Source organism: Halorarius halobius (assembly GCF_024298865.1).
In the GTDB taxonomy this organism is placed as follows: domain Archaea; phylum Halobacteriota; class Halobacteria; order Halobacteriales; family Haloarculaceae; genus Halorarius; species Halorarius halobius.
This window is the reverse complement of record NZ_CP101161.1, coordinates 108,938-163,590: the sequence shown is the minus strand read 5'-3', so window position 1 is coordinate 163,590 and position 54,653 is coordinate 108,938. Positions and strand designations below refer to the sequence as shown.

59 protein-coding genes (2 of these 59 running past the window's edge) are annotated in these 54,653 nt (G+C 69.7%); 34 read left to right on the top strand and 25 right to left on the bottom strand.

All coding sequences use genetic code 11. The annotated features are described in order from the left end of the window. Window positions 1-178: the 5' portion of an RPA12/RPB9/RPC11 RNA polymerase family protein gene (locus NL112_RS00870; protein WP_255150734.1), read on the bottom strand. The gene continues 140 nt to the left of window position 1, outside the view; only the first 178 of its 318 coding nucleotides appear in the window; its start codon is at window positions 176-178; its stop codon lies off the left edge, out of view. A 51-nt stretch (window positions 179-229) separates the two neighbouring features. Continuing rightward, window positions 230-487 (bottom strand): DUF5789 family protein, encoded by a 258-nt coding sequence (locus NL112_RS00865; RefSeq protein ID WP_255150733.1) that lies wholly within the window; start codon window positions 485-487, stop codon window positions 230-232. 97 nt (window positions 488-584) lie between these two features. On the opposite strand from NL112_RS00865, the gene NL112_RS00860 reads away from it, so the two are divergent. Beyond that, window positions 585-1,931: an MFS transporter gene (locus NL112_RS00860; protein WP_255150732.1), complete on the top strand. Its 1,347-nt coding sequence runs from the start codon at window positions 585-587 to the stop codon at window positions 1,929-1,931. Window position 1,932: 1 nt separating this feature from the next. Here NL112_RS00860 and NL112_RS00855 read toward each other — a convergent pair whose 3' ends face one another. Continuing rightward, on the bottom strand, window positions 1,933-2,325 hold the full coding sequence (locus NL112_RS00855; RefSeq protein ID WP_255150731.1) for a hypothetical protein: 393 nt from the start codon (window positions 2,323-2,325) through the stop codon (window positions 1,933-1,935). A gap of 5 nt (window positions 2,326-2,330) precedes the next feature. Further along, window positions 2,331-3,098 carry an enoyl-CoA hydratase/isomerase family protein gene (locus NL112_RS00850; RefSeq protein WP_255150730.1) on the bottom strand — a complete coding sequence of 256 codons (768 nt, stop codon included), beginning with the start codon at window positions 3,096-3,098 and terminating at the stop codon, window positions 2,331-2,333. 107 nt (window positions 3,099-3,205) lie between these two features. Here NL112_RS00850 and NL112_RS00845 point away from each other — a divergent pair, with 107 nt between their 5' ends. From NL112_RS00845 to NL112_RS00805, 9 genes are all read left to right on the top strand, one after another. Beyond that, window positions 3,206-3,964: a DUF7537 family lipoprotein gene (locus NL112_RS00845; protein WP_255150729.1), complete on the top strand. Its 759-nt coding sequence runs from the start codon at window positions 3,206-3,208 to the stop codon at window positions 3,962-3,964. A 57-nt stretch (window positions 3,965-4,021) separates the two neighbouring features. Beyond that, the gene (gene mfnA, locus NL112_RS00840) at window positions 4,022-5,074 is read left to right on the top strand and encodes a tyrosine decarboxylase MfnA (protein WP_255150728.1); all 1,053 of its coding nucleotides are present in this window, start codon (window positions 4,022-4,024) and stop codon (window positions 5,072-5,074) included. Between the two features lie 88 nt (window positions 5,075-5,162). Continuing rightward, window positions 5,163-5,714: a YqaA family protein gene (locus NL112_RS00835; protein ID WP_255150727.1), complete on the top strand. Its 552-nt coding sequence runs from the start codon at window positions 5,163-5,165 to the stop codon at window positions 5,712-5,714. Window positions 5,715-5,772: 58 nt separating this feature from the next. Beyond that, window positions 5,773-6,462, top strand: a complete 690-nt coding sequence (locus NL112_RS00830) for a LiaF transmembrane domain-containing protein (RefSeq protein WP_255150726.1) — start codon at window positions 5,773-5,775, stop codon at window positions 6,460-6,462. A gap of 253 nt (window positions 6,463-6,715) precedes the next feature. After that, the gene (gene metG / locus NL112_RS00825) at window positions 6,716-8,815 is read left to right on the top strand and encodes a methionine--tRNA ligase (RefSeq protein WP_255150725.1); all 2,100 of its coding nucleotides are present in this window, start codon (window positions 6,716-6,718) and stop codon (window positions 8,813-8,815) included. A gap of 44 nt (window positions 8,816-8,859) precedes the next feature. Continuing rightward, entirely contained in the window at window positions 8,860-9,129 is a 270-nt protein-coding gene (locus tag NL112_RS00820) for a DUF7312 domain-containing protein (protein ID WP_255150724.1), read from the top strand. 62 nt (window positions 9,130-9,191) lie between these two features. After that, entirely contained in the window at window positions 9,192-9,743 is a 552-nt protein-coding gene (locus NL112_RS00815; protein WP_255150723.1) for an NfeD family protein, read from the top strand. A gap of 57 nt (window positions 9,744-9,800) precedes the next feature. Continuing rightward, a complete protein-coding gene (locus tag NL112_RS00810) occupies window positions 9,801-11,003 on the top strand; it encodes an SPFH domain-containing protein (RefSeq protein ID WP_255150722.1) in 1,203 nt (400 codons plus the stop codon). A 45-nt stretch (window positions 11,004-11,048) separates the two neighbouring features. Then, window positions 11,049-11,651 carry a winged helix-turn-helix transcriptional regulator gene (locus NL112_RS00805; protein WP_255150721.1) on the top strand — a complete coding sequence of 201 codons (603 nt, stop codon included), beginning with the start codon at window positions 11,049-11,051 and terminating at the stop codon, window positions 11,649-11,651. Here the strand turns inward: NL112_RS00805 and NL112_RS00800 are convergent. From NL112_RS00800 to NL112_RS00785, 4 genes are all read right to left on the bottom strand, one after another. Further along, window positions 11,648-11,890 (bottom strand): DUF7123 family protein, encoded by a 243-nt coding sequence (locus NL112_RS00800; protein ID WP_255150720.1) that lies wholly within the window; start codon window positions 11,888-11,890, stop codon window positions 11,648-11,650. The genes NL112_RS00805 and NL112_RS00800 overlap by 4 nt on opposite strands. 278 nt (window positions 11,891-12,168) lie before the next feature. Next, a complete protein-coding gene (locus tag NL112_RS00795; protein WP_255150719.1) occupies window positions 12,169-12,558 on the bottom strand; it encodes a TRAM domain-containing protein in 390 nt (129 codons plus the stop codon). 36 nt (window positions 12,559-12,594) lie between these two features. Beyond that, window positions 12,595-13,260: a YkgJ family cysteine cluster protein gene (locus NL112_RS00790; RefSeq protein WP_255150718.1), complete on the bottom strand. Its 666-nt coding sequence runs from the start codon at window positions 13,258-13,260 to the stop codon at window positions 12,595-12,597. Between the two features lie 36 nt (window positions 13,261-13,296). Next, window positions 13,297-13,698 (bottom strand): PPOX class F420-dependent oxidoreductase, encoded by a 402-nt coding sequence (locus tag NL112_RS00785; protein ID WP_255150717.1) that lies wholly within the window; start codon window positions 13,696-13,698, stop codon window positions 13,297-13,299. A gap of 171 nt (window positions 13,699-13,869) precedes the next feature. Between NL112_RS00785 and NL112_RS00780 the strand changes: the two genes are divergently transcribed. The 4 genes from NL112_RS00780 to NL112_RS00765 all read left to right on the top strand — a co-directional run bounded on the left by NL112_RS00780 (window position 13,870) and on the right by NL112_RS00765 (window position 16,690). After that, a complete protein-coding gene (locus NL112_RS00780) occupies window positions 13,870-14,142 on the top strand; it encodes a MarR family transcriptional regulator (RefSeq protein ID WP_255150716.1) in 273 nt (90 codons plus the stop codon). 26 nt (window positions 14,143-14,168) lie between these two features. Continuing rightward, complete coding sequence (locus tag NL112_RS00775) at window positions 14,169-14,942, top strand: MBL fold metallo-hydrolase (protein WP_255150715.1); 774 nt, start codon at window positions 14,169-14,171, stop codon at window positions 14,940-14,942. A gap of 63 nt (window positions 14,943-15,005) precedes the next feature. Continuing rightward, window positions 15,006-15,713 carry a class I SAM-dependent methyltransferase gene (locus tag NL112_RS00770; protein WP_255150714.1) on the top strand — a complete coding sequence of 236 codons (708 nt, stop codon included), beginning with the start codon at window positions 15,006-15,008 and terminating at the stop codon, window positions 15,711-15,713. A gap of 53 nt (window positions 15,714-15,766) precedes the next feature. Then, a complete protein-coding gene (locus NL112_RS00765; protein WP_255150713.1) occupies window positions 15,767-16,690 on the top strand; it encodes a glycosyltransferase family 2 protein in 924 nt (307 codons plus the stop codon). On the opposite strand, the gene NL112_RS00760 is transcribed toward NL112_RS00765, so the two are convergent. Beyond that, entirely contained in the window at window positions 16,687-17,475 is a 789-nt protein-coding gene (locus tag NL112_RS00760; RefSeq protein WP_255150712.1) for an amidohydrolase family protein, read from the bottom strand. The two genes, NL112_RS00765 and NL112_RS00760, sit on opposite strands and share 4 nt — an antisense overlap. Before the next feature lie 185 nt (window positions 17,476-17,660). Between NL112_RS00760 and thsA the strand changes: the two genes are divergently transcribed. The 5 genes from thsA (at window position 17,661) to NL112_RS00735 (ending at window position 22,225) form a co-directional block, all read left to right on the top strand. Further along, window positions 17,661-19,220: a thermosome subunit alpha gene (gene thsA / locus NL112_RS00755; protein ID WP_255150711.1), complete on the top strand. Its 1,560-nt coding sequence runs from the start codon at window positions 17,661-17,663 to the stop codon at window positions 19,218-19,220. Window positions 19,221-19,326: 106 nt separating this feature from the next. Then, window positions 19,327-19,569: a hypothetical protein gene (locus tag NL112_RS00750; protein ID WP_255150710.1), complete on the top strand. Its 243-nt coding sequence runs from the start codon at window positions 19,327-19,329 to the stop codon at window positions 19,567-19,569. Between the two features lie 37 nt (window positions 19,570-19,606). Next, a complete protein-coding gene (surE, locus tag NL112_RS00745) occupies window positions 19,607-20,386 on the top strand; it encodes a 5'/3'-nucleotidase SurE (protein ID WP_255150709.1) in 780 nt (259 codons plus the stop codon). Between the two features lie 61 nt (window positions 20,387-20,447). Next, on the top strand, window positions 20,448-21,815 hold the full coding sequence (locus NL112_RS00740) for an APC family permease (protein WP_255150708.1): 1,368 nt from the start codon (window positions 20,448-20,450) through the stop codon (window positions 21,813-21,815). Further along, window positions 21,815-22,225 (top strand): hypothetical protein, encoded by a 411-nt coding sequence (locus NL112_RS00735; RefSeq protein ID WP_255150707.1) that lies wholly within the window; start codon window positions 21,815-21,817, stop codon window positions 22,223-22,225. Before NL112_RS00740 ends, NL112_RS00735 begins: the two co-directional genes overlap by 1 nt. 1 nt (window position 22,226) lies before the next feature. Here the strand turns inward: NL112_RS00735 and NL112_RS00730 are convergent, their stop codons facing one another. Further along, complete coding sequence (locus NL112_RS00730) at window positions 22,227-22,979, bottom strand: SAM hydrolase/SAM-dependent halogenase family protein (protein WP_255150706.1); 753 nt, start codon at window positions 22,977-22,979, stop codon at window positions 22,227-22,229. Continuing rightward, window positions 22,979-23,512 carry a nicotinamide-nucleotide adenylyltransferase gene (locus NL112_RS00725; protein WP_255150705.1) on the bottom strand — a complete coding sequence of 178 codons (534 nt, stop codon included), beginning with the start codon at window positions 23,510-23,512 and terminating at the stop codon, window positions 22,979-22,981. Before NL112_RS00725 ends, NL112_RS00730 begins: the two co-directional genes overlap by 1 nt. 168 nt (window positions 23,513-23,680) lie before the next feature. Between NL112_RS00725 and lonB the strand changes: the two genes are divergently transcribed. Together lonB and NL112_RS00715 are read left to right on the top strand one after the other, a co-directional pair. Further along, on the top strand, window positions 23,681-25,744 hold the full coding sequence (lonB, locus tag NL112_RS00720) for an ATP-dependent protease LonB (protein ID WP_255150704.1): 2,064 nt from the start codon (window positions 23,681-23,683) through the stop codon (window positions 25,742-25,744). Further along, window positions 25,744-26,523, top strand: a complete 780-nt coding sequence (locus NL112_RS00715) for a CPBP family intramembrane glutamic endopeptidase (RefSeq protein WP_255150703.1) — start codon at window positions 25,744-25,746, stop codon at window positions 26,521-26,523. Before lonB ends, NL112_RS00715 begins: the two co-directional genes overlap by 1 nt. A 108-nt stretch (window positions 26,524-26,631) precedes the next feature. Here the strand turns inward: NL112_RS00715 and NL112_RS00710 are convergent, their stop codons facing one another. After that, a complete protein-coding gene (locus NL112_RS00710) occupies window positions 26,632-27,102 on the bottom strand; it encodes an MGMT family protein (RefSeq protein ID WP_255150702.1) in 471 nt (156 codons plus the stop codon). An 80-nt stretch (window positions 27,103-27,182) separates the two neighbouring features. Between NL112_RS00710 and NL112_RS00705 the strand changes: the two genes are divergently transcribed. Further along, entirely contained in the window at window positions 27,183-27,632 is a 450-nt protein-coding gene (locus tag NL112_RS00705; protein WP_255150701.1) for a bis(5'-nucleosyl)-tetraphosphatase, read from the top strand. Here NL112_RS00705 and NL112_RS00700 read toward each other — a convergent pair whose 3' ends face one another. After that, window positions 27,633-27,896, bottom strand: a complete 264-nt coding sequence (locus NL112_RS00700) for a glutathione S-transferase N-terminal domain-containing protein (RefSeq protein WP_255150700.1) — start codon at window positions 27,894-27,896, stop codon at window positions 27,633-27,635. A 79-nt stretch (window positions 27,897-27,975) separates the two neighbouring features. On the opposite strand from NL112_RS00700, the gene NL112_RS00695 reads away from it, so the two are divergent. Further along, complete coding sequence (locus NL112_RS00695; RefSeq protein WP_255150699.1) at window positions 27,976-28,992, top strand: DUF5787 family protein; 1,017 nt, start codon at window positions 27,976-27,978, stop codon at window positions 28,990-28,992. On the opposite strand, the gene NL112_RS00690 is transcribed toward NL112_RS00695, so the two are convergent. The 4 genes from NL112_RS00690 to NL112_RS00675 all read right to left on the bottom strand — a co-directional run bounded on the left by NL112_RS00690 (window position 28,993) and on the right by NL112_RS00675 (window position 33,348). Continuing rightward, the gene (locus NL112_RS00690; protein ID WP_255150698.1) at window positions 28,993-29,505 is read right to left on the bottom strand and encodes a DUF5797 family protein; all 513 of its coding nucleotides are present in this window, start codon (window positions 29,503-29,505) and stop codon (window positions 28,993-28,995) included. 82 nt (window positions 29,506-29,587) lie between these two features. Continuing rightward, window positions 29,588-31,843, bottom strand: a complete 2,256-nt coding sequence (gene ppsA / locus NL112_RS00685; RefSeq protein WP_255150697.1) for a phosphoenolpyruvate synthase — start codon at window positions 31,841-31,843, stop codon at window positions 29,588-29,590. 89 nt (window positions 31,844-31,932) lie between these two features. Continuing rightward, window positions 31,933-32,841: a PhzF family phenazine biosynthesis protein gene (locus tag NL112_RS00680; protein ID WP_255150696.1), complete on the bottom strand. Its 909-nt coding sequence runs from the start codon at window positions 32,839-32,841 to the stop codon at window positions 31,933-31,935. A gap of 45 nt (window positions 32,842-32,886) precedes the next feature. After that, window positions 32,887-33,348 carry a nucleoside deaminase gene (locus tag NL112_RS00675; protein ID WP_255150695.1) on the bottom strand — a complete coding sequence of 154 codons (462 nt, stop codon included), beginning with the start codon at window positions 33,346-33,348 and terminating at the stop codon, window positions 32,887-32,889. Between the two features lie 90 nt (window positions 33,349-33,438). Between NL112_RS00675 and NL112_RS00670 the strand changes: the two genes are divergently transcribed. Further along, window positions 33,439-34,134 (top strand): phosphoribosyltransferase, encoded by a 696-nt coding sequence (locus NL112_RS00670; protein WP_255150694.1) that lies wholly within the window; start codon window positions 33,439-33,441, stop codon window positions 34,132-34,134. Window positions 34,135-34,144: 10 nt separating this feature from the next. Beyond that, window positions 34,145-35,023 carry a prenyltransferase gene (locus NL112_RS00665; protein WP_255150693.1) on the top strand — a complete coding sequence of 293 codons (879 nt, stop codon included), beginning with the start codon at window positions 34,145-34,147 and terminating at the stop codon, window positions 35,021-35,023. Between the two features lie 21 nt (window positions 35,024-35,044). Here the strand turns inward: NL112_RS00665 and NL112_RS00660 are convergent, their stop codons facing one another. The 3 genes from NL112_RS00660 to NL112_RS00650 are packed head-to-tail and all read right to left on the bottom strand — an operon-like array spanning window position 35,045 to window position 36,931. After that, window positions 35,045-35,629: a hypothetical protein gene (locus NL112_RS00660; protein ID WP_255150692.1), complete on the bottom strand. Its 585-nt coding sequence runs from the start codon at window positions 35,627-35,629 to the stop codon at window positions 35,045-35,047. Between the two features lie 51 nt (window positions 35,630-35,680). Continuing rightward, window positions 35,681-36,175: a DUF8162 family protein gene (locus NL112_RS00655; protein WP_255150691.1), complete on the bottom strand. Its 495-nt coding sequence runs from the start codon at window positions 36,173-36,175 to the stop codon at window positions 35,681-35,683. A 51-nt stretch (window positions 36,176-36,226) separates the two neighbouring features. Continuing rightward, window positions 36,227-36,931: a DUF547 domain-containing protein gene (locus tag NL112_RS00650; protein WP_255150690.1), complete on the bottom strand. Its 705-nt coding sequence runs from the start codon at window positions 36,929-36,931 to the stop codon at window positions 36,227-36,229. A 105-nt stretch (window positions 36,932-37,036) separates the two neighbouring features. On the opposite strand from NL112_RS00650, the gene mtnP reads away from it, so the two are divergent. Then, entirely contained in the window at window positions 37,037-37,894 is an 858-nt protein-coding gene (gene mtnP, locus NL112_RS00645; RefSeq protein WP_255150689.1) for an S-methyl-5'-thioadenosine phosphorylase, read from the top strand. Between the two features lie 202 nt (window positions 37,895-38,096). On the opposite strand, the gene NL112_RS00640 is transcribed toward mtnP, so the two are convergent. From NL112_RS00640 to NL112_RS00630, 3 genes are all read right to left on the bottom strand, one after another. Continuing rightward, window positions 38,097-39,008, bottom strand: a complete 912-nt coding sequence (locus NL112_RS00640) for a segregation and condensation protein A (RefSeq protein ID WP_255150688.1) — start codon at window positions 39,006-39,008, stop codon at window positions 38,097-38,099. A gap of 96 nt (window positions 39,009-39,104) precedes the next feature. Then, the gene (gene smc / locus NL112_RS00635) at window positions 39,105-42,680 is read right to left on the bottom strand and encodes a chromosome segregation protein SMC (RefSeq protein ID WP_255150687.1); all 3,576 of its coding nucleotides are present in this window, start codon (window positions 42,678-42,680) and stop codon (window positions 39,105-39,107) included. Between the two features lie 23 nt (window positions 42,681-42,703). Next, the gene (locus NL112_RS00630) at window positions 42,704-43,093 is read right to left on the bottom strand and encodes a DUF7518 family protein (protein WP_255150686.1); all 390 of its coding nucleotides are present in this window, start codon (window positions 43,091-43,093) and stop codon (window positions 42,704-42,706) included. Between the two features lie 207 nt (window positions 43,094-43,300). Between NL112_RS00630 and gatB the strand changes: the two genes are divergently transcribed. The 3 genes from gatB (at window position 43,301) to NL112_RS00615 (ending at window position 47,169) form a co-directional block, all read left to right on the top strand. Further along, the gene (gene gatB, locus NL112_RS00625; protein WP_255150685.1) at window positions 43,301-44,788 is read left to right on the top strand and encodes an Asp-tRNA(Asn)/Glu-tRNA(Gln) amidotransferase subunit GatB; all 1,488 of its coding nucleotides are present in this window, start codon (window positions 43,301-43,303) and stop codon (window positions 44,786-44,788) included. 93 nt (window positions 44,789-44,881) lie between these two features. Continuing rightward, entirely contained in the window at window positions 44,882-45,487 is a 606-nt protein-coding gene (locus tag NL112_RS00620) for an ArsR/SmtB family transcription factor (protein ID WP_255150684.1), read from the top strand. A 125-nt stretch (window positions 45,488-45,612) separates the two neighbouring features. Beyond that, complete coding sequence (locus tag NL112_RS00615) at window positions 45,613-47,169, top strand: S8 family serine peptidase (RefSeq protein ID WP_255150683.1); 1,557 nt, start codon at window positions 45,613-45,615, stop codon at window positions 47,167-47,169. A 1-nt stretch (window position 47,170) separates the two neighbouring features. On the opposite strand, the gene NL112_RS00610 is transcribed toward NL112_RS00615, so the two are convergent. Then, a complete protein-coding gene (locus NL112_RS00610) occupies window positions 47,171-47,776 on the bottom strand; it encodes a hypothetical protein (RefSeq protein WP_255150682.1) in 606 nt (201 codons plus the stop codon). 372 nt (window positions 47,777-48,148) lie between these two features. On the opposite strand from NL112_RS00610, the gene NL112_RS00605 reads away from it, so the two are divergent. Further along, window positions 48,149-49,492: an alkaline phosphatase family protein gene (locus tag NL112_RS00605; protein WP_255150681.1), complete on the top strand. Its 1,344-nt coding sequence runs from the start codon at window positions 48,149-48,151 to the stop codon at window positions 49,490-49,492. Here the strand turns inward: NL112_RS00605 and NL112_RS00600 are convergent. Further along, window positions 49,489-50,556 (bottom strand): tubulin/FtsZ family protein, encoded by a 1,068-nt coding sequence (locus NL112_RS00600; RefSeq protein WP_255150680.1) that lies wholly within the window; start codon window positions 50,554-50,556, stop codon window positions 49,489-49,491. The two genes, NL112_RS00605 and NL112_RS00600, sit on opposite strands and share 4 nt — an antisense overlap. 72 nt (window positions 50,557-50,628) lie before the next feature. Here NL112_RS00600 and NL112_RS00595 point away from each other — a divergent pair, with 72 nt between their 5' ends. The 4 genes in view from NL112_RS00595 to NL112_RS00580 are tightly spaced (each overlapping or abutting the next) and all read left to right on the top strand, a layout consistent with a single transcriptional unit that may run on beyond the window. Then, window positions 50,629-51,021 carry a DUF7310 family coiled-coil domain-containing protein gene (locus tag NL112_RS00595; protein WP_255150679.1) on the top strand — a complete coding sequence of 131 codons (393 nt, stop codon included), beginning with the start codon at window positions 50,629-50,631 and terminating at the stop codon, window positions 51,019-51,021. Beyond that, the gene (locus NL112_RS00590) at window positions 51,000-51,470 is read left to right on the top strand and encodes a DUF7311 family protein (RefSeq protein ID WP_255150678.1); all 471 of its coding nucleotides are present in this window, start codon (window positions 51,000-51,002) and stop codon (window positions 51,468-51,470) included. The genes NL112_RS00595 and NL112_RS00590 overlap by 22 nt, the downstream gene beginning before the upstream one ends. Continuing rightward, window positions 51,430-53,214, top strand: coding sequence for an ATPase, T2SS/T4P/T4SS family (locus NL112_RS00585; RefSeq protein WP_255150677.1), 1,785 nt, complete (start codon window positions 51,430-51,432; stop codon window positions 53,212-53,214). The genes NL112_RS00590 and NL112_RS00585 overlap by 41 nt, the downstream gene beginning before the upstream one ends. Then, a protein-coding gene (locus NL112_RS00580) for a type II secretion system protein (RefSeq protein ID WP_255150676.1) crosses the window boundary here: on the top strand, window positions 53,211-54,653 show its 5' portion. It continues 243 nt past the right edge of the window; the window shows 1,443 of its 1,686 coding nt (coding positions 1-1,443); the start codon lies at window positions 53,211-53,213; its stop codon lies beyond the right edge, outside the window. Before NL112_RS00585 ends, NL112_RS00580 begins: the two co-directional genes overlap by 4 nt.

Here is a 54,653-nt window from a genome sequence, read left to right as displayed (position 1 = left end):
CGGTGTCGTCCGTGGTCGCGTCGGCCACCGGTGGCGGGCCGTCGTCCTGCTGGCCCGCCGTGGTCGCCAGCTCGGCTTCCGCCTGCGAGTCGCGCGGCTGTTCGTTGCCGCACGACTGGCACAGCCAGACGTCGCCCTCCGTGTGCATCATCGACCCGCACTCGTCGCAGAACTCCATCCGTACGCGGTGTAGGCGGCGGCTCGGTATTTAACCAACCGGGTCGGCCGCTCAGGCGTCGCCCTCCGACTGGCCGGGTTCGCCCACCGCCTCGACCGGGAGTGCGCCGTACAGGTCCGCCGAGAGGTCGTCGGGCGAGTCGAACCGCTCGCTCGGGAGGTCCGCGACGGTCTCCCCGAGGTTCACCTCCCCGTCCGCGAGCAGGAGGGTCACGTCGTCCAGGTTCGCGGCTGCAGTCGCCCGGTCGACCGGGTACGATAGCTCCCCGAGGGTCGCCTCCAGCCGGCTGAGTTTCACGGTCCGTGCCATACGGTACCGTACGACGTTGCGGGCCGAAAGCGTTCCGCCCCGGTGACGCGTGTGTCTCCGGCCCCTTCATGTCGCCCCGTCTCCTCGTTGCGGGTAGATGGTTCTCGGCACCGACAACCGCGTGCTCGCGCTGGCGATGGCGCGGCTGGCCGACTCGCTGGGGAACTCGTTTCTCATCATCGTCCTCCCGCTGTACATCGCCAGCGGTCGCATCTCGCTTGCGGGTCTCGACGGGTTCACGACGGAACTGCTCATCGGCGTCGTCCTCTCGCTGTTCGGCTTGCTCAACAGTTCGCTCCAGCCGTTCACCGGGCGGCTCTCCGACCGGGTCGGCCGACGGAAGGCGTTCATCCTGGTGGGGCTGGCGGTGTTCGGCGTCGCCAGCGCCGCCTACCCGTTCGTCTCCTCGTACTGGTCGGTGCTGGCCGTGCGGGCCCTGCAGGGGGTCGGCGCGGCGCTCACCATCCCCGTGACGCTCGCGCTGGTCAACGAGTACGCCGCCGACGCCACCCAGCGCGGCGGCAACTTCGGCGTGTTCAACACGTTCCGGCTCATCGGCTTCGGGTTCGGCCCCATCGTCGCCGGCCTGCTCATCACCGGGGGCTTCGGCGGCGAGCAGGTCGTCACCTACGTGCTGACCGACGCGTTCGGTCCGCTCGCCGGCGCCCGAATCTCCGGATTCGACGCCGCCTTCTCCATCGCCGTCCTCGGTGCCGTCGTCTCGTTCGCGCTGGTCACGATTCTCGTCGACGACCCCGAAGGCACCGACGCGGCGGCGGCCGACGACCTCTCGATTCGGGTCCGGGGCCGCGACCAACTGTTCGACCCCGTGTTCGTCGTCGGCGTCGGCACCTTCTTCATGGCGACGGGTATCGCCATCTTCGCCACCATCCAGGAGGTCGTGAACACGACGCTCGGGCAGGGGCCGTTCCTCTTTTCGGTGCAGTTCGCGGCCGTCGTCATCGCCAACGTCCTGTTTCAGGTGCCCATCGGTCGCGCCTCCGACCGGTTCGGCCGCCGGCCGTTCCTCGTCGCCGGGTTCGCCCTGCTCGTCCCGTCGCTGGCGCTCCAGGCGTACGTGCCCGAACTGGCGACGCTCCTCGACGGGACGCTGTTCGGCGTCTCCTCGGGACCGCTGTTGATGCTGTTGTTCCGCCTGTTGCAGGGCGTCTCGGTGGCGCTGGTGTTCGCACCCGGACTGGCGCTTGCGGGCGACCTGGCGGGCCGTGGACAGTCGGGCACCACGCTGTCGGTGCTGACGACGGCGTTCGGCTTCGGCGTCGCCGTCGGCCCCCTGATTTCGGGGTACGCCATCCGGTTCGGCTTCGCCGCCCCGTTCCTCGTGACGGCGGTGCTGGCGGCGCTGGCGCTCGTGTTGACCTACTCGCAGGTGTGGGAGACGCTGGACGCCGACCGCGCGCCCGCGCCCGCCCCGCAGGACTGACTCACTCGGCGGCCTCGCGGCGCCGCCGCGTCTCGGGGACGGACCACGCCACGCCGAACAGGAGGCGGTTCACACCGGCCCCGCTCCCCACGCCGAGAAGCAAGAGCGGCACGACACCGACCGTCGTCGCGCCGGCCCACCAGCCCCAGGCGAGGCCGACCGCGACGGCGACGCCGGCGGCGTACAGTGCCCAGAGGCCGGCGCGACTCCGGTCGGCCGCCGCCGCCAGCCCCGCGGTAGCGACCGACGCGACTGCGCCTATCCACCACAGGTCGACGGCGAGCGCGACGGTCCCGGCCAGCATCGCGCCGACCGCGACGTTCGACAGCGCGATACCCACGTCCTGACGCACGATGTCGCCATCGTCGTCGCTCACGCCGCCCGGACTACGCATCCGTGCTACTCGAACTCGGGGTCGCGGTCGTTCAGGAACGCGTCCATCCCCTCGCGCTGGTCGGGCGTGCCGAACAGACTGCTCCAGAGGCGCCGCTCGAAGTCGAGTCCCTCGCGCTGGCCCATCTCGTGGGCCTCGTTGATGGCCTCCTTCGCCGCGGCCATGGCGAACTGCGGCTTCTCCGCGAGGTCGGCGGCCATCCCGGCGACGTACTCGTCGAGTTCGTCGTGGGCGACCACCTCGCTCACCAGGTCGAGTTCCAGCGCGTCCTGCGCGTCGACGCGTTCGCCGAAGAAGACGAGTCGGCGGGCCGTCTCGTCGCCGACCAGCCGGACGAGCCGCTGGGTGCCGCCCCACCCGGGGACGATGCCGAGGTCGATTTCGGTCTGCCCGATGACCGCCCGCTCGCTTGCGATACGGAGGTCGCAAGCGAGCGCGAGTTCACAGCCACCGCCGAACGCGTAGCCGTTGAGCGCCGCGATGACGGGCGCGGGGAACGACTCGACGGCGTTCATCACCGCGTGGCCCTGCTCGCAGTAGGCGTGGGCCTCCTCGACGGACATCTCGGCCATCCGGGAGATGTCAGCGCCCGCGGCGAACGCCTTCTCGCCCGCGCCGGTGACGACGAGCACCCGCGCCTCGCCGCGCGCCTCGTCGAGGGCGTCGGCCATCCCCTCCAGCGTCGCCTCGTTCAGGGCGTTCAGCCGGTCGGGGCGGTCGATGGTCAGGGTGGCGACGTCGCCGTCGAACGTCAGTTGGACGGTGTCGTTCATGGCTCGTGTGTCACGGCGGGGGTACATAAGCGTCCGCCGCGCCGGCAGTGGGAACCGGCTCTGTTCGAGAGCGCGGGGCTTTTTGCGCGGGCACCCACAGTCGAGGTATGCGACGCACGTTCGCCGCGGTGGCGCTCGCCATCCTCCTCGCGCTGTCCGGCTGTTCCGCCCTCCCGTTCGGCGGTGGTGGCGGGGGTCTGACAGCCGACCAGGCGCCGCCCGGCGTCGACGCGGAGAACGGGACGTTCGCGGACTCCGCGGCGCTGTTGGATGCCCACACCGAGACGCTCCTGAAGACGGGGTTCACCTACCGGTTCAGCACGAACGCGACCGTCGTCCAGGAGGGTCAGCGCCGGCGGGTCAGCCGCTCGCAACTCACGCAGGGCGCGCCCAACGCCACCGAGTACGGCTTCCGGACCCGCAACCCCGGCTCCCAAATCGACGCCTGGGGGAACGAATCGGTGCAGGCGGTGCGGTTCAGATTCGGCGACCGCGTGGTGTACCGGCAGGCACAGCCCATCCCGGCCGAACAGCTCACCGGCGAGAGCGTGTTCGGTCGGTATCTGTCGGCCGGCGGCTGGAACGTGACGAACGTCACCGAGCGCGAGGACACGACGGACCTCGTGACGCTCACCTCGACGACGGAGCCGGCGAACCCGCGTGCGCTCCCCGACAACGCGACCGACCTGCGCGACTACGAGGCGCACGTCGTCGTGGACAGCGAGGGGCGAATCTACGAGTTCTCGGCGTCGGGCACCTACACCATCGACGGCTCGCAGGGGTCGTTCGCCATTGCGTACACGCTCCGGTCGCTGGAGGACCCCGGGGTCACCAGACCGCAGTGGGTGCCCGAGGCGCTGTCGTAAACCCGCCGTCGGCGAACTGCGCAATTTTTAAGCGCGAGAGCGCATAGCTCCCAACAGATGCAGCGGGCCCAGCCTCAGGATTTCTCCCGCGTGCTCTCCTCGATGTGTACGGAACCGCATCCGGTGGCACGCGACGCGGCCGAGCGGTTCCTCGCCACCAACCCCGGCGACCCCGGCACCTACGAGACGGTGGCGACACTCGAGCGCGAGGCGGTCGCCACGCTCGGAGAGGTGGCCGGTCTCGACGACGCCGCCGGCTACGTCGCCTCCGGCGGCACGGAGGCGAACATCCAGGCGGTCAGGGTCGCGCGCAACCGCGCGTCGACCCGCGACCCGAACTTCGTCGCGCCCGCCTCAGCGCACTTCTCGTTTCACAAGGCCGCCGACGTGCTCGGCGTGGAGATGCGAGTCGCCCCGCTCGACGACTTCACCGCCAACCTCGAGGCCGTCGACGAACTGATAGACGACGACACCGTGCTCGTGGTGGGCGTCGCCGGCACCACCGAGTACGGCCGCGTCGACCCCATCCCGCGGCTCGCGCGGATGGCCGACGAGGTGGACGCGCTGACCCACGTCGACGCCGCGTGGGGCGGGTTCGTCCTCCCGTTTACCCACCACGAGTGGGACTTCTCGGACGCCGACATCGACACGATGACAATCGACCCCCACAAGATGGGGCAGGCGGCGGTGCCGGCGGGGGGCCTGCTCGCGCGCGGCCCGGAACTGCTGGACGAACTCTCCATCGACACCCCCTACCTCGAATCCACGTCGCAGGTGACGCTGACAGGGACGCGGTCGGGCGCGGGCGTGGCCAGCGCCGCCGCGGTGCTGGAGGAACTCTGGCCGGAGGGCTACCGCGAGCAGTACGAGACGAGCCAGTCGAACGCCGACTGGCTCGCGGCCGAACTCCACGCCCGCGGCGTCGACCACGTGGAGCCGACCCTCCCCATCGTCGCCGCGGACTTCGCGGCCGACACCGTCGACGCGCTCCGCGAGGAGGGGTGGCGCATCTCCCGGACGGAGGCGGGCGAGGCCCGCATCGTGATGATGCCCCACGTCACCCGGGAGACGCTCCGGGCGTTCCTCGCGGACGTCGACCGCCTGCGGTGACTCCGTTCGTCGCCGTTCGTCGGGGGAGCGGTCCATCGACGCCGCCAAGCCAATAGGCTTACACCGCACCTCTCCCTCGTTCCGGATAGTGACGCCGCTCGAGGTCCTGCCCCTGTTCTCGTGGCCGGACTACCACGTCCTCGAGGAAGCGGTCCGGACGGCCAGCGGCCCGCTCGGTCTGCTCATCATCGCCATCTACTCGTTTCTCATCGCGTGGATACTGCCCGGCCCCAGCGAGGTGGTGCTCCTCCCGAGTCTCCGTCTCGGCGTGCCGTACGCCGTCGAGGTGACGCTCATCATCCTCGTGTCCGGCACCGCGAAGGCCGCCGGCTCCGTGTTCGCGTTCGCCATCGGCCACGAGGTGAAGGAGTCGGGGCCCGTCATCCGCGCGCTCCGCCGCTCCCCGGTCGATATCGTCGAATACTCCGAGCGGAAAACTATCGAAATCGCCCGCAAGTACGGCTACGCGGGACTGGCGATGGCGCTGTGTGTCCCCTTTTTCCCCGACACGCTCTCAATCTACGCGTTCTCCATCCTCGAGGAGAACTACACGAAGTTCGCCGCCGCCACGTTCGTCGGGAGCGTCGGCCGCCTGCTCGTCACCCTCGGCCTGTTCGCCATCGGTGCGAGCATCGTCTGAGTCCCACCGTCCGAGACCCGCAGTATCGCTTTATCTCCACGTCGGTCGTACGTGTAGCATGAACTACAAGCGTGTCTCAAGCGGCCTGCTCGTCGGTATCGCCGTCGTCCTCGTGGGTCTGGCCCTGCTGGCTACCACCACGGGGCTGTACGACACCGGCCGCCTGCTCCGGTACGCGCCGGCGCTGTTCGTCCTCGTCGGCCTGTGGGCGTTCGTCACCAGCGGGTTCCGCAACGTGTTCGGCCCGCTCCTGCTGGTGGTGGCCGCCTCGGCGGCCCAGGCCGTCACGCTCGGCTACGCCACCTGGGAGCAGGTCTGGTCGCTGTGGCCCCTCGTCGTCGTCGTCTTCGGCCTCTCGCTGGTCGCCGGCGCGTACAAGACCCGGACCGGCACGGCCGCCAGCGACGACAGGTTCCTGAACGCCGTCGCCGTGTTCGGCGGTAGCGAGAAGCGCGCCACCTCCCGGTCGTTCCGGGGTGCCGACGCCATCGCCGCGTTCGGCGGGGTGACGCTCGACCTCCGTGACGTGGCCCCCGCCGACCCCGAGACGCCCATCCGGGTCGACGCGGTGGCGATGTTCGGTGCCGTGGAGATAATCGCGCCCCGCGACTGGAACGTCCGCGTCGACGTTCTCCCCGTGTTCGGGAGCGTCGAGGACACCCGCCTCCGCGAGGAGCGGACCCACGACTCCGTGGACCTCGTGGTCGAGGGGTTCGTCGCCTTCGGCGGCGTCGAGATCAAGGACTGACGCCCGCTCGGGGACGAATCGCTTTTCACCCTCCGCCGTTTTCCTGTCGGTGTGACTCGCGTAGCGCGGCCCACGCGTTCGATGCGCCCGTAGCCGTCGCCGCGCCGGTGGACCGTCCGGGGTCGCCCTCATACGGCCCTGCCCGGGCGCGAAACCACGCTTTCTGTCGCACCGCACGCCGAGTAGCCACACCGACACCGATGCACACCGACGAACCAGCGGGGTTTAGTCCCCGCCACGAGGAGGCACAGCCATGAGTCATCCGGATTTCCCGACCGACGACCCCGCGGTGGTCACCTGCGGGTTACCGTACGCCAACGGCGACCTGCACGTCGGCCACCTCCGCACGTACGTCAGCGGGGACGCGTTCTCGCGGGCGCTGGAGACGGTCGGCCAGCAGACGGCGTTCGTCTGCGGGTCGGACATGCACGGCACCCCTATCGCGGTCAACGCCGACAAGGAGGGGGTCTCTCCCGAGGAGTTCGCGCTCTCGTATCACGAACAGTACGAGGCGACGTTCCCGGAGTTCAACGTCGAGTTCGACAACTACGGCCACACCCACGACGACACGAACACCGAACTGACCCAGGACATCGTCCGCGCACTCGACGAGGGGGGTCACGTCTACGAGAAGGAGATAAAGGTCGCGTGGGACCCCGAGGCCGACCAGCCCCTCCCCGACAGGTACGTCGAGGGGACCTGCCCGTACTGCGGTGAGACGGCCCGCGGCGACGAGTGCGACGAGGGCTGTGGCCGCCATCTCGAACCCGGCGAGGTCGAGGACCCCGTCAGCGCAATCACCGGCAACCCCGCGGAGTACCGCGACCGCACGCACAAGTTCTTCCGGGTCTCGGACTTCCAGGAGTACCTCCAGGGGTTCATCGACCGCCTCGAAGGGACGGCCAACGCGAAGAACCAGCCCCGCGAGTGGATCGAGGGCGAACTCCAGGACTGGTGTATCACTCGCGACATGGACTGGGGCATCGACTATCCGGGCGAGGGGGCCGACGACCTCGTGTTGTACGTCTGGGTCGACGCGCCCATCGAGTACGCCTCCTCGACGAAGCAGTACTCCGAGCGCGTCGGCACCGAGGAGTACGACTGGGAGGCCGTCTGGAAGAACCACGGCACCGACGAACGCCCGGACGGCGGCGAGATCGTCCACATCATCGGCCAGGACATCATCCAGCACCACACCGTGTTCTGGCCCGCCATGCTCCGGGGTGCGGACTTCAACGAGCCGCGCGCGGTGATGGCCTGCGGGTTCGTCAACCTCGCCGGCGAGGCGTTCTCCACGTCGCGCAACCGCGCGGTGTGGGCCGACGACTACCTGGATGCGGGCTTCCACCCGGACCTGTTCCGCTACCAGATAATCACCGGCTCGGAGTTCACCGCGGACGTGAACTTCTCGTGGGACGCGCTCCAGGAGCGGGTGAACAACGACCTCGTCGGCACGCTGGGCAACTTCTGTTACCGCTCGCTGCTGTTCGCGGAGCGGAACTACGACGGGACGCCCGACGTCACGGTGAGCGAGGAGGTCGAATCCCACGTCGAGAGCGCCATCGCGGACGTCCGCGAGGCTGTCAACGACTACTCCGTGCGCGGGCTGGGGCAGGCGCCGGTCGAGCTGGCGAAGTTCGGCAACGAGTACATCCAGCGCCACGAGCCGTGGAACCTCGTCGACGACGACCCCGACCGGGCGGCGCAGGTCATCCGCGACTGCGTGCAGATAACGAAGGCGTGCGCGGTGCTGATGGAGCCGGTCCTCCCCGGGAAGGCCGAACAGCTGTGGGCGCAACTCGGCGAGTCGGGGTCGGTCCACGACGCCGGCATCGAGGCCGCGCTGGAGGCGCCGCCCGCGACGTTCGACGACCCCGACGAACTGTTCGACCGCATCGAGGACGACCAGGTGGCGGAGCTCAACGAGCAACTGGAGGCCCGCGTCGCCGAGGCGACGGCCGGGGACGGAACCGAAAGCGAGGAGGCCGACGGCGACGACGAGTCGGCCGTGACCGACCTCGAACCCGTCGCGGACGACCGCGTGAGCTTCGACGACTTCCAGGCGCTCGACATCCGGGTCGCCGAGATACTGTCGGCCGAGCCGATCGAGGGGGCCGACGACCTCGCGAAACTGGAGGTCGACATCGGCGTCGAGACGCGCCAGATCGTCGCCGGCATCAAGCAACTCCACGACCTCGATTCGCTGCCCGGCACCCGCATCGTCGTGGTGGCGAACCTCGAGAAGGCGGAACTGTTCGGCGTCGAGTCGAACGGGATGTTGCTCGCCGCTGGCGACCAGGCCGACCTGCTGACCACGCTGGCGGACGCCGAGCCCGGGACGAAGGTGCAGTAGTCCGAACGGCGAGGATTTATCGGCGCCGACGGCGTACGACGGGTGTGACCGACGCAGCCGACGACCCGGCCCGGAAGGGCGCGGACGGAAGCGACGCCCGGGACGGGACCGACCGCGGCGCCGACCGGCCCAGGACGGACGCTGACGGCGACGACCGCTCGGGGAGCGCGCTCCACGTCGCCACGGAGGGGGAGTCGTGGACCGGCCCCGACGAGCGGACGCTGGAACCCGGGTCGCCCTCGCTGGAGGGCTCGCTGTTCGTTCTGCTGGGCGCCGCCGTCACGCTCGTGGTGCTCGCGCAGTTCCTGCTGTGACGGGCGACACCTGCCGTGACGCGCGGGCGAACCCTTAGGGGAGCCCGGCACCTAGGGGGAGTATGGTCGAGGTGCTGGGCGTCCCGCTCTCGCTGCTGCTGCTGTTAGTCGGCGCTGGCCTCGTCGTGATGGAGGCGCTGGCGCCCGGCGCACACTTCATCGTCGTCGGGGTCGCCCTGCTGGCCGCGGGCGCGGTGGGGCTGGCACTCGGCGGCCTGCTCGGGCCGCTGACGCCGCTGGTGCTCGCGGCCGTCGTCATCCTCGCGGGCGCGGCGACGTTCAAGTTCTACCAGGACCTCGGGATACGGAACCGCACCGCCGACGCGCAGACGAGCGACTCCGACTCCCTGCGGGGACAGATCGGCCGGGTCACCGAGCGGGTCACCCACGACGGTGGCGAGGTGAAACTCGAGGACGGCGGCTTCAACCCCTACTACCGCGCCCGGAGCATGGACGGCGACATCGCGGAGGGAGAGGAGGTCATCGTGCTGGACCCCGGCGGGGGGAACGTCCTCACCGTCGCGTCGCTGTCGGAGCTCGACGACATCGAGCGGGAACTCGAACGCGGGCGGGCGTCCCGCGACCGCGAGGAGAGCGACACCGAACCCGCCTGACGGCGGTCGACTCCCTGGCGGGGGAACCCTTATTGACACGTCATCCCAAGACGAGCTATGTTGTTCCCGTTACAGCTCGGGTCAGTGGTCCTCCCGGTGCTGGCGCTGGTCGCGCTACTCATTGCCATCGTGGCGGTGTACAAGTCCGTCGAAATCGTCAACGCCTACGAGAAGCGGGCGCTGACGGTGTTCGGCGAGTACCAGCGCCTGCTCGAACCCGGCATCAACTTCGTGTTGCCGTTCGTCTCGCGGACGTACACGTTCGACATGCGCACCCAGACGCTGGACGTGCCCCGCCAGGAGGCCATCACCCGCGACAACTCGCCCGTGACGGCCGACGCCGTCGTCTACATCAAGGTGATGGACGCCAAGAAGGCGTTCCTCGAGGTCGACGACTACAAGCGCGCGGTCTCGAACCTCGCACAGACCACCCTGCGTGCGGTGCTGGGCGACATGGAACTCGACGACACGCTCAACAAGCGACAGGAGATAAACGCCCGCATCCGGAAGGAACTCGACGAGCCGACCGACGAGTGGGGCGTCCGCGTCGAATCGGTCGAGGTGCGGGAGGTCAACCCCAGCCAGGACGTCCAGCAGGCGATGGAGCAGCAGACGTCGGCCGAGCGCCGTCGCCGCGCGATGATTCTGGAAGCGCAGGGTGAACGCCGCTCCGCGGTCGAGACCGCACAGGGTGACAAGCAGTCGAACATCATCCGCGCACAGGGTGAAAAACAGAGCCAGATTCTGGAAGCGCAGGGTGACGCCATCTCGACCGTCCTGCGCGCGAAGTCCGCCGAGTCGATGGGCGAGCGCGCGGTCATCGACAAGGGGATGGAGACGCTCGCGGACATCGGCACCAGCGACTCGACGACGTTCGTGCTCCCGCAGGAACTCACGTCGCTGGTCGGCCGCTACGGCAAGCACATGACCGGCTCCGACGTGAAGGAGAGCCAGGACGTGCTCGACTCGATGGACTTCGACGAGGAGACCCGCGAGATGCTCGGCCTCGACGACATCGAGGAGATACTCGGGCAGATAGACGAGGAGGCCGAGATGGACGTCGAGCAGATGGAGGCCGAAGCGCAGGCCATCAAGGAGGGCGAGGACCAGACGGACATCAGGAGCGCCGACGAGGTCATCTCCGAGATGGAGGCCGACATGGACGAGGAGGTCGAAGAGCAGATGCGGTCGGCGATGAGCGACGAGGAGACGGCCGGCGACGCGGCCGGCGACGGCGAACGGGAACCCGAGACCGAGTAGCGGAGACGCGAACGCTTTTGTCTCCGCATCTCCCACGGACAGCCGATGAGCGACGAGGTCGACGAGAGCAAGCGGGCCACGCTCAAGCGGTTCGCCGCCGTCGGCGCGGCGACGCCGCTGGCGCGGCTCTCGGGCGATTCGGGCGACAGCGACGCCCGCGACGCCATCCTCGGCTACCTCTCGACGACGCCCGGTGCACATTTCTCAAAACTGCGCGACGACCTCAAACTCGGGACCGGCGAGACACAGCACCACCTCCGCAAACTGGAGCGGGCCGACGCCGTCACCTCCTACAAGGACGGCGACTACCGCCGCTTCTTCCCCGCGGGGCGGTTCTCGGCGTTCGAACAGCGCGCGCTCGGCTACCTGCGGCGCGACACCGCCCGCGGGATGGTGGTGGCGCTGTTGCGCGACCCCGAGGCGACGGGCGGTGACCTCGCCGAGCAGTTGGGGGTCTCCCGACCCACCATCAGCAAGTACGCCGCGGAACTGGAGTCGGCGGGTCTGCTGTCACGCGAGGACGGCTACAGCGTCGAACGGCCGGAGAAACTGCTGATGCTCGTCGTCCGGTACGCCGACTCATTCGGCGAGGACGCCACAGAGTTCGCTGCGGAGGCCGACGGCCTCGTCGCGTACGACCGGGATTAGAGGGTGACTTTCCAGGTCGTGCCCGACGAGTAGCCCCACTTCTCGACGTCGACGTCGAACTCCCCGTCGCAGATGGCGGTCATGTTCGTGCCGACCTCCTTGGCCGACATGTTCAGTTCGTCGCCGATGAGTCGCGATTTGAAGTACGTCTTCGTCGCGCCCTCCTCACGGAGGTACTCGAGGATGCGCTGCTGTTTGTCGCTCAGGGTCGTGGTCGTCGCGGCGGTGGTCGCGCTCATGTCTCACCCGTGGGGACGGTCCCCAAAAGCCGGTTTGGTACGCGTGGTTAACCCCTCGCTATCGTGCGGTTTATTGGAGTGTCGGGCGGGACGACGCCCCGGTGGAGGCCGCCGTTGGTACGGCGGGGTAACAGCCGGTCCGGGGGACGGCCGCCCACCGAGACACCATCGACACGCTCGACTCCGTGGAGGGAATCCACCGACCCTCGACGCAGGACGGCGATGCGGCGGCTGGTCTGGCGTGTGGGGCCGGCAGAACCGCTCGGGAGTAATCGCCGCTACTCGATGATTTCGCCGACCGCGAAGTTGGACTTGACCTCGGTGATCTCGATTTTCACGCGCTCGCCCACCTCGGCGCCGGGGACGATGATGACGTAGCCGCGCTCGACGCGGGCGATGCCGTCGCCCTGCTTCCCGAGGTCCTCGATTTCGACGTAGCGGATTTCGCCCCGCTCGACCGGCGGCTGGGGCTCCTCGGGCGCGGGCTCGTCGCCGGTCTCCTCGACCGGTTCCCCGCCCTCGCCGGCGATGAGTGCGACGCGGTAGGTGTCGCCCGGGTCGACCGCGCCGGTGTCTATCTCGCGGCGCGGCACCTCCACGACGTAGCGGTCGCCGTCGGCCTCGACGTCGGCGCTGAACAGACACAGGAGCTTATCGGAGATCTCCATAGACACGAACCGTGTCACTCCCCTCCGATAAAGGTCTTACCGGTAGCGGCGCCCGTCCGGCCGTTTCGCGCCCTCCGAGTCGTGGACGACCACCTCTCCCGGGTCCGGGTCGACGGGGTCGTAGCCGTCGCGGACGGCGATGGCCTCCTCCAGTTCGCGGACCGCCCGCTCCTTGAGCGCGGCCGCGAGTTCCTCGGCGTCGGCCCGCGAGATGTCCCGACCCAGCCCCTCGCACTCGTGGGCCCGGACCATCCCCTCGCGGTCGACGGCCTCGCCCATCGGCTGAGCGGTGCCGCCCAGCGCCACCGAGAACGGGTAGGTGCGACAGATGAGCGGCCGGTCGTCGTGGACGGTGCAGGCGCCGGTGCCGTCCGACTCCTCGTAGAAGGTGCAGTCGCCGCAGGCGTCCGTCTGGAGGGCCCACTCGAACGTCTCGCCCTCCGGGCCTGCGTCGCCGTCGTGCAACCCGTACGGCATCGGCCGGGCCACGTCGCGCCAGTCGTACTCCGTCGCGGCCTGCAACTCGCGGACCTCGTCGGGGAACACCGTCGCGGTGTGGTCCTCGCGGTCGTCGCCGTCGCCGTGGCCCTTACAGCAGGCGCCACACCGGGTGCACTCGAAGCCGATGGACTCGATGGCGTCCGCCAGGTCGGCGACCGAGAGCTCGCGGGCACGAGCCAGTTCGGCTTCGAGACTCTCCATACCGACGGGTCGGGCCGCGGCGGGACAAACCTTGCGTCAGGAGTGGGAGACGGCGTCCGGGCGGATGCGGATGACGACGCGGGCGCCGTCCTCGCTATCGCGGTTCGGATACTCGTCGGCGCCCATGTACCGCTTCGCCAGCGCGTCGATGTGGGCGTCGGCGCCCTCCTCCGTGAGGTCGGTGACCTCCCCGCGCACCGAGAGGAACCGGTAGGGGTCCGAGGGGTCGGTCATGCTCATCCCCACCTTCGGGTTCCGGCGGACGTTCCGCTCCTTCCGGCGTCCGCGCGCCGTGTTCACGAGCACGCGATTCGCCGGTTCGTCGTAGTCGACCCACACCGGTGTCACCTGTGGGGTCCCGTCGGGCATTACGGTCGAAAAATGTCCGAACGTTTTCACGTCGAACAGGTCGTGGAACCGCTCGGGTATCTGAGCCATACAATCGTGATAAACCCCCCGCCCTATAACGGTGTGGCGGCCCGGGTGCCGGTTCCGGCAATTCCTGTCGGCCGGTTTTGTATAAGGGAGCCTTAGACACATAGGGGTGTTCGTATTGTTTTGTCACACATATAGGGAAGGTTTACCAGGGGGTTCGCCTCACGAGGAGACATGAGCGCGACCACGGAAGAACGCTCGAACGAGAACCCGATGACTGACCCCGAGTTCCGCGACCGTCTGCGCGAACTCCCGCCGAGCGCGAAGCTCGTCGCCAAGGTGCTGGAGGGCTCCTCGCCGCTCTCCCAGGGCCAGCTGGCCGACGAGTCGCTCCTGCCGGACCGTACCGTCCGCTACGCGCTGAACCGGCTCGAGGAGGAGGAGCTCGTCGGCTCGCGCTACTCCTTCCACGACGCCCGCAAGCAGGTCTACTACCTCGTCAACTAAATCCGGCTCCGCGCCCACGGGCCGGTATGCACGTCGAGCGCGTTCCCGTTCCCGTCGCCACGCGGGCCCCGCACGGAACGACGAACTGCTACGTTCTGGGCACCGACCGTGCCCTCCTCGTCGACCCGCCCGCCGAGAGCGACGCCCTCGATGCGGCGCTCTCGGACCGCACCGTCGCGGCCGTCGCGGTCACCCATCACCACCCCGACCACGTCGGTGCTGTCGGCCACTACGCCCGCGAACACGACGCGACCGTCTGGTGTCGCCGCGGCCGCGAGGCGGCGTTCCGGGCGGCCGCGAGTGTCGCCCCCGACCGGACGTTCGTCGAGGGGACGACCGTCCGGGCGGACGGCCCCGTACAGGTGCTGGATACCCCCGGCCACGCGCCCGAACACGTCGCCTTCGCGGTACCCGACGGCGTGGTGTGCGGCGACGTGGCCGTCGCGGAGGGGAGCGTCGTCGTCGGTGCGCCGGAGGGCGATATGCGTGCCTACTGCAGTTCGCTCCGCCGCCTGTGGGCGTGCGACCCCGACCGCCTGTACCCGGGCCACGGCCCCGTCATCGAGGATCCGCGGGCGACCTGCGAGCGCCTGCTGGACCACCGGTACGACCGCGAGCGGCGCGTCCGCGCGGCCATCGGGGAGGGCGCACGCACGCTCGACGAGATAACCGACGCCGCATACGAGAAGGACGTGTCGGCGGTGCGGCAGTTGGCCGTCGCCACCGTCCGCGCCCACGTCGAGAAACTGGCGGTCGAGGGACAGGTCCGCTGGGACGGCGAGCGCGCGGCGCCCGCGTGAGGCGGCAGGCGGGCAGTTCCTTTCAGTACCGTTTTATCCCGTCCCCCTCCAGATGCCGGTAGCGTGAAAGGAGCGGAGTGGTACCAGGCCGACGAGGTCGCCGAAGCGTACGAGGACAAGCGGTTCTCCAAAGGCGGTCGCCTCATCGACGAACGGGAGAAGGAGGCCGTCCTCGAGGCGCTGTCGCCGCTGGAGGGGAAGCGCGTCCTCGAAATCGCCTGCGGCACCGGTCGGTTCACGGCGATGCTCGCAGCCGAGGGTGCCGACATCGTCGGCCTCGACATCTCCGGCGCGATGCTCCGGCAGGGGCGCCAGAAGGCACAGGAACTCGGCGTCGACGACCACCTGGAGTTCATGCGCGGCGACGCCGCCCGCCTGCCGTTCCCCGACGACCATTTCGATGCCGTGTTCGCCGTGCGGTTCTTCCATCTGGCGGACACCCCGGCATCGTTCCTCGCGGAGATGGCCCGCGTCTCCAAGTCACAGGTGTTTTTCGACACGTTCAACCGCTACTCGTTGCGCTCCATCTACAACTGGCTGTTGCCGATGGGGTCGCGGCTCTACTCCGAGACGGAGGTGCTGCGACTGCTCCACGGCGCTGACCTCCAGTTGGAGGAGGAGGCCCACGACTTCGTGCTTCCCTACGGGTTCTACCGGCAGATACCCGACGAGGTGGCCGCCGCGTTCCGCGACGCCGACACCGCGGTCGGAAAGACACCGCTGGGCCGGCCGCTCGCCACCGTCTCCTACTGGGACGCGCGGGTCGCGTAGCCAGGTGGCCAGCATCCGAGTGTTTTTACCGGTCCGGAGTGCTACCTCCGGGTATGGACGTCTCGGTCGTCGTTCCGACGCTCAACAGCCGCGAGCGCCTCGCGTCGTGTCTCGACGCGCTCGCGGAGGCGGTCCCGACCGAGACCATCGTCGTCAACGGCCCCTCCGCGGACGGCACCAGCGGCATGTGCCGCGACCGCGACGACGTGGACGTGCTGGTCGAACTCGACGACCGGAACGTGAACGTCGCCCGCAACGCCGGCATCGACCGCGCCCGCGGCGAGGCGGTCGCCTTCCTCTCGCATGAACTCGCCGTGGAGTGTGACTGGCTCGACGCGCTCCGGGCCGGTCTCGCGGACGCGGCGGCCGTCACGGGCCCCATCCACCGCCACTTGGACGTGGGGTGGACCACCGAGGAGCCGGAGATCCGCACTATCGGCGGGCGCAACGTCCACTACTTCAACGGCGGCAACGCGGCGTTCACCATGGAGGCGCTGGAGGCCATCGACGGCTTCGACGAACGTCTCGTCGTCGGCGGCGCCCGCGACGCGGCCCACCGGCTGGCGGCCCTCGATTTCGAGGTGTCGTGGCTTCCGGAGATGAGCGTCGCCCGCGAGGACGACTCCGCGGGACTCCGCCCCTCTATCGTCGCTGACGGCGGCTCCGGCCACGACTGGGGGCTCCGGTACGAGTCGCTCGCCTACCGACTCGTCAAGAACTACGGCGTCCGGCCGACGGTCGCCTACCGGCTGGTTCGCCACGCCGTCACCGACGCCGGCTCGTCGCTCCGGGAGGTGCTGTCGGGCGAGGCGAGGCCCTCCCGGTGGGTCGGCAACGGCCGCGACGTGTTCGTGGGGGGCGTCCGCGGCATCGCCGCTGGCCTGCGGGCGCGGTGGGCCGACCGCTCGCCGCGCCGGAACCCGAACGGCTGGTCGGCCCGCTCGGACCGGGCCGTCGCCGTCCACGACACCCGCTAGTCGAGTGCCGACACAACCCGCGTCGGGTTCCCCTCGAACACCCGTTTCATCTCGTCTTCCGGCACCGAGCAGGTCAGCAGTTCCATCACCGCCACGTTCGGGTGGACCGCCGGTGCGCCCGACCCGAACAGTACCCGGTCGGGATGCTCCTTGATGCCGCGTTCGAGCACGTCGCGGTAGCGGACGCCCGCCGTGTCGAGATACAGGCTGTCGTGTGTCTCGAGCAGGTCGATAGCTCGCCTCATCGCCTCGCGGTCCAGCGGGTGGCCGCCGAACCCAGCGAGGACGACGGGAAACGCGTACTCCAGTAGCGTCTCCGCGACCCGCTCGGGCGGGAACCCCCGCCCCCCGTGGACGACGACTGGCAGGTCCACGTCGGCAAGCGTCGACAGCACCGCCGAGCCGGGCAAGCCGTCGGCTACCGGGTCCAGCACGAACCCGTGGAACCGGTCGTCGTAAGCGAACTGCTCCACCTCCCCGGGGGTGACGTGGTACTCCTTCCGTTTCGCCCGGACCGACCGGAGGCGACTCGTCGGGTGCCGTGGGCCGTCGAGCCGGGCGAACGCGACGAACGGCCGCTCGACGGACTGGCGGGCGACGGCGTTGTTCGCCGCGAGATACCCCCCGTCCTGTGCGCGTGGCGCGACCGCCGCCCGCACGATGCCCGCCTGGTGGAGCTCCCGCTCCAGCCGCTCGGGCGCCACGTCGGGTCCGCGTTCGCCGCCGTCCACGCCGAGGCGGGCGTGGATATCGACGACCCGGAAGCCGTGCCCCAGCTCCAGCATCACTCCCGCACACGACCAGCCGGCGCATAAGCGTTGGCCGCCGCGACGCCGGCCACACCCCCGCTCTGTGGCTCCCGTGCGTGACCGTGACACGCGTTCCCTCTCCGGGTTTGTTCGGCGATGGTTCGTCAAATTTATATAGAACCGCTGACGACCTTTTACTGACTATGGCACAACAGCGACGGATGGGCGGACAGCCCATGTTCATTCTCTCTGAGGACTCGGAGCGCACCCACGGTCAGGACGCGCAGTCGTCGAACATCTCGGCCGGCAAGGCCGTCGCGGAGTCGGTACGCACGACGCTCGGCCCCCGCGGCATGGACAAGATGCTCGTGTCCGACTCGGGCGACGTCGTCATCACGAACGACGGCGCCACCATCCTCGAGCAGATGGACATCGAGCATCCCGCCGCGCAGATGATCGTCGAGGTCGCCTCCACACAGGAGGAGGAGGTCGGCGACGGCACCACCACCGCCTCCGTCCTCGCGGGCCAACTGCTCGGCAAGGCCGAGGACCTGCTGGAGGACGACGTCCACCCGACGACCATCGTCGAGGGCTACCACGAGGCCTCGCGGATGGCTCTGGAGGCCATCGAGGCGGCCGGCCTGACGGGCGACCTCGACGACGACCTGCTCCAGCAGGTCGCCGAGTCGTCGATGACCGGGAAGGGAACCGGGGACATCGACGCCGGCGCTCTCGCCGAGACCGTCGTCGGCGCCATCCGGCAGGTCGAGACCGACGACGGCGTCCAGCGCGACAACGTCACCGTCCGCACCCAGACGGGCGCCGGCGCGTCCGCGACGGAACTCGTCTCGGGCGTCATCAGCGAGGAGGAGCCCGTCCACGGCAACATGCCCCGCTCGGTCACGGACGCCGACGTCGCTGTGCTCGACTGTGACCTCGACCTCCGCGAGGCGAACATCGACGCCGAGTACAACGTCACCGACGTCGACCAGCTGAACGCCGCGCTCGACGCAGAGGAGGGCGAGCTCCGCGAGTACGCCGAGGCGCTGAAGTCGGCCGGCGTCGACGCCGCGTTCGTCACCGGCGACATCGAGGACCGCGTCGCCTCCTTCCTCGCGAAGGACGGCATCCTCGCGTTCGAGAGCGTCGACGACGACGAGGCGAAGCGCATCGCCCGCGCGACCGGCGCACGCACCGCCGGCTCCGTGAAGGACCTTGAGGCCGACGACCTCGGCTTCGCGGAGACGGTCCGCGTCGAGAAGTACGCCGACGACGAACTGACGTTCGTCGAGGGCGGCGCCAACGCCGAGACGGTCACCGTGTTCGCCCGCGGCGGCACCGAGCACGTCGCCGACGAACTCGAGCGCGCGCTCAACGACGCGCTCGACGTCGTCACCGCGTCGCTCGACGAGGGCGGCGTCGTCCCCGGCGCCGGCGCGACCGAAATCGCCATCGCGGACCACATCCGTAGCGAGGCGGCGTCGGTCGACGGCCGCAAACAGCTCGCCGTCGAGGCGTTCGCGGACGCCGTCGACGTCATTCCGCGCACGCTCGCGGAGAACACCGGCATGGACCCCATCGACGCGCTGGTCGACCTCCGCAAGCGCCACGACGAGGAGGGCGTCGCCGGCCTCATCAGCGAGGAGCAGTCGGGCCGCGTCGGCGACCCCATCGAGGCGGGCGTCATCGACCCCGCGGCCGTCAAGCGCGAGGCCGTCGAGAGCGCCACCGAGGCCGCGACGATGATCGCACGCATCGACGACGTCATCTCCGCGAACTAACGGGTCACCCGCTTTTCTTTCGGCGTCACCTCGACCAGCGGCGGCGCCGGCCCTCGACTCCCGACTGCGATGGGGGATTTAAGCCGTCGGCGCGCACGCCGCAGGTATGGACTGGCGCTGGATGCTCGGGGAACTGCGCCACTACGCCTACTCCACGATGCTGTTCGCGGGTCTCGGCTTCCTGACGGCCGCGGGCGCGCTCCCGTACGTCGTGCCGCCGTCGTTGCTCCCCCCGACCGTCGTCATGAAAGCGCTCGTGGTCCTCACAGCGGGAGGGTTCGCCGTCGGCGTCGCCTGCAGTCTCGTCGGCTGGCTACACCTCCAGTACGGTCTCGGCCTCGACGGGTAACGCAACCCACATTTCGGTGCCGCCCGTGGCTCCACCGATGAGCGAGCCGACGGTCCTCGTGACGAACGACGACGGTATCGACGCGCCCGGCATCCGGGCGCTCGCGGCGGCCCTCCGACCCGTCGCGGACGTGCAGGTGGTCGCACCCGCCAGCAACCAGTCGTGGGCCGGCCGGGACATGACGTGGCACGCCGGCCCCACGGGAATCCAGGAGCACGACCTCGGTTACGCCGTCGAGGGGACGCCCGCAGACGCGGTGACGGTCGCGCTCTCGGTGCTGGACGTCGCGGCCGACGCCGTCGTCGCGGGCGTCAACGACGGGATGAACCTCTCGGCGCACATCCTCGAACGCTCCGGGACGGTCGGGGCGGCGTTCGAGGCGGCCCACTTCGGCCTGCCGGCGGTCGCCGTCTCGACGGCCGACCACACCGACCCGGAGCCACCCCACCCCGACCCGGAGGCGTTCACGCTGGCGGCCGGCGCGGGTGCGTTCGTGCTCGACCGCGCGCTCGACAGCGGCGTCTTCGAGCGGGCGGACTTCCTCAACGTCAACGCCCCCGCGTTCGCCGAGGACCCCGAGGTCCACCTCACGCGGCCGGACCCCGTCTACGACCCGGAGCCGGAACGGGTCGAGGACGGCGAGGTGGAACTGCGCGACGGCGGGTGGCAACGGTTCCTCGAGGGCGACCCCGGCCAGCCCGAGACCGACCGCCACGCGGTCACCCACGGCCACGTGAGCGTGACGCCGATGCGGCTCCCCGAGCGGGTCGAAACGTCGCTGGAACTCGGCGGGTTCGACCCCGGCGAGTGGCGGTAGCGGGCCGCTGGCGGCGGTCGACTCCCATTTTTACAGTCGATGCCGCCGCTGTTTCGGGCGTATGGGAGAGAACCTCGGGTTGAAGGAGGGCGTCTCGATGGCGCTCGGCGGGATGATCGGCGGCGGCATCTACGCCGTCCTCGGCGTCGTGACCAAGATAACGGGCGCCGCGACGTGGTTCGCGTTCATCCTGGCCGGCGTCGTCGCCGTCTGTGCCGGCTACTCGTACAACAAACTGAACGAGCTATCCGGCGAACAGGACGGCACCGCCTCCGGCGGGTCGGTGACGTTCGTTCAGCATTTCACCGGCAACTCCACGCTCGCCGGGATGGTCGGCTGGACGCTGCTGTTCGGCTACATCGGCTCGATGGCGATGTACGCGTTCGCGTTCGGCGAGTTCGCCGTCGCGCTGAGCGTCGTCCCCGAGTCGGTCGGAGGGTTCCCGACCCGGCCCGTCATCTCGGTGGCGGCCGTCGCCGCGTTCGTCGGCCTGAACCTGCTCGGTGCCCGGACCACCGGGTCGACCGAGAACGTGCTGGTCGTCGTGAAGGTGGCCGTGCTCGTGGCGTTCGGCGTCGCCGGCGTCGCGTACGCGACGGTCGTCTCCTCCTCGCCCGTCGAACTCGGGTTCTCGCAGTTCTCGTCGTTCAGTCCCATCATGGCCGCGGCGGTGTCGTTCGTCGCGTTCCAGGGCTGGCAACTGCTGTTCTACGATCAGGGGAGCATCGAGGACCCGATGGATACCATCCCGAAGGCCGTCTACATCTCGATTCCGGTGTCGGTCGCCATCTACATCCTCGTCGCGGTGGCGACGTTCAACCTCGCGCCCGAGGCGCTCCAGAGCCACCCCCACACCGCGCTCATCGACGCCGCGGGCGCGGTGCTTGGCGTCGTCGGTCTCTCGGGGCTCGCGGCGCTCATCATCTCGGGGTCGGCGCTGTTCTCGACGGGGTCGGCCATCAACGCGACGCTGTTCTCGACGGGCTACTTCGCCAAGGGGATGATCGGGAACGACATGCTCCCGGACCGGGCCGGCGACTCCTCCGCGGAGGGGGTGCCCGCCCGCACCGTCGTCGGACTCGGCGTCGTCACCGCGGCGTTCTCGGCGTACGGGTCGCTCGGCGCCATCACCTCCTTCGCGTCGCTGTCCTTCATCGTCGTGTTCGGGGCGATGAGCTACCTCGCCGTCCGGCAACGCGACGAGGACGCGGTCAACCCCGTGGTGCCCGCCGTGGGTGCGGTCGGGGCGCTCGGGTTCTTCCCGCTGATGTTCTACCACCTCTACCGGTCGGAGCCCGGGACGTTCTACGCGGTGCTGGTGCTGGCGGTGCTGGTGTTCGCGGTCGAACTGCTGTACTTCGAGCGCGACGTCATCGAGTCGGAAATCGAGAGCGTCCAGGAGGACGTCGACGCGACGCTGTCGGACTGATGGACCTCCGGGCACGGCTGGCGAACAACCTCGCACGCGAGTCGGCGGCCTACGGATTCACGCTCTCGGTGTGGGGGTCGGGGGCGATGCTCATCGCGGAGTTCGGCGTGCCGGAGGCGGTCGAAGTGTTCCTGTTTGTCGCGGGTGCGGTCGGCGGGTTCGCGCTCCTGTCGGCGCTCGCGTTCGACGGCCCGTTCGAGGCCCGCAGCACCGACACCGAGGACCTGCGGGTGGCGTCGATGGTCCACGTCGTCGCCACGCTCGGGACGCTCGGAGTCACCTACGCGCTGACGACGCTGACGAACGACGGCGTCCCGCAGGTCGCGGTGTTCGCCGCCGCGGGGCTATCCATCGTCGTCGGCTACAACCTCGCACTCCTCGTCGAAGAGATAACCGCCCGCAGGGTCTGAGTCAGGGCCACCGGAGCTCAACGGCGTCGCCCGACGAGAACCCGAACGCCTCGTCGCCGCGTCCCCGGTTGACGGCGAACTCGACGTTGCCGTGGCTCCCCACCGTGACCAGCGGGTCGCCCACCGCGACGTGGGCGTACGACGGCACGACGGGGTACCGCTTCCCGTCGACGACGACCGCCTCCCGGTCGTCGAGGACGTCGCCGGGGACGTTCGAAACGGTGTTGCCGAACTCGTCGACGACGAGCACCTCCCCGTCGACGCCCGCCTCGCGGACGACGGGGTCGGGGAACGCGACCGTCTCGTACTCGTCGGTTCGCGAGAGCGCCGGCAGGCGGTCGAGTTGGTCGACGCCGACCTCGTGGACGTCGGCCGAGACGGGCGCGAACACGTCCCGGCCGTGGAACGTGTGGCTCGCGGGCTCTTTCACGCTCACCTCGAACACCTCGATGTCGTCCGCGAGTTCGCGCGCCGGCGGGAGCAGGACACCGTTGTCCGGGCCGACCAGCGCGTGCTCGTCCGCCCGCACCACCAGGGCCTTCCGGTCGGTGCCGACGCCGGGGTCGACGACGACACAGTGGACCGCCGGCGGGAACTCCGGCAGGACGAAGCGGAGCCAGAACGCCGTCGCGCGGACGTCCTGTCGGGGGAACGAGTGGCTCACGTCGACGGTGTCGGCGTCGGTCCGGCGCGCGATGACGCCCTTCATCGCGGCCGGGTAGGGGTCGCCGAAGTCGGTCGAGAGCGTTATCATCAGTCGCTCGGGTCCCCGTCCCCGTTGGCGTCGCTGTCGGATATCTGCTGGATGCGGCTCGCGCCGTCTATCTCCGCGATGGTCTCGACGACGGCGTCGGGGACGAGCGACTCCCAGTCGCCGCCGTCGGCGATACGCTCGCGCACCTCCGTCCCCTCGAACTCCTCGCGGCGGTACATCGGGGACTGACGCACCTCGATGCCGGCCTCCTCGAACAGGCGGACGACGAGCGGGTTGTTCGAGTACGCAACGTCGAATCGGGGACTCATACTCTGGACGTGGCTCACCCAGACGGCGTTCCGGTTGAGGTCCTCGATGGGCACCGCGTAGGTGATGAGGTCCATCTCCGCGGTGGCCTTCGTCAGCATCATGATGCGCTCGCCGGCCGTGAACGGGTTGCGCGCGGTGTGGCTCTGGTCGGCGCTCCCGATGCCGAGGACGAGTTCGTCCACGTCGCCCGCGATGCGTTCCACCATCGCGTGGTGCCCCTCGTGGTAGGGCTGGAAGCGGCCGATGTAGATGCCACGCGTCATACGCCCGGGGTCGGCCTCCTCCGGTATAAGAACGACGAGTCACCGTGCGGAACCGGAACGAATTGCCACACCGCTTCTGTCTGGTGGTTTGGGGCGCGAATTGGGGTCGGATGGGGGAGAAAGTATATCAGTTGAGGACCCGTCCCTGTACGTACACAGAACGGTTCTATGAGCGACGATATGGATACGGACGACGTTCCCGATACGCGGGACGAGAACCCCCCATCCGGGCGGGACAACAGCAACGACCCGGAGGGGGCGGTGACGCCCATCGACGAGGTCGACGACGACGACCTCGGGAGCGAGGTCACCGTCGAGGCCGGGGCCGAGTTCGACGAGAGCGAGGAGGACGGCCTGCTCGGTGGTCTCCAGATAGAGACCTCCGAGGAGATCGAGGTCCCCGACCGCCTCGTCGATCAGGTCATCGGGCAGGACCACGCCCGTGACATCGTGCTGAAGGCCGCCAAACAGCGCCGGCACGTGATGATGATCGGCTCGCCCGGGACGGGCAAGTCGATGCTGGCGAAGGCGATGTCGCAGTTGCTCCCCCGTGAGGAGCTCCAGGACATCCTCGTCTACCACAACCCGGACGACGGCAACGAGCCGAAGATCCGGACCGTGCCCGCAGGGAAGGGTGAACAGATCGTCGAGGCCCACAAGGAGGAGGCGCGCAAGCGCAACCAGATGCGCTCGTTCCTCATGTGGATCATCATCGCGGTCGTGTTCGGTTACTCGCTGCTCATCGCCCAGCAGATTCTGCTGGGCATCCTGGCGGCGGGTGTCATCTACCTCGCGTTCCGCTACTCCTCGCGGGGTAGCGACGCGATGATTCCGAATCTGCTGGTCAACAACGCCGACCAGCAGACCGCGCCGTTCGAGGACGCGACCGGCGCCCACGCCGGCGCGCTTCTGGGCGACGTGCGCCACGACCCGTTCCAGTCGGGCGGGATGGAGACTCCGAGCCACGACCGCGTGGAAGCGGGTGCCATCCACAAGGCGAACAAGGGCGTGCTGTTCGTCGACGAGATAAACACCCTGGACATCCGGTCCCAGCAGAAGCTGATGACCGCCATCCAGGAGGGGAAGTTCTCCATCACCGGGCAAAGCGAGCGCTCCTCGGGCGCGATGGTCCAGACGGAGCCCGTGCCCTGTGACTTCGTGATGGTCGCGGCCGGCAACCTCGACGCGATGGAGAACATGCACCCGGCGCTCCGCTCGCGCATCAAGGGGTACGGCTACGAGGTGTACATGGACGACACCATCGAGGACACCCCTGACATGCGCCGGAAGTACGCCCGGTTCGTCGCCCAGGAGGTCGAGAAGGACGGCCGCCTGCCGCCGTTCACGGGTGAGGCAATCGAGGAGATCATCCTCGAGGCGCGTCGCCGGTCGGGCCGGAAGGGCCACCTCACGCTGGAGTTCCGGAACCTCGGTGGGCTGGTCCGCGTGGCGGGCGACATCGCCCGTGCCGAGGACCGCGACGCGACCACCCGCGACGACGTGTTGAAGGCGAAGAAGCGCTCGCGGTCCATCGAGCAGCAGCTCGCCGACGACTACATCGAACGCCGGAAGGACTACGAGCTGACGGTCAACCAGGGCGACGTGGTCGGCCGCGTCAACGGCCTCGCCGTCATGGGCGAGGACTCCGGCATCGTGATGCCCGTGATGGCGGAGGTCACGCCCAGCCAGGGGCCGGGCGAGGTCATCGCCACCGGAAAACTCCAGGAGATAGCGATGGAGGCGGTACAGAACGTCTCCGCGATAATCAAGAAGTTCTCCGACGAAGACATCTCGGAGAAGGACATCCACATCCAGTTCGTCCAGAGCTACGAGGGCGTCGAGGGCGACTCCGCGTCGGTGACCGTGGCGACCGCGGTCATCTCGGCGCTGGAGAACATCCCCGTCGAGCAGGACGTCGCCATGACCGGCTCGCTGTCGGTCCGGGGCGACGTGCTCCCGGTCGGCGGCGTCACCCACAAAATCGAGGCCGCCGCGAAGGCCGGCGTCGAGAAGGTCATCATCCCGAAGGCGAACGAGCAGGACGTGATGATCGAGGACGAGTACAAGGAGCAGGTCGAGATCATCCCGGTCTCGCACATCTCCGAGGTGCTCGAAGTCGCGCTGTCGGGTGAACCCGAGAAGGACTCGCTGGTCGACCGCCTCCGCTCCATCACGGGCAAGGCGCTCGAACAGCGCGAGGTCGGCGGCACCGGCTCCCCGAGTCCGCAGTAGTGACCGACTGGGCCGCGTTCGCGGGCATCGCGGCCGCGGTCACGCTCCTTCTGCTCGCGCTCGCACGCGTGAGCACCGGCTACGCGACGCTCCCGACCCGCGAGGACGTCGAGTGGCTGAACGGGCTCCCGGACGACGCGGACCACCTCGACACCGCGGACGCGCCGCGTCCCGCGCCGCCGGCGGCCGACCTGTCGACGGGCCTGCTGTTCGCCAACGTCGCCGTCTCCCACGGTTTGTTTCTGGTCCTCCTCGTGGCCGGTGCACTCTACACGGGCGTGCCAGCGAGCGCGCTCGGGCTCTCGGTTTCCATCGAGGAGGTAGCGCTGGGCGCCGGGTTCGGGCTCCTGCTGTCGCTGGGTAACACCGTGGCCGGCGCCGCGGCGAGCGCGCTCGGGTTCGCCCCCAGCGAGGAGTTGCGGGAACTGCTCGCGCCCGACTCGACGGGGGGGTGGCTGTTGCTCCTCGGCGCCGTCCTGCCGCTCATCGCGGTGTTCGAGGAGTTCCTGTTCCGGGCGACGCTCGTCGGCGCGTTCGCCGCCGGGTTCGGCGTCTCGCCGTGGCTCCTGGCAGTCGTGTCGTCGGTGCTGTTCGCACTCGGGCACGGCGCACAGGGGCCGGCGGGCATCGTCGTCACGGGGGGGCTGGGGTTCCTGCTCGCGGCGGGCTACGTCGTGACGGGGAGCCTGCTCGTGGTTGTCGTGGCCCACTATCTCGTGAACGCGCTGGAGTTCGCCGTCTACGAGGGGATAGGCGTCGAGTTCGCGTGGCAGGGCTGACAGGCGGCGCGTGGGGTATCGCCGAACGGCGCGTCGCACTCCGGCCTCGACCGTTCGGCGGCGGCTCGTCAGGGCACGCGCCGGGTGGCCGCGCTCTCCTACAAAAACCTACAGTCCCTCCAGCGACCGCAACCGCTGTTCCACTTCGGGCGGGGCGGCGCTCGGGCCGTCCCGAACGCGGTGGTCAGGGATGAGAAGCGGCGCGGGGTTCTCGTCGAGTGCGGTGCGGACGAGTTGCTGGTCGTTCATGTCGTCGGCGTCCAGGCCGGCGACCATCGCGGTCAACTGCTCGACCGACGTCTGATCGCCGTACGGTATCTCGCGGACGCGTTCGAGCACCGTCCGCTGGTCGGTCGGCATCGTCAGGGCCACGTCGACGTCCGAGAAATCGGCAGTCTCGCCTTCGAGGTACGCCTCGATTCGGTCGAGCAGGGGGTGGTCCTCGGTGGCGCCCTCGTCGGGGTCGGTGGGGAAGGAGACGGACAGCACCTTCCCGGAGGCGTACCCGACCTGCACGTAGCGGTCGAGGTACGGGGACTCCCTGGCGAAGATGCCGGCGTCCTCGGCGACGTCGTCCATGGAGCGGTCAACGCGCCTTCGGCGCTTCAAAGTTCTCCCGTTCGACACGCTAATAAACGGTGGTCGACTAAAAACGGGTAATGATAGAGGCCACGAGTGCGGGAGCCATCCTCTTCCGGGACACCCGTGGCCGGCGTGAGTACCTCCTGCTCAAATCTCGGCCCGGCGACTGGGAGTTCCCCAAGGGCGGCGTCGAGGGCGAGGAGGAGCTACAACAGACCGCCATCCGCGAGGTGACCGAGGAGGCCGGCATCGAGGATTTCCGGCTGTTGGATGGCTTCCGCGAGGACTACGACTACGTGTTCGAGGCGAACGGCAACACCATCCACAAGACGGTTCACCTGTTCGTCGCGAAATCGTTCGAGGCGTCCGCCGAACTGTCGAAGGAGCACCGCGACATGCAGTGGCGCGACTACGACCAGGCGATAAACACCATCACGCAGGACGGCCCCCGCGACATCCTCGTGGAGGCTCACGAGTTCCTCGACGACTACTTCGAGGAGGACGAGGAGGAACGCGGGGCGACCTGACTACTCGTAGCGGTCCTCCAGGTACGCGACGATAGCGTCGGCCTCGTAGCGCCGCTCGTCCGTCGCGTGGTCGACGAGGAACGGTATCTGGTCCTCGCCGCCGATGGCCTCGAGCTCCTCGTGGGTCGACTCGTTCGTCACGTCGCCGCCTTCGCTTCCGGGGAGCCGCGGATTGTGGACGACGTAGGAGACACCGAGTTCCGAGAGCGTCCGGCGCACCTGCTCGCTGTACGGGCAGTCCTCCGACTGGTACAACTCCAGCATACTTTCGCTGACGCGGGCATCGCCCGTGAAACTACACCCCGGTCGACGCGCTTTACTGCCGTGCACGCCTGCTCCGGATGTGGACGAACCGGAGTTCCTCTTCGAGTTGCGGGTCTGCCGGTGGGCTGAGCGGGCGTGGCCCCCCACCGGTGAGCGCGACGCCGTCGTCGTCGCCCGCCAACTCGGCGTCCGAAATCGCCGGTGGGACACCATCGTCCTCGAGTGCGATTCCGAGGCACTCGATGCCCGCGCGGTGTTCGGCGAGGAGCGACTCGACTCGGACCTCCTGCACGTCGTCCGGAACGCCCCGGGCTCGTGGGCGTGGTACCGCGACGCCCTGCCGGACCCGGGCTACCCGTGGCGCTACGTCCGCGAGGCGGTCCACCGCGCCGCCGAGCGCGGCCTCGTCGAAACGCGGGAGGGAACGAACGGCCGCATCGAACTCCGACGCACCTACCGCTACCCCGACTGGGTCGAGCGCGTGGTCGCCGTCGAGAACAAGCCGGACCTCGACGCCAGCGCGGCCCGCGCGCTCGCGGACCAGCTGGAACGCGACGTGGCGCTCGGCCTCGCGGACGAGGTGTGGGTGGCGACCCGGGCGACCGGCGCGGACGTGGAGCCGGCGCTGTACGAGCGGCTCCCCGTCGAGGCGGGCATCCTCGCCGTCGGCGAGTCGAGCGTCGACGTGGCGTGGCACGCCACCTCGCTCGACACCGACGCGCCCGGCACGCGCATCCTGGAGCGGCCCGAGGGCGCCGACCACGACCGCTCGGCCGCCCGCTTCGAGTACGCCGGCCCCGACTGGAAGGCCGACAAACGGCTCGAAATCGCGGAGCGAGCCTACGAGCGGGGCTGGCGCTCGTTCGTCGACACGATGCGGCCCGACTGTCGCCACTTCGAGATACGCGACCCCGACGTCCCGCTCCCGTACTGCACCGCGAAGGGACGACACGTCACCTCGGGGGAGTGTCGCCACGCCTGCCCCGAGTTCTCGCCGGAACCCCCGGCGTGGCGCTCGAAGGGGTGGCCGCTCGACGGTGGTCCGGGGCGGGCGATACAGCGACTGCTCGACGACCAGCGGGCTCGCCGGCGGTAGTCAGGCGGAGGAGGGCTCCAGCAGTTCGACCTCGATGTCCTCGCGGGCGACGGCGAGTTTGAACGTCGGCACCGTCCGCCGGACGGTAGTGACGACGCCCTTGTTGGCGAGCGACCGCAGGCCCGAGCGCACGTCGTCGACGTCGGGGTCGAACCCCTCGTCTCTGAGCTTGTGGAGCACGCTGACGACGCTCTCGGAGTCCTCGTCGTGCGCCGCGAGCACCTCGACGATGGCCCGCTGGAGTTCGGGCACGCGAACCACGCGCGGGCCGTCGGCGTCGGCGTCGCTCTCCACGCCGGGTTCCACGTCGACGAGGCCTGCGGCCTCCTCCGTCGCGCGGATGAGGCTGTTCTCGTCGCGGTAGTAGTACGGCTTGAGCTCCGACTCGAGGAACTGGTGGACCTCGCTCCCGGAGTCCATCCCCCACCGTTCCTGCAGTTCCCCGTTTTTCGTCGGCTGGAGCGCCACCACGTCGGCCAGCCTGGCTTTCGCCTCCTCGGAGAGTTCACTCATCGGGAGTGAGTTGGTCATCGGCCCTCTTCGGCTTTCCGAAGCCAGCGGCGAGGGCCGGCCGGCGGTGGGAGAACTGCCCGGGCTACCGGACCGAGTCGAGCAGTAGCTTCTGTTCGACGCGCTTGACTTCGTGTTGGACGTCACGCACCGCGTCGATGTTCGCGGAGATCGAGGAGACGCCCTCCTTGACGAGGAACTGGGCCATCTCGGGTTTCGAGCCCGCCTGCCCGCAGATGCTCGTCGCCACGTCGTGCTCGCGGCACGTCTCGATGACGTCGCCGATGAGTTTGAGCACGGCGGGGTGGAGTTCGTCGAACCGGTCGGCCACGTTGCCGTTGTTCCGGTCGACCGCGAGCGTGTACTGCGTGAGGTCGTTCGTGCCGAATGAGGCGAAATCGATGCCGGCCTCGCACATCGCCTCGACGCCGAGCGCCGACGCCGGCGTCTCTATCATCACGCCCCACGACCGCTTCTCGGGGTCGACGCCCGCCTCCTCCATGAGGTTCCGGGCGCGGATGACGTCCTCGCTGTCGTTGACCAGCGGGAACATCACCTCGACGTTGTCGTACCCCATCTCGAACAGGCGGCGGAACGCCTCCAGTTCGTGTTTGAACACGTCCGGGCGGTCGAGCGAGCGGCGGATGCCCCGGTAGCCGAGCATCGGGTTGTGCTCGTCGGGTTCGTCCTCGCCGCCCTGCAGTTGCCGGAACTCGTCGGTCGGGGCATCGAGGGTGCGGACGCGGACGGGACGGGGGTAGAACTCGTCGGCGACGCCGCGGACCCCCTCGACGATCTCCTCGACGTAGGCGTCGACGCCGTGGTCCTCGATGTATCGCTCCGGGGTCTTGTTCGTCGAGAGTATCATGTGCTCCATCCGGAGCAGGCCGACGCCGTCCGCGCCGGTCGCGGCCGCGCGCTCGGCGGCTTCGGGGATGGAGACGTTCACCTTCACCTCGGTAGCGGTCATCGGCTTCACTGGGTTCTGGGGGCGCACGTCTGCATGCTGTTCGTCGGGTTCCGTCTCGCCGGCGCTTGCACCTTCGGTGATGGTGCCCTTGTCGCCGTCGAGCGTGACGACCTGGCCGTCGCCCAGTGCCTCGGTCGCGTTGCCACAGCCGACGACGGCGGGGACCCCGAGTTCGCGGGAGACGATGGCTGCATGCGAGGTCATCCCGCCCTCGTCGGTGATGATGCCGGCGGCGCGTTTCATCGCCGGCACCATGTCCGGCGTGGTCATCTCGGTGACGATGATGTCGCCCTCCCCCACCTTGTCGAGCTGGTCGAGTTTGCTGACGATACGGGCCGCACCGGAGACGATGCCCGGCGAGGCGCCCAGCCCCGTCACGAGCACGTCGCCGTCGCCGCCGTCGGCGGTCGCGGCGTCGCCTGCGTCCTCGGAGATGGTCGTGATGGGCCGCGACTGGAGCATGAACACCTCGCCGTCGACCAGCGCCCACTCGACGTCCTGCGGGTCGTCGTAGTGGGATTCGGCCCGCTCGCCGAGCTCGATCAGCGTCCGGATCTCGTCGTCGTCGAGCACCTGTGCCGTCCGCTTCTCCTCGGCCACCTCCCGCTCGACCGTCTTGCCGGTCTCCTCGTCCTTCTCCATCATCACCTTCTTGTCCGCGACGGTAGCCTCGAGCACCTCGCCGTTCTCGCGGTCGATGACGTAGTTGTCGGGGGAGACGGAGCCGGAGACGACCGCCTCGCCGAGCCCCCACGCCGCCTCGATGATGAGTTTCGGCTCGCCCGTCGACGGGTGGGAGGTGAACATCACGCCCGACTTCTCGGCGTCGACCATCTTCTGGACGACGACCGCGATGTCGACCTTGTCGTGGGCGAACCCCTGCTCCTGCCGGTAGTAGATGGCCCGCTGGGTGAACAGCGAGGCCCAGCACCGTTTCACGCGGTCCACGAGGTCCTCGCCGGTGACGTTGAGGAACGTCTCCTGCTGGCCGGCGAAGGAGGCGTCGGGCAGGTCCTCTGCGGTCGCCGACGAGCGGACGGCGACGAACGCCTCGCCGTTGTCGAGGTCCGCGTAGGAGGCGAGTATCTCCTCGCGGACGTCCTCGGGCATCTCGGTGCCGAGGATGAGTTCCTTGGCGGTCGCCTCTGCCTCCGCCAGCGCCGCGGAGTCCTCGGCGTCCACGTCGACCGCCTCGAACAGTTCCTCGTCGATGCCCGTGCGCTCGATGAACTCACGGTACGTCTGCGCGGTCACGACGAATCCGGGCGGCACCGGGAGGCCGGCCCCGGTCATCTCCCCGAGCGACGCCCCCTTGCCGCCCACGGAGTTCAGGTCGTCGGACCCGATTTCGTCCAGCCAGAGTACAGCCATCGGTCTCTATCGGAATGGTCCGTCACACCGATAAAGAAGGTTCCGAAGCGCGCGAACGTGGGCAGTATTGCCTGTCACGGGGTCGCGTGTCACGCCTCCACGATGTCGTCGTCCTCGTCGTCGGGCACGACGAGGTCGCCGTCGAGCGTCACGGTGGCCTCGCCGCCGACCCGGACGACTCCCTCGGTGGTCGCCGCGCCGGCCTCCACCAGCGCGTAGCCGCCGCGATCGAGGAAGAACCCCTGCTCGAACTGCATCCGCTCGGGCACCGGGTCGAGCGCCGCGTAGTGGGCGAGATACGCCCCGCACGCGCCCGAAGCGGTACCGGTCACGGGGTCCTCGGGGACGCCAGCACCGGGCGCGAACATCCGCGCGTGGAGCGTCGAGGCGCGCTCCAGCGTGTCGAACGTGAACGCGAACAGCCCCGTGCAGTCGTGTGCGTCGGCCAGTTGCTCGATGGCGGCCATGTCGGGGGTCATCTCCGAGAGGTCAGACAGATACTCGACGGGCACCATCAGGAACGGCAGGCCGGTCGTCGCGCGCGCCAGCGGCAGGTCCGCCTCCAGCCCCGTCAGCGCCTCCTCGCGGACGCCGAGCGCGTCGGCCACCTCGCCGTAGGTCGCGTCGACCTCCCGTATCCGCGGCTCGTCCTGGGTCATCCAGACGACGCCGTCGTCGAGTTCGACGTCGAGGACGCCGACGTTCGTCTCCAGGCTGTGCGTGCCGTCCTCGAGCCCTTCCTCGGCGAGCAGGGCGTGGCTGGCGACGGTGGCGTGGCCACAGAGGTCGACCTCCTGTGTCGGCGTGAAGTAGCGTACCGCCCGGTCGGCTTCGTCGCTGTCCAGCAGGAAGGCCGTCTCGCTCGCGCCGAGTTCCGCGGCGATAGCCTGCATCTGGTCGGCGGTCAGTCCATCGGCGTCGGGGACGACGCCCGCGGCGTTGCCGGCACACGGGTCGCTCGTGAACGCGTCCACCAGCAGGGCACGACGGCGGTCCATGTCCGGGGACTGCGGCGGGCCCGGCAAAAGCCTGCGGGTCGCCCGTCACCAGTAGTCGCGGTGGACGTCGGCACCCGCCTCCGGCAGGACGGGGCCGACCACCTCGACGTCGCGGCGCCCGCGGTCGAGTATCTCCGTCGAGGGTACCGCGAGGTCGCCGCCGGTCAACTCGCCGGCCCGCTCGGCCGACACCGAGTAGACGACGGCCCCGAGCCCCGCGATGTGGATGCCGCCCGAGCACATCGGACACGGCTCCGTCGAGGTGTACATCACCGTCTCCGCGCACTCGGCGGGCGTGAACTCGCTGGCGGCCCGCTGTGCGAGGGTCAACTCCGGGTGGCGGCGGAGGTCGTCGGCCGTGCTGACGGCGTTGCGCGCCTCCATCACCACCTCGCCGTCCCGAACGAGCAGGGAGCCGAACGGCTCGTCGCCACGGTCGGCGGCCTCCCGTGCGAGTTCCAGCGCCCGCTCCATATACCGCTCGTGGTCCAGCGCGTCGAAGTCCATACACCGACGAGGGACCGCGCCACCGAGAAACCTCGGGCGTCGCCGTCGGGACTGGAACGATTTAACACCGCTCGCGTCCCAGCGGCGGCCATGAGCGACCTCCCGGACGACTTCAAATGCACCATCACAAACTGGGACTACATCTACGACCTCTGTCGCGGCGTCTCGAACGACGTGAAGGCCGCGGAGTTCGAGCCCGACGTGGTGGTTGCGCTCGCCCGGGGTGGCTGGTTCGCCGGGCGGTGCATCTGTGACTTCCTCGGGCTGGACGACCTGACGAGCCTGAAGATGGAGCACTACGTCGGCACCGCCGAGAAGAGCGGCGAGCCAAGCGTCCGCTACCCGATGCCGGAGGGGAGCGTCGAGGGGAAGGACGTGCTCATCATCGACGACATCGCGGACACGGGCGGGAGCATCCGCCGCGCCCACGAGTACGTCTCCGAGCGGAACCCCGGCGAGGTGCGGACCGCGACGCTCCAACTGCTGGGCACCAGCGAGTTCGACCCCGACTTCGTCGGCGAGAAACTCGAGGAGTGGGCGTGGATCGTCTACCCGTGGAACTTCATCGAGGACATGATAGACCTCACGGAGGGCGTCATGGAGAAGGCCGACGCCGAGACGTTCACCCGCGAGGACGTCCGGCACTACCTCTCGGAGTTCCACGACGTCGAGCGCATCGAGATGGAGATAGCGCAACCGGGACGACTGGGCGAGGTGCTCGGGGAGATGGAGCGCCGGGGCGTGGTCGAGCCCGCCGGCTCCAGCGAGTGGCGACTCGCGGAGTGACCGGCCCGTGGTGAGCCGGCGGCTCCGCGCGCTGTGGCGGATGAGCCGGCCGGCACAGCTACTGCTCGTCGTCGCCGTCTACGCGCTCGGGGTCGTCATCGCCCGGGGGATGGGGGCCCCGCTCGCGCTCGGGCCCGTCGCCGCCGGACTCCTCGCCCTGCTTCCGGTCGCCGCGAGCGTCCACTACGTCAACGAGTACGCCGACCACGAGACCGACCGGCTGACGACCCGGACGCCGTTTTCGGGCGGGAGCGGCGCCGTGCCCGAACTCGGCGTCGACCGCTCGCTGGCGCTCCGGGCCGCGACGGCGACTCTCACCGTCGGCACGGTGGCGGCGGTCGGTCTGTGGGTCGTGGGTCTGCTCTCCGATTCCGCGCTCGTCCTGCTGGCGCTCATCGCGGTGCTCGGCTGGCAGTACTCGGTCGGCCCGCTGGCGCTGTCACGGCGCGGTCTCGGCGAACTCGACAACGCCCTGCTCGGTGGGGTCGTGCTCCCGCACTACGGCGCGGCGACGCTCGCGCCGCCGGGCCTCGCGGTGTGTCTGGCCGTCCTCCCGTTCGCGCTCGTCGTGTTCTGCAACCTGCTCGCGACCCAGTGGCCCGACCGCCGGGCCGACGCGCAGGTCGGGAAGTACACGCTCCCGACGCGGTGGTCGCCCCGGCGGCTCCGGCGGCTGTATCTGCTGGTCGCGTTCCTCGCGTTCGCGGGGCTGGTCGCGCTCGCGGGCGGCGTCCTGCCGCCGCTGGTGGCGGCGGCGGGCTTTCTCGCACTCCCGTTCCTGCTGTGGGGTGCGGCGACGTTCACCCGCGACGAACGACCCCTTCCGACGGTCGCGGGGATGGTGGTGCTGGCCGTCGCCCAACTGGGGGCGTGGCTGTGGGTGGGGTGAGCCGCTCGCGGTTCCGGCCGGTCAGTCCAGGTCGGCGTCGCGGGGGTGCTCGTTGTTCCGGAGATAGTGGTCCGTGACGAATCGGTCGTCGTCGAACCGGACGAACCCGCCGCTGTCGTACCGCGCCGGTTCGACGCCCACCCGGTTCCGGATACGGTAGGCGGCGACGGCGCCCGCCCCGCCCTTCTCACCGTACAGGTGGGTAAACTCGTTGGCCGGCTCGACAGCCGGGCGGTAGGCCGCCGTCTCCGGGTCCCACTCGTACACCCGGCCGAACCCCTCGTACTCGACTTCGTGACCGAGCACCTCCACGAGCAGACCGTCGCCGATGCCGCCGTTCACCACCCACGCGCGCCACGCGTCCGCGATGCCCGATTTGAACGTCCGCCCGCCGACGTACACCTGTTCGCGCGCCTCGTCGACCTCGACCCGAAGCGCCTGCCTGTCGAAGTCGCGCTCCCGGTAGCGTTCCGCCCCGGGGTCCCAGTCGCCGGCTGGCAACTCCGCCACCGGTGCATCGGGGAGCCCGCGACACGCCGATGCCACCTCGTCGAGCGGGGTCGTCGCGGGCCGGATGGTGAACGCGACGTCCTTGTAGTTTCCCATGCCGCCCCCGTTCTCCACCACCGCGTAAAGCCGCTGTGCCGAGGGCGGCCGCTACGTCGGTAGCGCGAGGAAGAAACTGACGAACAGCAACGGCACCGCGAACAGCAGGACGTACCAGACCGCGCCCGCGACGAGCAGGACCCACGTCGACGGTCCGTAACCGGTCGGGTCCCAGTCGACGCCGGCCCGCGGGAGACCGAGGACGGCCGCGGGCGGGCCGAGGAGGACGTAGCCCAGCGACACCGGCACCACGACGTCGAGGATGGTGTTGGCCATCGCGCCTCCGGCCTGGGGTCCGCTTGCGTCGGTGACGGCCAGAGCCCCGGTGACGCCGAGTACGTACGGCAGTGAAGCGGCGACGCCGACGAGCGGGTACGTCAGGTACGGCGATTCGGCGGGCGGTAACGACCGGAACAGCGACCGGACCCGGGTGGACGCGAGGAACGGCGCCCACAGCACCGCCGCCACGATACCGGGGAGAAGGAGGAACGCCAGCAGGACGAGGTAGCCGACGACCTCGCCGAGCACCGACTGGAGGGGAACCATGGCGGACGGGCACGCGCGGCCGACAAGTGTCTTGTCTTCGTGTGTCCCGCGTTACCGGCCGCGTCGCCAGTTTCCGCGGTCCAGCGACCAGTCGTACGACCGGTAGGTGAACGAGGGCGTCGCGTCCGCCGGGACGCAGTCGTACCGGCGGAGGAACGCGAGGATGCCCCCGCGCCCGCCGAAGTCGCCACGGAACCACAGGAAGATGCGCGGCAGGGCCACGCTGTCCCCGTCGGGGTCGTACGCCACCTCCCCATCGAGATGCGACCGCGTCGCCGCGTCGAGTTCGCCGTCGATGCCGTCCCGCGAGTAGGCGGCGATGGGCGGGCAGGCGGCCGCGCCGCAGTTGAGCGCGAAGTGGACGCGGGGGTCCCGCTCCGTGACCCGGAACGTCCGCTCGAAGTTGCTCGGGAAGGGGTTGTGGACGTAGCCGAGCCCCCACTTCGGATGCGAGCGCCGGAGCAGGCCGTGCTCGATGGCGTCCAGCGAGAGGTCCCGGCCCGCGACGGTGGCGATATCGACGCTGAAAAAGCGGTTGCGGGCGGCCCACTGCTCGGGTGAGACGGCGAGCACTGACTGGGCAGTGGCGTTGTAGACGTTGGTCCAGAACGCGAGGCGGGCGGCGTCGGTGTCGAGTCGGTCCCGAAGGTCGGCCCGCGACCAGTCGCGGAGGCGCGTCTCGTGGGCGTGGGTCGGCTCCGCGCGGCGGACGGCCCGGAGCCAGTCGGCGCTGACGGCGACGGGGTCGTCGGTCACGCTTCCCGGTAGGGGTGGGTGTGGCAAGCCCGTTTCCCCCGCGTGCGAGGCGGCCACGCGACCGACCCCGGGCCGTTTTTGTACGCCCCCGGCGAACGCGGGGCCATGATAGGGTTCATCGGTGGCTCCGGCATCTACGACTCGCTCCCGCTCGACGACACCCACGAGGAGGACGTGACGACGCCGTACGGCGACCCCGCGGCGCCGGTCACCGTCGGCGCGATGCCCGACGGGACGGAGGTGGCCTTTCTCCCCCGGCACGGGCGCGACCACCAGTTCTCACCGACGACGGCGCCGTACCGCGCGAACGTCCACGCGCTGAAACAGTTGGGTGTCGAGCGCGTGCTGGCGTCGAACGCCGTCGGCTCCCTGCGCGAGGACCTGCCGCCCCGCACGCTGGTCGTCCCCGACCAGATATTCGACCGGACGCGCAAACGGGAGTACACGTTCTTCGAGGAGGGCTGTGTCGTCCACATGCCGTTTGCGGACCCGTACTGTCCCCACATGAAGTCGCATCTCGCCGACAGCGCCCGCGAGGCCAGCGACGCGGCCGTCGAGGAGGACGGCACCTACGTCTGCATCGAGGGGCCGCAGTACTCGACGCGGGCCGAGTCGGAGCATTTCCGCGCCTCGGGGTTCGACATCATCGGAATGACGGCCATCCCGGAGGCGAAACTGGCACGGGAGGCGGAACTCTGCTACGCGACGGTGACGGGCGTCACCGACTACGACGTCTGGAAGCAGGACGCGGAGGTGACCCTCGAGGAGGTGCTCGAGAACGCCGCGGCCAACGAGGACGCCATCAAGGCCACCGTCAAGCACGCCATCGAGTCGATGCCCGCCGAGCGCGACTGCGACTGTGCCCACGCCGTCGAGGGCGCGGTGAACACGCCGGCCGCGGCTATCCCGGAGGCGACGCGCCGGAAGGTGGACCTGCTGGTCGGCGACTACCTCGACGACTGACTCACTCGCGGCCCGTCTCGCGGACGTACTCCAGCGCCTCGCGGAGCTCGGTCGGGTCGACCCGCCCCTCAGTCTCGGCCAGCCGCTCGCGGAAGCGAGAGGGTGTCATGACCAACCATGACATTAGTTAGCACAGAATAAAAGCCTGTCGTGGAACGCGCGTTCAGCGGCTCGGACCGGTGGACGCGACGACGCGGCGGGGTCAGTCTGCGACGGCTTCCTCGCCGTCGGCCACGGCCGCGGGGTCCTGCACCCAGAGGTCGCCGAACAGTTCGTCCTGCTGGAGTTCGACCTGGCCGCGGTGCGCGAGAAACAGGAGGCCGAGGAACGTGTCGACGCGGCCGCCGCCGGCGTCGGCGATTTCCTCGTACAGCACCTCGTCGCGGCCCTTGTCGAACTGGCGCTGGAGCGCGAGATAGACGTCGTTGATGATGTCCTCCATGTGCTCGTCGTGGGTCGTCCCCAGCGCGTCGGCCTCGTTCGGCTCGTCGTCCATCCGGAAGTCGTCGCCGGTCCGGTAGTCGAGCGTCTGGGTCCCGCGCGAGTAGCCGTGCGGGGAGTCGGAGGTGTCGTACGTGCGCGACTCCTTCCACATCGTGTCGCGCTCCCGCTCGCGGAGTTCGCGGACGAGTTCGTCCAGCGTCTGTGGCGTCCCGCGGGCGTGTTTCCGCTCGAGCCGTCGGTCTATCTCCTTCTCGAGCGCCGCGAACGGGTCCGGGTCGTCGAACCCCTCGCGGGCGGGGTCGTCCCACGGCTCCTCGTCGGGGTCGTCATCCTCGTCGTCGAGCATCGCGTCGGACTTCATCCGGAGGAGGACCGACGCGTAGAACAGCGCCCGGCCGCCCTCTCGGAGGTCGGCCTCGTCCAGCCGGTCGAGGAACTTGTCGGTGACGACGACGATGTCGATGTCCCACGGCTCGATTTCGCCGTCCTTCGCCAGTTGGACCAGCAACTCGACGGGTTCGACCTCGTCGTCGTCGGTCCCGCCCACGTCGAACTCCGAGAGGACGCCGTCGCCGTCGTCGGCCTCCTCGGCCTGTCGACGGCGCTTCTCCTCGTCGTGGCCCGCGATGTTCAGCGGGACGCCGCCCGCCTCCGCGCCGTCGTCGGTCACGCGCGGTCACCCCCGGTCACGGGTCGCGTCCCGCTATCTCGCGGGTCGCTCCGCTCCCCGCTCGATTTGTTCGGGGACTCCCGCTGGTCGTCCCCGCTAATCATCGGCTACCACCCCATGTTGCGACAGGTCGATGCCCGTCACCGCGGAGATGTTGTCGTCCTGCATCGTGACTCCGATGGCGCGTTCCGACCGTTCGAGAAGCGCCGACCGGTGGGAGACGACGATGAACTGCGCGTCGCCCGCCAGGTCGTCGACCATCTCGCCGACCATCTCGGCGTTGGCGGCGTCGAGGAACGCGTCCACCTCGTCTAAGGCGTAGAACGGCGCCGGGTTGTACCGCTGGATGGCGAAGATGAACGCGAGGGCGGTCAGCGACTTCTCGCCGCCGCTCATCGCGTCGAGCCGCTGGACCGGCTTGTCGCGGGGCTGGGCCTTCATCGTCAGCCCGCCCTCGAAGGGCTCCTCGGGGTCCTCTAAGACGAGTTCGCCCGAGCCGTCCGAGAGCCGCGCGAAGATGTCCTCGAAATGCTCGTTGATGCCCTCGTACGCCTCCATGAAGGTCTCCTTCTTGCGCGCCTCGAACGCCTCGATTCGCTCGCGGATGCCGTCGGCCTCCTCCTGGAGGGTGGCCCGCTTCTCGGTCAAGTCGTCGAGTTCGGCCTCGACGCGGTCGTACTCGTCGATTGCCAGCATGTTGACCGGTTCGAGTTCCTCCATCCGGTTCTCCAGTTTCGTTATCTGCCCCTTGACGCTGGACAGTTCGGGGATGTCGTCGGCGTCGTACTCGCCGACCTGCGACTCCAGTTCGTCTATCTCCCAGTCGAGCCGCTCGACCTGCTCGCGAAGCGATTCGAGGTCGGACTCGACGGCGTCGACCTGCTTCTGCTTCTCGTCGCGCCGTTCCTTCGCCTCGCGGACCGTCTCGCGAAGCTCCTCGCGCTCCTCCTTGAGGTCCGCGAGCTCCTCTTCGAGTTCGGCCACCTCCTCGTGTTTCGCCTCCAGCGTCGACTCCTTCTCGTCGATGCGGTCCTCGAGGTCGGCGACCGTCTCCTCGGCGTCGGCCTTCTTGTTCTGTGCGGCCTCTATCTCCTCGTGGAGTTCGTCGATGGCGTCCTCGGCGTACTGCTTCTCCAGCTGTAGCTCGTTGAGGTCGCTGTCGAGCGCCTCCATCTGGTCGTCCAGTTCGGCGATGTCCTCGCGGATGGACTCGGCGCGGTCGTTCAGCTTCTTCACCTCCGAGTCCTGTAGCTCCTGCTGGAGGTCGTCTATCTCGGTCTGGAGGTCGTCGATTTCGGCCTCCTTCTCGGCGATAGCTTCCTCGACGTCGGCCATCTCCGCCTGGGTCTCCTCGCGTTCGGCCTCGATATCTTCGAGGTCGGCCTCCAGCGACGCGATTTCGTCTTCGATGCGCGCCTTCTCCTCCTGTTTGCGCTCGATGGCCGCCTCGATGTCGCGCACCTTGTCGGCGGCGTCGGAGTTCCGGTCGCGAGCGTCGTCCAGCCGCTCCTCGACGTCGCGGATGTCCTCTTTGAGAGAGGCGCGCTCGTCCTCCAGGCTCTGAATCTGCTCGGCGACGCGCTGGAGTTGGCCCTCGCCGCCCTTCTCGAAGGAGTAACGGGACCCCGACGTGGAGCCGCCGGTCATCGCGCCCGACTTCTCGACGAGGTCGCCGTCGAGCGTGACGAGGCGGAACTCGCCCATCAGGTCGCGGGCCGTCTCCATGTCCTCGACGACCAAGGTGTCGCCGAGCACGTACGCGAACACCTCGGCGTACTCGGAATCGAACTCGACGAGGTTGTACGCGAAGTCCACGACGCCGGGCATCGACGGCACGCTCGGTAGCGACCGCGAGTGCATCTCCGTCAGCGGCAGGAACGTCGCCCGGCCGGCGTTGCGCTGTTTCAGGTACTCGATACAGCGCTGGCCGACGGAGTCGTCGTCGACGACGACGTTGGCCATCCGGCCGCCGGCGGCGGTCTCACACGCCTCCGCGTACTCCGGGGAGACGGAGCCGAGTTGCGCGACCGCGCCGTGGACCCCGTCGAGGCCGCCGTTCAGCACCGTGGAGACGGCGCGCCCGAACGACGAGTCGCCCGACTCGCCCGCGCGGGCCTCCAGTTCGGCGTACTCCTGCTGTTTGGCGGCGATGTCGTCCTCCAACTCGTCGAGGTCCTCCTGCAGGCCCGCCTTCTCGGTCTTGAGGTCGTCGACCACCTCGGAGATGGAGTCGAGGTTCCCCTCGGCCTTCTCCAACTCGCTTTCGAGGTCCGAAATCTCGGCTTCGAGTTCGGGCAGTTGGGACTCGGCGGTCTCTATCTGCTCTTCCTTTTCGCGCTGGTCCGACGAGCGGCGGCGCGCCTCGTCGAGCAGGCGGTCCTGCTCGCGCTGGAGTTCGTTCTTCTCGTCGCGTAGCTCGTCGAGCCGCTCGCGTTTGGCGTCTATCTCCTCGCGTAAGTCTTCGTAAGCGGTGTCGAGGTCGGCAATCTGGGCCTCCACGTCGTCGAGTTCGGCCTGCTTCTCCTCCCGGTCGGCCTTCAGCGACGACTTCCGGACCTTCTTCTCGCGGATGTCCGCTTCCAGTTCGTCGACCGTCTCCTGCTTGCGGTCGACCTGGACGAACGCCTGGCTCCGCGCGTTCTCGGCCTCCTCGATGCGCTCCTCCTGTGCCTCTATCTTGTCCTCGAGGCGGCCGATATCGCCCTTTATCTCCTCTATCTCCCGCTTTATCTCCAGCTGTTCGTCCTCGCCCTTCTGTTCTATCTCGCGGTTGAGGTCCGCGAGGTCCTCCTCGAGGCGGGTGACCTTCCCCTGCCGCTCGTCGAGTTCGCGACGCAACGCCTCGAGTTCGTCCTCAGTCTCGTCGATGCTCGACTGGGCCTCCTCGCGCTCCTCGCGTTTGTCCTCGAGTTCGGCGGCCTTGAGGTAGCCCTCGTACTCCTCCTTCTGCTCGCGCAGTTCCTTGTACTGGAGGGCGGTCTCCCGCTCGTCGGAGAGCTGGTCGAGCCGCTCTTCCTTCTCCTCGATGCGGAGGTCGGCCTCCTCGATGCGGTCCTGGACGGTCTCCAGCTCCTCGAAGGCGTCCTCCTTCTTCGCGTCGAACTCCGCGACGCCGGCTATCTCGTCGATTATCTCCCGGCGGCTGTGGGGCGTCATCGTGATGATTTCGGTCACGTCACCCTGCATCACGACGTTGTACCCCTCCGGCGTGACGCCGGCCTGCGCCAGCAGGTCACGGATGTCGCTCAGATTGACCGAACGCCCGTTGAGATAGTAGTAGGAGTAGTAGGTGTCTTCGTCGGTCTGTTTGACGCGGCGGCGAATCGAAATCTCGTCGACGTCGCCGACGTCCTCGCTCCCGGCGGCCGACACCACCTGCTCGCGCGTGAGCGTCCGGTCGTCGTTGTCGAGCAGGACCTCGACGCTCGCCTCGCGTTCGCCACCGAACCCGCCTTCGTCGTCGTGTCCGGGGTCGAAGATGAGGTCGGTGAGCTTCTCGGCGCGGATGCCCGACGTTCGGGCCAGTCCCAGCGCGAACAGCACCGAGTCGATGATGTTCGACTTCCCGGAGCCGTTCGGGCCGCTGATGGTTGTGAAGTCCTCGTAAAACGGGATGCGGGTCTTCCGGCCGAAGCTCTTGAAGTCGTCCAGTACGAGCTCTTTGATGTGCATGGGGGCGCTCGCGGGGCCCCGACTCAGGCGACGATGATGTCGTCGCTCTGTTCGGAGCTGTCGTCTTCGGATTCCGCCTCGTCGCTTTTACCTCCATCGGCCGCCGCTTCCGCTTCGGCGTCGGCGTCGGCCTGCTCGACTGCCTCGTCGACTGCTTCCTGCGGGGTCGGCTCCGACTCCGTCTGCTGGGGCTGAGCCTGCTGTTGAGCCTGCCCCGCGCCGGAGGCCGTCTGGCGCGCTTCGGCCCGCGACGGCTTCCCCTCGACGATGCCGTCGAGGTCGTCGGAACCGACGCGCTCCTCGATGCGGTTGAGCCTGTCCTTCGTCTCGACGAGTTCGTCCGTGAGTCCGCTGACGGTGGCCTCGAGTTCCCGGACCTTCTCTTCGAGTTCCTCGACCCTGTTTCCGGCCATACCCACACCCCAAACCGCGACACCCTTAAAGTTGCGTCAGACAATGACATAGTTCCTGATACGTCGGAGCCCCCCGATTCGCGGCGTTTCGTTTGGAGATGGTGAGACATCCGCCCCACCCCCGGGTCGGTCCGCTCCGCGCCGCGGGCCGGCGGCGGGTTGGCCCGCTCCGTTAGGCTAAAGCGGGCGCGTCCGAATCGTACGGTAATGAGCGCAGGGACCGCGGAGAGCCGCGAACTGGCCGCCGTCATCGGTCTCGAGGTCCACGTCCAACTCGAGACCGACACGAAGATATTCTGTGGCTGTTCGACCGACGCCAGCGAGGACGAGGAGCCGAACACCCGGACGTGCCCGACCTGTCTCGGTCTGCCGGGCGCGCTCCCGGTGCTCAACGAGGGTGCCGTCGAGGCCGCCGTCAAGGTGGGGAAGGCCATCGACGCCGACATCCCCGACGAGACGCGGTTCCACCGGAAGAACTACTACTACCCCGACCTGCCGAAGAACTTCCAGATAACCCAGTACGACGCGCCCGTCTGTCAAGAGGGCGAACTGGAGTTCTCCACCGCGGGTGAGAGCCGTGCCGTGACCATCCAGCGGGCCCACCTCGAGGAGGACCCCGGGAGCCTCCAGCACGTCGGCGGCGGCATCGACACCGCCGACTACACGCTGGTCAACTACAACCGCGCCGGGACGCCGCTGATGGAGATAGTCACCGCCCCGGAGTTCCGCGGCGCCGGCGAAGTACGGGCGTTCCTCTCGAAACTGGAGGAGGTGCTGGAGTATCTGGGGGTGTTCGACTCCACGCGGGACGGCTCCCTGCGGGTCGACGCGAACCTCTCTATCGTGCCGTCCGGCGAGGTGGCCGACGACGGCTCCATCCCCGACGACGTCCTCGAGTCCGCCAACCGCACGGAGGTGAAGAACATCTCCAGTCACAAGGGCGCCGAGAAGGCGCTCGCGTACGAGGAGACGCGCCAGAAGAACGCCGTCCGCCGCGGCCGCGAGGTGGAACAGGAGACGCGCCACTGGGACGAGTCGCGCGGCATCACCGTCTCGATGCGCTCGAAGGAGGAGGAGAAGGATTACCGCTACTTCCGGGAGGCGGACCTGCCGCCGCTCCGCGTCTCGGACTGGAAACAGCGGCTCGCCATCCCCGAGTTGCCCGACGCCCGCCGCCGCCGGTTCCGCGAGGAGTACGGCCTGTCGGCGGAAGCCGCCTCCAAACTCACCTCGACCAAGCAGGTGGCGGATTTCTTCGAGGACGTCGCCGAGCGGTTCGACCCCGAGTTGGCGGCGACGTGGGTCGCGGACAACCTGCTGGGCGAACTCAACTACCGCGACATGGAGATTACGGACGTGTCGGGCCGACTCGACGAGTTCACGCGGCTGGTGGAACTCGTCGCCAACGACGAGATAACGACGAAGAACGCCGAGGAGGTCGTCCTGCGGGAGATGCTCGACTCCGGCGACGACCCCGACGCCATCGTCGAGCGCGAGGGGCTCGGCAAGACCGGCGAGGACGAGGTGCTCGTCGCGGTGCGGGAGGCCATCGAGGAGAACCCCGACGCAGTCGAGGACTACCACGCCGGCGAGGACGGCGCAATCAACTTCCTGGTCGGCCAGGTGATGGGAAAGACCGGCGGCTCCGCCGACCCCGGCACCGTCAACGAGAAACTCCGGGCCGAACTGGACTGAATCGTTCGTTTCACGTCTCTATCGGGTGAAATCCCTCGGAGCGCGGTACCAGGTGCCTCAGTTTTTAATAGTTCCTCCTCCATATGCCACCTAATGTCAGAGCTGTTGCCCTCCCAGTCCGAGGCATCCCCGGAGCAGAACGGGGAACTCCAGGCTCTCTGGCTCGACAGCGACGACGCGGGTGAACTCCTGTCGTCGCTCTCCTCGGACACCGCGCGGAACATCCTGACCGCTCTCCACGACGAGCCCCAGACCGCCTCCGAGGTCGCCGATGGGGTCGACACCTCGCTCCAGAACGCCCGCCACCACCTCGGCAACCTCCAGGAGGCCGGTCTCGTGCGCGTCGCGGAGACCCGCTACTCCTCGAAGGGCCGCGAGATGAACGTGTACGCGCCCAGCGAGGACCCGATGGTCGTGTTCGTGGGCAACGAGGACGCCACCGAATCGGACGGCGTCGTCGACGCGCTCCGCGACCTGTTGCCCGTCATCGGCGTGCTGGCGCTTGCGAGTCTCCTCGTCGAGTGGTTCGTCACCCTCTCGTCCGGGGCGGCCACTCCGGAGACGATTCCACGGTTCACCGCCGACTTCGGCGGCTCGGGCGGCCTCGTCGCGCCCAGCGTCCCGCCGGGACTGCTGTTCCTGACTGGCGGCCTGCTGGTGCTTGCGGGCGTCGCCGCGGTCCGGCGCTACCAGGCGTAGCCACGTCGTAGCGTCAGACGCCATATCCGACCGTCAGACGCCACATTTTGACGTTGCGAGCCACGGCCTAGCGTCCCACAGGTGGTGAATGTTTTTAAGCAACCACGCGCAAGAACCGTGGGAACATGCACCGCGGGGCGGTGGCACGGGCGCTCCTCGCATTCCTCGTGGTAGCCGCGCCCGTCGCGGCGTTCGCGGTGTCGGTCCCGGAGCCGACCCCCGCCGACTACACCGGCCCGCCGGTCGAGTCGCTCGGGGAGCGGCTCGGCATCGACGAGCGGACGCCCGCCGCGACCACCGTCGACGACGAGGTGGAGGTCATCATCGAACTGAAGCAGGGTGCGGCCGTCCCGCGGGCGCGGCTCAGCGTCGAGCGCGTCTACACGCGCCGCGGCGCCCGTCGTCTCCATGGCCGGGTGGCGCTCGACCGGGTCCGCGAACTCTCACAGGACCCGCGCATCGAGGCCATCCGCATCGAGCGGCGCGGGGTCGGCGTCGACACCAGCACCGCCGCGGGCGTCGAGGCGGTCGGCGCCGATGCGCTCCACGCCCGGAGCGTCCGGGGCGACAACGTCACCGTCGGCGTCATCGACCGCGGGTTCCGGCCGAGCGACCCCGAAATCGCCGGCCACGTCGGCGCGTACCGGAGCTTCGACGGCGACGACGAGTGGGTCCACGGCACCGCCGTCGCCAGCGTCGTCGCCGACACCGCGCCGAACGCGACCCTGCATCTCGCCTCCGTCGGGCCGACGACCACGCCGGAGGAGTACCGCCGTGCCGTCGAGTGGCTGGAGGCGTCGGGTGCGGACGTCATCGTCGACGCGGGGAGCTACTTCGGTCAGCCGGGCGACGGGAGCGGTGCCGTCGCCCGCATCGCCGCCACCACCGCCGAGGAGACGGTGTTCGTGGCCGCCGCCGGCAACTACGGGAACCGCCACTGGGAGGGGACCGACGACGGCGGCCACGGCGAGTGGGTCTCGTTCGGGAGCGAGCAGGGCAACGCGCTTGCGGCCGGCGAGCCAATGAGCGGCGAGGTGAACCTCGCGCTCCGCTGGGACGACTCCGCGGCCGACTACGACCTCTATCTGATGCGGATTCGCCCCGGCGACGACGAGGTGGTGGCCCGCTCGGCCACCCGCCAGACCGGCGACGGGGCGCCGGTCGAGCGGGTCGACGCGAGGGTGCCTCGCGGTCGGTACTACGTGGCGGTGCAGGCACACGACGCCTCCGGGAGCCACGAACTGGAACTGTTCACCAACCGTCGACTGAGCGCACCGGTCGCCAACGGGAGCATCACTGCGCCGGCGACGGCCCGCTCGGTCCTCGCGGTCGGCGCCTACGAGAACGGCTCCGTCGCGCCGTTCTCCTCGCGTGGCCCGGTCGGCGAGCACACGGGCGTCGACCTCGTCGCGCCCGACAGCGTCGCCGCCACCAGCGTCACCGACGGCGAGGGCACGTCCTACGCCGCACCGTACGTGGCCGGCACCGCGGCACTGCTCGTGGCTCGTTACCCGTCGCTGACGCCCGGGCAGGTCCGGACCATCCTCACCGCGTCGGCCCGCGACGTGGGGCCGGCGGGGCCGGACGTGGCGGCCGGTAACGGACTCGTCGACGCGCGGACCGCGTACGTGCTGGCCGGCGACCGCGTCCGCTACTCCGAGGTCAACCGGACGAGCACCTGAGCTACCGCTCCTCGGCGTCGTCGGTCGCCGACTGCGGCCGCGAGAGTCCCACGCCGAGCCCCCCGCCCTCGACGGCGGGGTCGACCCGGAGGAGCGCGAGCAGACCGACCAGCGCACCGAGTTCGAGCGTCTTCGAGACGATGCCGAGCAGGGTTCGGGCGGAGCCGCCCTCCGTGGTCGCCGCGCCGACGGTCGCAAGCAGGGGCGCGACGTAGTGGGACGCGAGCGTGCCGAGCAGGCCGTCGTGGCTGTGTCCCTCGACGCCGCCGGTGCCCGACAGCGCGAACCCGTGGTCGAGGACCGTGTGCCACGCCACCCAGCCGACGAGATACGTACCCATCGCCGCGACGCCGAGCAGGTAGGCGGTCCGCCGGTCGATGCGGCCGCGGGCCGCCGCGACCACGCCACCGAGCAGGGCCACCGCGGAGACGACGAACAGTAGCGGGCGGGGCCGCTCGAGGACCACTCCGGTGAGGTACTCGCCCAGAAGGCCGTTGGTCACGAGACTCGCCAACTGCTCCGTGCCGACGGCGAAGTGGATGACGGCGACCGCCCCGACCAGCTGGAGCGTGACGAACTGGAGGGCGCGCACGGCGCGCTCGTTCATGTCCAGTCTGGGGCGCGCGGGACCAAGAGCGACGCGGTTTCACGCGTGGTGCTCCCGATACGCAGTGGTAATACTCGCCGCGGTGTGGATGGCCACGTGTGAATAATAATTCCTCCAGGTAATCGGGCTCTCGTGCCCGATTTGCCGCGATTATGGGTGGGTATTTGGGTCACGAGCGGCATCGTTAGGACATGGCCGCAAAGGAGCGTCCGACCCTGGGCATGAACCACGTCACCGTCGTTCCGAGCAACTTCGAACCGGAGCCAGACGACGAGGACGCCGCCGCCGAGTGAGATTGCCGCTACCGGTGACTCCAGGCGCGTTCCGCCCGTGAAAAGAAGCTTCTTGTAGCCCGCCATACCACTCGGGCACATGGGACTGTTCGACCGACTCCGCGGGAGCGACGGCCCGCGGGTCGCCTTCTTCGGCATCGACGGCGTTCCGTACAGCCTGGTCGCGGACAACCCCGACGTGTTCCCGAACCTGACGGAACTGGCATCGGACGGCGCCGCGGGCCCCATCGACTCGATCGTGCCGCCGGAGTCGTCGGCCTGCTGGCCGTCGCTCACGACGGGCGTCAACCCCGGCGAGACGGGCGTGTACGGATTCCAGGACCGCGAGGTAGGCTCGTACGACACGTACGTGCCGATGGGCCGTGACGTGCAGGCGACCCGTCTGTGGGACCGCGTCACCGACGCCGGCCGGGAGGCCACCGTGATGAACGTCCCCGTGACGTTCCCGCCCCAGCGCAACGTCCAGCGGATGGTCTCGGGCTTTCTCTCGCCCGGCGTCGAGAAGGCCGCCTACCCCGACGAGCTCCGTGAGCGACTCGAGGACGCGGAGTACCGCATCGACGTGAACGCGAAACTCGGCCACAGCGACGACAAATCCGAGTTCATCGACGACGCCCACGAGACGCTCGAGAAGCGCTACGAGGCGTTCTCGCACTACGTCGAGGAGGACGACTGGGACCTGTTCTTCGGCGTGTTCATGACCACCGACCGCGTCAACCACTTCCTGTTCGAACATTACGAGCGCGACGGGGAGTACAAACGGGAGTTCCTGGACTTCTACCGGCAGGTCGACGAGTATCTCGGGAAGCTTCGCGAGCAACTCCCCGACGACGTGACGATGATTGTCGCCAGCGACCACGGGTTCACCACCCTCGACTACGAGGTCCACCTGAACGCGTGGCTCGAAGAGGAGGGCTGGCTCGAGTACCAGGACGACGACCACGACGCGCTGTCGGATATCGCCGAGGAGACGCGCGCCTACTCGCTCATCCCCGGCCGCTTCTACGTCAACCTGGAGGGCCGCGAGCCGCGCGGGTCGGTCCCCGAATCGGAGTACGAGGCGGTCCGCGACGAACTGCAGGCCGAACTCGAGGCGCTCGAAGGCCCGGACGGCAACCCGGTCGCGGACCGCGTCGTCACGAAGGAGGAGGCGTTCCGCGGCGACCACGACGACATCGCGCCCGACCTGGTCGTCATCCCGAACCACGGGTTCGACCTCAAGGCCGGGTTCAAGGGCCACGACGACGTGTTCGACACGGGTCCGCGCAACGGGATGCACAGTTTCGGCAACGCCAGCCTGTTCGTCGAGGACAGCGACGCCCGCATCGAGGACGTCGACCTCTACGACATCGCGCCGACCATTCTCGACCTGCTGGACCTGGAGGCGGACCGCTCGGAGTTCGACGGCGCCTCGCTGGTCTAAAACAGGTCGTCGAGTTCGTCGCTGGTCAGCGACTCCGTCGCCTCGGCCTGCTCGCGCTCCTGCGAGGCGGCTTTCGCCCGCTCCATGAACTCCTGTACCCGGGGCGACCGCTCGACGCCACCCAGCAACACGAGCGCCGCCAGCCGGTCGGAGTCGAGCGGCACGTCGCCGCCCCGCACCTGCATGCTCCCGAGTTCCTCCTCGAGCCACGAGCGGGCCCGCTCGACGCCCTTGCGCGAGATGCGGTCGGGCCGGCCGGCGACGACCAGCAGTGCCGCCTCCGCCTGCGTCGCGTCCGGGAGGCTCGTCCCCGTCAGCAGGGCGTTCCGGGTGATGGAGGTGATGGCGTTGAGGTTCTCGCTGGCCTCGTCGCTGGCCTCCGCGCTGGCGTAGCCGACCGCCGCGAGCCGGCCGCCACGGAGCGTGTTGATTACCTCGGAGGTGTCGACGACGCTCTCGGCGACGCCGTCGACGTTCTCGCCGGCCGCCAGCAGGAGACCGATGCGGTGGGCGATGGTGGCGTTTATCTCCTCGTACCCCTCGGCGACGGATTCGCCGGCCGAGTGCCAGGCGTCGTTGTCGACGAGTATCGTCGCGTCCGTCTCGCGGGCGAGCGTCTTCAGCGAGCGACCGGCGTTCTGCTGGTACAGCGCCCCCTCGTTCTGGCCGGGGAGGATGCCCAGCGCGTAGATGGGGACGTCGTACACCCGCGAGAGTTCGCGGGCGAGGACCGGCGCACCGCCGGAGCCGGTGCCACCACCGAGTCCGGCGACGAGCACGATGGCCTCGGCGGTGGTGGTGATGCGACCGTCGAGTTCGCCCATCACTTCGGTCGCGTCGGCCTGCATCACCTCGGCGCCGAGTTCGTTGTCGCCGCCGACGCCGTGGCCGCCGACGCGTTCCTGCCCCACGAGGTGGGTGTCTATCCGGAGGGACTGGAGGTCCGTGCGAGCGGTGTTGACGGCGACTGCGCCGGTCACCGACCCGCGCGCGAGGTCGTTGCGTGCGAGCGCCTCGGCGAGTTTCCCGCCGGCTTGCCCGACGCCTATCAGGGCGACCTTCATAGGCGGGACAAACGGCCGTCCGCTTATCAGTCTACCCCTAGGTTAAAATCCCACTACGACGCCACCGGCCGCATGTCACTCGACGAACGGCTCGCGGCTGTCGAGCGCGCGCTGACCGACGGCGACGTGGAACCGGCGGCGCTGTCCGACGCGGCGACCGTCGAACGGCGCCTCGACGCCGTCGAACGACGACAGGCGGACCTCGAAACTCGCATCGCCGACCTCGAAGCCGCGGTCGACGCGCTCCGGGGCCGGGCTGGCGAGGACGACCACGACCACCGCGAGGCCGAGCGGACGGCCGAGCGCGCGCTGGCGACTGCCCGCGAGACCCGGAAGCGGTTCGACGACGCCGACCGCTCCGAGAGGGGCCACCACGGGCCGACAGCACCCGCACCGTCGGAGCCGCGGGAGTCGGACGACGAGGAGGCCGACGGCCTGCTCGCGTGGATGCGCGAGCGGTGGTAGTTCGCGTCGTCCTCGCGGTGTTGTTGTCGGCCGCTCTCCTCTCGCTCGCGCTCCCGGCGGCCGACACCGCACGCGACCAGCGCGCGGCGACGCTGGCCGCCGGGGAGGCGGAACAGGTGGCGTCGGCCGCCGAGCGACTCGCCCGCACCAACGACCCCGTGTCCCGGGGTGCGACCCGCCCGCTCGCCGTCCGCGTGCCGGCCGGCACCGCGATACGGCTCGGAAACGGGACGCTCGCGTGGCTCCAGGACGGCCGCCGCCACCGCGTCGACGCGGCGGTTCGTCTCGCGGGCGACCTGACGCTCGGTTCCGGTCGCCACCGCATTCGGCTGTCGCTCGTCCGCCGGAACGGCACCGCCGTCGTCGCCGTCCGAAGGTTCAAGGCGGAACGGGCGGCCACCGCGGCGCGTGTTCGACCTCCGCTCCGACGCGCCGGCGTGTCGCTGTGAGGCGGCGTTCGACGGCGACCGGCTCGTCGTCGACGCCGACGACTGCCCCGAAGGGGGCCGTCTCGCCGCCGCCCCCGACTGCCGTGCGACGGTCGTCGGCCGGCTCCGTGACCAGGACGCCGACAGCGTGGTCACCGAGGCGGCGGGGCTCGCCCGTCACTACGAGGGGACGGCGGCGGCGCTTCTGGTCGCGGCCGGCCGCTTCGTGGAGCGAGTCGCCGTCCACGACGCGGCGCTCGCCGAGCGCGCCGAGCGGGACCCGCTGGCCGCGGGCCACGCCGCGGCCGGCCGGAGCGGTCCCGTCGCACGTGTCGCGGCAGAGACCAGCCTCGCGGACTGTGCGGCGGCCGCGGAGAGCTACGAGGGTGTGCTCCGACCCCGGGTCGCGCCGAGCGTTGCCGGCGCGCGCGTCACCGAACGCCCACCGCCGGACGCGCGCCTCGTCGACCGGTACGACCTCGACACCGGTGCAGTCGTCCGCTGGTACGAGCGGCCCAACGCCGACCTGCGGCACTACCATCTCACGCCGGTCGAGTTGACGCTCGACGCCGCGGCGACCCGGACGCTCGCGGCCGCCGCGGACCACCTCGCGGCCGACGGTGACGGGGGTCACCGTGCGCCCTACCGGGCCGTGCGAGCCACCGCGGACCCCGGGGAGGTGCCCGTCGACACGCTGTCGAGCGTGCTGTCGAAACACACCCGCGGGCTGGGCGCCCTCGGTGACCTGTTCGCGGACCCGGCCGTCTCGGACGCCTACCTCGCGGCACCGGCGGCCTCCACGTCGGTGCGGGTGGAGGCCGACGGCGAGACGCTCCGGACGAACGTCCGACTGACGGAGCGGCGGGCCGCGGCGCTGGCCTCGCGGCTCCGCCGGGGGAGCGGGCGGGCGTTCTCGCGGGCGGAGCCGACGCTCGATGCGACCGTCGAGGCCGGCGACCGGTCGCTCCGCGTCGCGGCCGTCACCGACCCGCTGTCGGACGGGTACGGCTTCGCCTTCCGGGCCCAGGGGGCCGACCGGTTTCGTCTGCCGGACCTCGTCGACAACGGGACGCTCCCGCCCGCCGCGGCCGCCGTAATCGGGGTGGCCGCACGGCGGGGCGCCTCGGTGCTGGTCGCCGGCGGCCGCGGCGCCGGCAAGACGACACTGCTCGGAGCGCTGTTGTCCGAACTCCCGGCCGCCTCCCGAACCGTCGTCATCGAGGACACGCCGGAACTGCCGGTCGACCGGCTCCGCGAGAACGGCCGCGACGTCCAGCGGCTCCACGTCGACCGCGAAGGGGACGGCGTCGCCCCCACGGCCGCGCTCCGGACCGCGCTCAGACTCGGAGAGGGCGACCTCGTCGTCGGCGAGGTGCGGGGCGAGGAGGCGAGCGCGCTGTACGAGGCGATGCGGGTCGGCACCGACGGCGCGACGCTGGGGACGGTCCACGGCGACGGCCCCGACGCGGTCCGCGAGCGGGTCGTCTCGGACCTCGGCGTTCCCGCGTCGTCGTTCGCCGCCACCGACCTCGTGGTGACCTGCACGCGGGCCGCCGGCGGCGCGCGCGTGGTCGACCGAGTCGACGAGGTGGTCGGCACCGACCCCGAGTTCGCGCCGCTGTTCGACCGTCGGGGCGAGGGGCTCGCGGCCACCGGTCGCGTCGACCGCGGCAACAGCGAACTGGTCGCGGCGCTCGCGGCGCCCGACGAGACGTACGCCGACGTCCGCGACGTCCTCGCGGCCCGCGAGCGGGTGTTCGGATGAGTCGGGTCGGCCGACTGGCGGGTCGCCTCCACCGGGTGTCGGACCCGCCCGGGAAACTGGGCGACGCGCTCGACACGCTCGACGTGGACGCGGACGCCGAGACGGTGACGGCGGCCGCGGATTCGGTGGCCGCACTGCTCGCGGTCGGGACCCTCCTGCTGGCCGCGTTCGCATCCCCGAGACTCCGCGCTCCCGTCCTGACGGTCGGCGCGGCCGTCGCCGTCGGCGGGTGGTGGATGCTCGCCCACGGGCCGGTCACGCTCGCGGCCGCTCGTCGCCGCCGCGCCGTCGGTACCGCGCCGTGGCTGGTCTGCCGGGCGGCGATGCGACTCCGGGTGACGCCGACAGCCGAAGCCGCCGCGGCGTTCGCCGGCGAGGGTGACCGCCTGCTCGCCCGGCGACTCAGCGCGCACGTCCGCCGTGCCCGCGGTACGCCCCGCACGGGGTTCGAGCGATTCCGCGCGGAGTGGGGCGAGCGGTTCCCGGCGCTCGACCGCGCGCTCGGGTCGGTGCAGGCGGCCGCCGACGCGCCGGCCGACGAGCGGGAGGCGGCGCTCGACCGTGCGCTCGATACGATACTCGAAGGAGTCCGTCACTGCGCCGCCGAGGACGCCGCGGCGCTCCGGGGTCCCGTGACTGCCGTGTACGCCTTCGGCGTGCTCCTGCCGCTGGCGCTGGTCGCCGCGCTTCCGGCGGCGGCCGTCGCCGGCCTCCCGGTGACGGTCGGAACCCTCGTCGCCGGCTACGACGTCGCCCTGCCGCTCCTGCTCGTCGCCGCGAGCGCCTGGTTGGTCGGGAAGCGGCCGGTCGCGTTCCCGGCCGCAGCCGTCCCCCGGTCGCACCCCGAGGTGCCCGACGCGCGGTGGCCGCCGCTCGTGGCCGGCCTCGCGGCGGCCATCGGGGCCGGCATCCTCGCCGGGGCGCTACTCGCCCGGTGGGCCGCCCCCGTCGCCGCCGCTGGCGCGGGGGTGGGGACCGCCCTCGCGCTCCGGTTCCGCCACGAGCGCCGCGTCCGGGAGCGGATACGCGGCCTCGAATCGGGACTTCCGACCGTGCTCTCCCGCGTCGGCCGCGCCGTCACGGACGGCCAGTCGGTCGAGCGGGCGCTCTCGATGGCCGCCGAGTCGACGAACGGGGGTGCTGGCGACCTGCTCGATGACGCAGTGGGTCGGATGGAGCGGCTCGGCATCGGCGTCGAAGCCGCGTTCCTCGGGGACCGGGGTGCGCTCGCGGACGTGCCGAGTCCCCGCGCCGCGGGCGTCGCGCGGCTCCTCGCGGCCGCAACCCGCGAGGGGCGGCCCGCTGGTGACCCGCTGGTGGCCGCGGGCGACCACCTCGACGCACTCCGCCGAGTCGAACGCGAGACCCGCCGCTCGGTTCGTCGGCTCACGGCGACGATGGGCAACACCGCCGGCCTGTTCGGGCCGCTCGTCGGCGGC

Coding starts and splice junctions, on each gene's coding strand:
- NL112_RS00705 (WP_255150701.1), top strand. CDS start 27,183: ATGATAGAGGCCACGAGTGCGGGAGCCATCCTCTTCCGGGACACCCGT.
- NL112_RS00725 (WP_255150705.1), bottom strand. CDS start 23,512: ATGACGCGTGGCATCTACATCGGCCGCTTCCAGCCCTACCACGAGGGG.
- NL112_RS00615 (WP_255150683.1), top strand. CDS start 45,613: ATGCACCGCGGGGCGGTGGCACGGGCGCTCCTCGCATTCCTCGTGGTA.
- NL112_RS00680 (WP_255150696.1), bottom strand. CDS start 32,841: ATGGACCGCCGTCGTGCCCTGCTGGTGGACGCGTTCACGAGCGACCCG.
- NL112_RS00660 (WP_255150692.1), bottom strand. CDS start 35,629: ATGGGAAACTACAAGGACGTCGCGTTCACCATCCGGCCCGCGACGACC.
- NL112_RS00815 (WP_255150723.1), top strand. CDS start 9,192: ATGGTCGAGGTGCTGGGCGTCCCGCTCTCGCTGCTGCTGCTGTTAGTC.
- NL112_RS00780 (WP_255150716.1), top strand. CDS start 13,870: ATGAGCGCGACCACGGAAGAACGCTCGAACGAGAACCCGATGACTGAC.
- smc (WP_255150687.1), bottom strand. CDS start 42,680: ATGCACATCAAAGAGCTCGTACTGGACGACTTCAAGAGCTTCGGCCGG.
- NL112_RS00655 (WP_255150691.1), bottom strand. CDS start 36,175: ATGGTTCCCCTCCAGTCGGTGCTCGGCGAGGTCGTCGGCTACCTCGTC.
- surE (WP_255150709.1), top strand. CDS start 19,607: ATGAGCGAGCCGACGGTCCTCGTGACGAACGACGACGGTATCGACGCG.
- NL112_RS00700 (WP_255150700.1), bottom strand. CDS start 27,896: ATGCTGGAGTTGTACCAGTCGGAGGACTGCCCGTACAGCGAGCAGGTG.
- NL112_RS00730 (WP_255150706.1), bottom strand. CDS start 22,979: ATGATAACGCTCTCGACCGACTTCGGCGACCCCTACCCGGCCGCGATG.
- NL112_RS00775 (WP_255150715.1), top strand. CDS start 14,169: ATGCACGTCGAGCGCGTTCCCGTTCCCGTCGCCACGCGGGCCCCGCAC.
- mfnA (WP_255150728.1), top strand. CDS start 4,022: ATGCAGCGGGCCCAGCCTCAGGATTTCTCCCGCGTGCTCTCCTCGATG.
- metG (WP_255150725.1), top strand. CDS start 6,716: ATGAGTCATCCGGATTTCCCGACCGACGACCCCGCGGTGGTCACCTGC.
- NL112_RS00845 (WP_255150729.1), top strand. CDS start 3,206: ATGCGACGCACGTTCGCCGCGGTGGCGCTCGCCATCCTCCTCGCGCTG.
- NL112_RS00805 (WP_255150721.1), top strand. CDS start 11,049: ATGAGCGACGAGGTCGACGAGAGCAAGCGGGCCACGCTCAAGCGGTTC.
- NL112_RS00750 (WP_255150710.1), top strand. CDS start 19,327: ATGGACTGGCGCTGGATGCTCGGGGAACTGCGCCACTACGCCTACTCC.
- NL112_RS00610 (WP_255150682.1), bottom strand. CDS start 47,776: ATGAACGAGCGCGCCGTGCGCGCCCTCCAGTTCGTCACGCTCCAGCTG.
- gatB (WP_255150685.1), top strand. CDS start 43,301: ATGAGCGCAGGGACCGCGGAGAGCCGCGAACTGGCCGCCGTCATCGGT.
- NL112_RS00790 (WP_255150718.1), bottom strand. CDS start 13,260: ATGGAGAGTCTCGAAGCCGAACTGGCTCGTGCCCGCGAGCTCTCGGTC.
- ppsA (WP_255150697.1), bottom strand. CDS start 31,843: ATGGCTGTACTCTGGCTGGACGAAATCGGGTCCGACGACCTGAACTCC.
- NL112_RS00795 (WP_255150719.1), bottom strand. CDS start 12,558: ATGGAGATCTCCGATAAGCTCCTGTGTCTGTTCAGCGCCGACGTCGAG.
- NL112_RS00865 (WP_255150733.1), bottom strand. CDS start 487: ATGGCACGGACCGTGAAACTCAGCCGGCTGGAGGCGACCCTCGGGGAG.
- thsA (WP_255150711.1), top strand. CDS start 17,661: ATGGGCGGACAGCCCATGTTCATTCTCTCTGAGGACTCGGAGCGCACC.
- NL112_RS00785 (WP_255150717.1), bottom strand. CDS start 13,698: ATGGCTCAGATACCCGAGCGGTTCCACGACCTGTTCGACGTGAAAACG.
- NL112_RS00675 (WP_255150695.1), bottom strand. CDS start 33,348: ATGGACTTCGACGCGCTGGACCACGAGCGGTATATGGAGCGGGCGCTG.
- NL112_RS00760 (WP_255150712.1), bottom strand. CDS start 17,475: ATGCTGGAGCTGGGGCACGGCTTCCGGGTCGTCGATATCCACGCCCGC.
- NL112_RS00855 (WP_255150731.1), bottom strand. CDS start 2,325: ATGCGTAGTCCGGGCGGCGTGAGCGACGACGATGGCGACATCGTGCGT.
- NL112_RS00670 (WP_255150694.1), top strand. CDS start 33,439: ATGAGCGACCTCCCGGACGACTTCAAATGCACCATCACAAACTGGGAC.
- NL112_RS00830 (WP_255150726.1), top strand. CDS start 5,773: ATGAACTACAAGCGTGTCTCAAGCGGCCTGCTCGTCGGTATCGCCGTC.
- NL112_RS00605 (WP_255150681.1), top strand. CDS start 48,149: ATGGGACTGTTCGACCGACTCCGCGGGAGCGACGGCCCGCGGGTCGCC.
- NL112_RS00735 (WP_255150707.1), top strand. CDS start 21,815: ATGGACCTCCGGGCACGGCTGGCGAACAACCTCGCACGCGAGTCGGCG.
- NL112_RS00740 (WP_255150708.1), top strand. CDS start 20,448: ATGGGAGAGAACCTCGGGTTGAAGGAGGGCGTCTCGATGGCGCTCGGC.
- NL112_RS00850 (WP_255150730.1), bottom strand. CDS start 3,098: ATGAACGACACCGTCCAACTGACGTTCGACGGCGACGTCGCCACCCTG.
- NL112_RS00860 (WP_255150732.1), top strand. CDS start 585: ATGGTTCTCGGCACCGACAACCGCGTGCTCGCGCTGGCGATGGCGCGG.
- NL112_RS00630 (WP_255150686.1), bottom strand. CDS start 43,093: ATGGCCGGAAACAGGGTCGAGGAACTCGAAGAGAAGGTCCGGGAACTC.
- NL112_RS00810 (WP_255150722.1), top strand. CDS start 9,801: ATGTTGTTCCCGTTACAGCTCGGGTCAGTGGTCCTCCCGGTGCTGGCG.
- NL112_RS00800 (WP_255150720.1), bottom strand. CDS start 11,890: ATGAGCGCGACCACCGCCGCGACGACCACGACCCTGAGCGACAAACAG.
- NL112_RS00595 (WP_255150679.1), top strand. CDS start 50,629: ATGTCACTCGACGAACGGCTCGCGGCTGTCGAGCGCGCGCTGACCGAC.
- mtnP (WP_255150689.1), top strand. CDS start 37,037: ATGATAGGGTTCATCGGTGGCTCCGGCATCTACGACTCGCTCCCGCTC.
- lonB (WP_255150704.1), top strand. CDS start 23,681: ATGAGCGACGATATGGATACGGACGACGTTCCCGATACGCGGGACGAG.
- NL112_RS00710 (WP_255150702.1), bottom strand. CDS start 27,102: ATGGACGACGTCGCCGAGGACGCCGGCATCTTCGCCAGGGAGTCCCCG.
- NL112_RS00690 (WP_255150698.1), bottom strand. CDS start 29,505: ATGAGTGAACTCTCCGAGGAGGCGAAAGCCAGGCTGGCCGACGTGGTG.
- NL112_RS00600 (WP_255150680.1), bottom strand. CDS start 50,556: ATGAAGGTCGCCCTGATAGGCGTCGGGCAAGCCGGCGGGAAACTCGCC.
- NL112_RS00765 (WP_255150713.1), top strand. CDS start 15,767: ATGGACGTCTCGGTCGTCGTTCCGACGCTCAACAGCCGCGAGCGCCTC.
- NL112_RS00620 (WP_255150684.1), top strand. CDS start 44,882: ATGTCAGAGCTGTTGCCCTCCCAGTCCGAGGCATCCCCGGAGCAGAAC.